The sequence below is a fragment of the Rufibacter roseolus genome (genome assembly GCF_017916365.1).
Lineage (GTDB): Bacteria > Bacteroidota > Bacteroidia > Cytophagales > Hymenobacteraceae > Nibribacter > Nibribacter roseolus.
The window spans coordinates 173,015-230,685 of sequence record NZ_JAFMSU010000001.1; the positions used below are offsets into that span (position 1 = coordinate 173,015).

48 protein-coding genes (2 of these 48 running past the window's edge) are annotated in these 57,671 nt (G+C 51.6%); 15 read left to right on the forward strand and 33 right to left on the reverse strand.

Annotated features, from left to right (window positions below; translation table 11 throughout):
• Positions 1-1,589, reverse strand: the 5' portion of a protein-coding gene (locus tag J3P35_RS00740; protein ID WP_317195340.1) for a flavin monoamine oxidase family protein. 7 nt of this gene lie to the left of the window's left edge; 1,589 of the gene's 1,596 nt are visible here — the first part of the coding sequence; its start codon is at positions 1,587-1,589; its stop codon lies off the left edge, out of view.
• A 514-nt stretch (positions 1,590-2,103) separates the two neighbouring features.
• On the opposite strand from J3P35_RS00740, the gene J3P35_RS00745 reads away from it, so the two are divergent.
• The 3 genes from J3P35_RS00745 (at position 2,104) to J3P35_RS00755 (ending at position 5,168) form a co-directional block, all read left to right on the forward strand.
• Positions 2,104-2,568: a hypothetical protein gene (locus J3P35_RS00745; protein WP_210462132.1), complete on the forward strand. Its 465-nt coding sequence runs from the start codon at positions 2,104-2,106 to the stop codon at positions 2,566-2,568.
• Positions 2,569-2,766: 198 nt separating this feature from the next.
• Positions 2,767-3,546: a phosphatase PAP2 family protein gene (locus J3P35_RS00750; RefSeq protein ID WP_210462134.1), complete on the forward strand. Its 780-nt coding sequence runs from the start codon at positions 2,767-2,769 to the stop codon at positions 3,544-3,546.
• A 110-nt stretch (positions 3,547-3,656) separates the two neighbouring features.
• Positions 3,657-5,168 (forward strand): NAD(P)H-hydrate dehydratase, encoded by a 1,512-nt coding sequence (locus J3P35_RS00755; protein WP_210462136.1) that lies wholly within the window; start codon positions 3,657-3,659, stop codon positions 5,166-5,168.
• 122 nt (positions 5,169-5,290) lie between these two features.
• On the opposite strand, the gene J3P35_RS00760 is transcribed toward J3P35_RS00755, so the two are convergent.
• The 11 genes from J3P35_RS00760 to J3P35_RS00810 all read right to left on the reverse strand — a co-directional run bounded on the left by J3P35_RS00760 (position 5,291) and on the right by J3P35_RS00810 (position 14,610).
• Positions 5,291-6,139: a UbiA family prenyltransferase gene (locus J3P35_RS00760; protein ID WP_210462137.1), complete on the reverse strand. Its 849-nt coding sequence runs from the start codon at positions 6,137-6,139 to the stop codon at positions 5,291-5,293.
• 179 nt (positions 6,140-6,318) lie between these two features.
• A complete protein-coding gene (locus tag J3P35_RS00765; RefSeq protein ID WP_210462139.1) occupies positions 6,319-6,879 on the reverse strand; it encodes an inorganic diphosphatase in 561 nt (186 codons plus the stop codon).
• A 36-nt stretch (positions 6,880-6,915) separates the two neighbouring features.
• Positions 6,916-8,583 carry an alkaline phosphatase PafA gene (gene pafA / locus J3P35_RS00770; protein WP_317195341.1) on the reverse strand — a complete coding sequence of 556 codons (1,668 nt, stop codon included), beginning with the start codon at positions 8,581-8,583 and terminating at the stop codon, positions 6,916-6,918.
• 197 nt (positions 8,584-8,780) lie between these two features.
• Positions 8,781-9,671 carry an ATP synthase F1 subunit gamma gene (gene atpG / locus J3P35_RS00775; protein WP_210462140.1) on the reverse strand — a complete coding sequence of 297 codons (891 nt, stop codon included), beginning with the start codon at positions 9,669-9,671 and terminating at the stop codon, positions 8,781-8,783.
• Between the two features lie 72 nt (positions 9,672-9,743).
• Entirely contained in the window at positions 9,744-11,324 is a 1,581-nt protein-coding gene (gene atpA, locus J3P35_RS00780; RefSeq protein WP_210462142.1) for a F0F1 ATP synthase subunit alpha, read from the reverse strand.
• Positions 11,325-11,326: 2 nt separating this feature from the next.
• Entirely contained in the window at positions 11,327-11,887 is a 561-nt protein-coding gene (atpH, locus tag J3P35_RS00785; protein ID WP_210462144.1) for an ATP synthase F1 subunit delta, read from the reverse strand.
• Between the two features lie 68 nt (positions 11,888-11,955).
• Entirely contained in the window at positions 11,956-12,450 is a 495-nt protein-coding gene (locus J3P35_RS00790) for a F0F1 ATP synthase subunit B (RefSeq protein WP_210462145.1), read from the reverse strand.
• Positions 12,451-12,572: 122 nt separating this feature from the next.
• Positions 12,573-12,827 (reverse strand): ATP synthase F0 subunit C, encoded by a 255-nt coding sequence (atpE, locus tag J3P35_RS00795; protein WP_149090276.1) that lies wholly within the window; start codon positions 12,825-12,827, stop codon positions 12,573-12,575.
• A gap of 35 nt (positions 12,828-12,862) precedes the next feature.
• Positions 12,863-13,939, reverse strand: a complete 1,077-nt coding sequence (atpB, locus tag J3P35_RS00800; RefSeq protein ID WP_210462147.1) for a F0F1 ATP synthase subunit A — start codon at positions 13,937-13,939, stop codon at positions 12,863-12,865.
• 44 nt (positions 13,940-13,983) lie between these two features.
• On the reverse strand, positions 13,984-14,349 hold the full coding sequence (locus tag J3P35_RS00805; RefSeq protein WP_246849892.1) for a hypothetical protein: 366 nt from the start codon (positions 14,347-14,349) through the stop codon (positions 13,984-13,986).
• 24 nt (positions 14,350-14,373) lie between these two features.
• Entirely contained in the window at positions 14,374-14,610 is a 237-nt protein-coding gene (locus J3P35_RS00810; protein WP_210462150.1) for an AtpZ/AtpI family protein, read from the reverse strand.
• A 327-nt stretch (positions 14,611-14,937) separates the two neighbouring features.
• Here J3P35_RS00810 and porW point away from each other — a divergent pair, with 327 nt between their 5' ends.
• Genes porW through uvrC form a run of 3 tightly spaced genes read left to right on the forward strand, consistent with a single transcriptional unit; the run spans position 14,938 to position 21,650 of the window.
• Positions 14,938-17,529: a type IX secretion system periplasmic lipoprotein PorW/SprE gene (porW, locus tag J3P35_RS00815; RefSeq protein WP_449619083.1), complete on the forward strand. Its 2,592-nt coding sequence runs from the start codon at positions 14,938-14,940 to the stop codon at positions 17,527-17,529.
• 1 nt (position 17,530) lies between these two features.
• On the forward strand, positions 17,531-19,828 hold the full coding sequence (locus J3P35_RS00820) for a penicillin-binding protein 1A (RefSeq protein ID WP_210462153.1): 2,298 nt from the start codon (positions 17,531-17,533) through the stop codon (positions 19,826-19,828).
• A gap of 13 nt (positions 19,829-19,841) precedes the next feature.
• Positions 19,842-21,650 (forward strand): excinuclease ABC subunit UvrC, encoded by a 1,809-nt coding sequence (uvrC, locus tag J3P35_RS00825; protein ID WP_210462155.1) that lies wholly within the window; start codon positions 19,842-19,844, stop codon positions 21,648-21,650.
• 528 nt (positions 21,651-22,178) lie between these two features.
• Here uvrC and porN read toward each other — a convergent pair.
• The 10 genes from porN to lipB all read right to left on the reverse strand — a co-directional run bounded on the left by porN (position 22,179) and on the right by lipB (position 32,307).
• Positions 22,179-23,222 (reverse strand): type IX secretion system ring subunit PorN/GldN, encoded by a 1,044-nt coding sequence (gene porN, locus J3P35_RS00830; RefSeq protein WP_246849893.1) that lies wholly within the window; start codon positions 23,220-23,222, stop codon positions 22,179-22,181.
• A 17-nt stretch (positions 23,223-23,239) separates the two neighbouring features.
• Entirely contained in the window at positions 23,240-24,829 is a 1,590-nt protein-coding gene (porM, locus tag J3P35_RS00835) for a type IX secretion system motor protein PorM/GldM (protein ID WP_210462156.1), read from the reverse strand.
• A gap of 59 nt (positions 24,830-24,888) precedes the next feature.
• Positions 24,889-25,686, reverse strand: a complete 798-nt coding sequence (gene porL / locus J3P35_RS00840; protein WP_210462158.1) for a type IX secretion system motor protein PorL/GldL — start codon at positions 25,684-25,686, stop codon at positions 24,889-24,891.
• A gap of 77 nt (positions 25,687-25,763) precedes the next feature.
• Positions 25,764-26,786 (reverse strand): T9SS ring complex lipoprotein PorK/GldK, encoded by a 1,023-nt coding sequence (porK, locus tag J3P35_RS00845; RefSeq protein ID WP_123128441.1) that lies wholly within the window; start codon positions 26,784-26,786, stop codon positions 25,764-25,766.
• A gap of 199 nt (positions 26,787-26,985) precedes the next feature.
• Positions 26,986-27,954, reverse strand: coding sequence for a PorP/SprF family type IX secretion system membrane protein (locus tag J3P35_RS00850; protein ID WP_246849894.1), 969 nt, complete (start codon positions 27,952-27,954; stop codon positions 26,986-26,988).
• A 137-nt stretch (positions 27,955-28,091) separates the two neighbouring features.
• Complete coding sequence (locus J3P35_RS00855; protein ID WP_210462160.1) at positions 28,092-28,883, reverse strand: uroporphyrinogen-III synthase; 792 nt, start codon at positions 28,881-28,883, stop codon at positions 28,092-28,094.
• A 63-nt stretch (positions 28,884-28,946) separates the two neighbouring features.
• A complete protein-coding gene (locus J3P35_RS00860) occupies positions 28,947-29,996 on the reverse strand; it encodes a DUF4271 domain-containing protein (protein WP_210462162.1) in 1,050 nt (349 codons plus the stop codon).
• A gap of 81 nt (positions 29,997-30,077) precedes the next feature.
• Positions 30,078-31,112 carry an MraY family glycosyltransferase gene (locus J3P35_RS00865; protein WP_210462164.1) on the reverse strand — a complete coding sequence of 345 codons (1,035 nt, stop codon included), beginning with the start codon at positions 31,110-31,112 and terminating at the stop codon, positions 30,078-30,080.
• Positions 31,113-31,184: 72 nt separating this feature from the next.
• A complete protein-coding gene (locus J3P35_RS00870; RefSeq protein ID WP_210462166.1) occupies positions 31,185-31,589 on the reverse strand; it encodes a hypothetical protein in 405 nt (134 codons plus the stop codon).
• On the reverse strand, positions 31,573-32,307 hold the full coding sequence (gene lipB / locus J3P35_RS00875; protein ID WP_210462167.1) for a lipoyl(octanoyl) transferase LipB: 735 nt from the start codon (positions 32,305-32,307) through the stop codon (positions 31,573-31,575). The genes J3P35_RS00870 and lipB overlap by 17 nt, the downstream gene beginning before the upstream one ends.
• A gap of 152 nt (positions 32,308-32,459) precedes the next feature.
• On the opposite strand from lipB, the gene J3P35_RS00880 reads away from it, so the two are divergent.
• Positions 32,460-32,813: a YraN family protein gene (locus J3P35_RS00880; RefSeq protein WP_210462169.1), complete on the forward strand. Its 354-nt coding sequence runs from the start codon at positions 32,460-32,462 to the stop codon at positions 32,811-32,813.
• A gap of 223 nt (positions 32,814-33,036) precedes the next feature.
• Here the strand turns inward: J3P35_RS00880 and J3P35_RS00885 are convergent, their stop codons facing one another.
• Positions 33,037-33,954, reverse strand: coding sequence for a toxin-antitoxin system YwqK family antitoxin (locus tag J3P35_RS00885; protein ID WP_210462171.1), 918 nt, complete (start codon positions 33,952-33,954; stop codon positions 33,037-33,039).
• Positions 33,955-34,189: 235 nt separating this feature from the next.
• The gene (locus J3P35_RS00890; RefSeq protein WP_210462173.1) at positions 34,190-35,077 is read right to left on the reverse strand and encodes a septal ring lytic transglycosylase RlpA family protein; all 888 of its coding nucleotides are present in this window, start codon (positions 35,075-35,077) and stop codon (positions 34,190-34,192) included.
• 420 nt (positions 35,078-35,497) lie between these two features.
• Between J3P35_RS00890 and J3P35_RS00895 the strand changes: the two genes are divergently transcribed.
• From J3P35_RS00895 to J3P35_RS00905, 3 genes are all read left to right on the forward strand, one after another.
• Entirely contained in the window at positions 35,498-36,406 is a 909-nt protein-coding gene (locus J3P35_RS00895) for a DUF72 domain-containing protein (protein ID WP_210462175.1), read from the forward strand.
• A gap of 119 nt (positions 36,407-36,525) precedes the next feature.
• Positions 36,526-38,061 carry a tetratricopeptide repeat protein gene (locus J3P35_RS00900; protein WP_210462177.1) on the forward strand — a complete coding sequence of 512 codons (1,536 nt, stop codon included), beginning with the start codon at positions 36,526-36,528 and terminating at the stop codon, positions 38,059-38,061.
• Between the two features lie 25 nt (positions 38,062-38,086).
• Complete coding sequence (locus J3P35_RS00905; RefSeq protein WP_210462179.1) at positions 38,087-38,365, forward strand: hypothetical protein; 279 nt, start codon at positions 38,087-38,089, stop codon at positions 38,363-38,365.
• A 275-nt stretch (positions 38,366-38,640) separates the two neighbouring features.
• Here the strand turns inward: J3P35_RS00905 and J3P35_RS00910 are convergent, their stop codons facing one another.
• The 7 genes from J3P35_RS00910 to J3P35_RS00940 all read right to left on the reverse strand — a co-directional run bounded on the left by J3P35_RS00910 (position 38,641) and on the right by J3P35_RS00940 (position 47,707).
• Positions 38,641-39,969 (reverse strand): sensor histidine kinase, encoded by a 1,329-nt coding sequence (locus tag J3P35_RS00910; RefSeq protein WP_210462181.1) that lies wholly within the window; start codon positions 39,967-39,969, stop codon positions 38,641-38,643.
• Complete coding sequence (locus J3P35_RS00915) at positions 39,953-41,335, reverse strand: sigma-54-dependent transcriptional regulator (protein WP_210462183.1); 1,383 nt, start codon at positions 41,333-41,335, stop codon at positions 39,953-39,955. The genes J3P35_RS00910 and J3P35_RS00915 overlap by 17 nt, the downstream gene beginning before the upstream one ends.
• A 241-nt stretch (positions 41,336-41,576) precedes the next feature.
• Entirely contained in the window at positions 41,577-42,758 is a 1,182-nt protein-coding gene (locus tag J3P35_RS00920; RefSeq protein WP_210462184.1) for an ABC transporter permease, read from the reverse strand.
• A complete protein-coding gene (locus tag J3P35_RS00925; protein ID WP_210462185.1) occupies positions 42,755-43,999 on the reverse strand; it encodes an ABC transporter permease in 1,245 nt (414 codons plus the stop codon). The genes J3P35_RS00920 and J3P35_RS00925 overlap by 4 nt, the downstream gene beginning before the upstream one ends.
• Before the next feature lie 10 nt (positions 44,000-44,009).
• Positions 44,010-44,702 carry an ABC transporter ATP-binding protein gene (locus J3P35_RS00930; protein WP_210462186.1) on the reverse strand — a complete coding sequence of 231 codons (693 nt, stop codon included), beginning with the start codon at positions 44,700-44,702 and terminating at the stop codon, positions 44,010-44,012.
• Between the two features lie 265 nt (positions 44,703-44,967).
• Entirely contained in the window at positions 44,968-46,443 is a 1,476-nt protein-coding gene (locus J3P35_RS00935; RefSeq protein WP_246849895.1) for a TolC family protein, read from the reverse strand.
• Between the two features lie 13 nt (positions 46,444-46,456).
• Positions 46,457-47,707, reverse strand: coding sequence for an efflux RND transporter periplasmic adaptor subunit (locus tag J3P35_RS00940; protein WP_210462187.1), 1,251 nt, complete (start codon positions 47,705-47,707; stop codon positions 46,457-46,459).
• A 272-nt stretch (positions 47,708-47,979) separates the two neighbouring features.
• Here J3P35_RS00940 and J3P35_RS00945 point away from each other — a divergent pair, with 272 nt between their 5' ends.
• The 5 genes from J3P35_RS00945 (at position 47,980) to J3P35_RS00965 (ending at position 55,042) form a co-directional block, all read left to right on the forward strand.
• Positions 47,980-48,465 carry an RNA methyltransferase gene (locus tag J3P35_RS00945; protein ID WP_210462188.1) on the forward strand — a complete coding sequence of 162 codons (486 nt, stop codon included), beginning with the start codon at positions 47,980-47,982 and terminating at the stop codon, positions 48,463-48,465.
• A gap of 126 nt (positions 48,466-48,591) precedes the next feature.
• The gene (locus J3P35_RS00950) at positions 48,592-50,139 is read left to right on the forward strand and encodes a BatA domain-containing protein (protein WP_210462189.1); all 1,548 of its coding nucleotides are present in this window, start codon (positions 48,592-48,594) and stop codon (positions 50,137-50,139) included.
• A gap of 2 nt (positions 50,140-50,141) precedes the next feature.
• Positions 50,142-50,987, forward strand: a complete 846-nt coding sequence (locus tag J3P35_RS00955; protein WP_210462190.1) for a hypothetical protein — start codon at positions 50,142-50,144, stop codon at positions 50,985-50,987.
• Between the two features lie 39 nt (positions 50,988-51,026).
• Positions 51,027-53,246 carry a DUF4175 family protein gene (locus tag J3P35_RS00960; RefSeq protein WP_210462192.1) on the forward strand — a complete coding sequence of 740 codons (2,220 nt, stop codon included), beginning with the start codon at positions 51,027-51,029 and terminating at the stop codon, positions 53,244-53,246.
• 2 nt (positions 53,247-53,248) lie between these two features.
• Positions 53,249-55,042 (forward strand): hypothetical protein, encoded by a 1,794-nt coding sequence (locus tag J3P35_RS00965; RefSeq protein WP_210462194.1) that lies wholly within the window; start codon positions 53,249-53,251, stop codon positions 55,040-55,042.
• Between the two features lie 136 nt (positions 55,043-55,178).
• Here J3P35_RS00965 and J3P35_RS00970 read toward each other — a convergent pair whose 3' ends face one another.
• Positions 55,179-57,158 carry an OmpA family protein gene (locus tag J3P35_RS00970; RefSeq protein WP_317195342.1) on the reverse strand — a complete coding sequence of 660 codons (1,980 nt, stop codon included), beginning with the start codon at positions 57,156-57,158 and terminating at the stop codon, positions 55,179-55,181.
• Between the two features lie 103 nt (positions 57,159-57,261).
• Positions 57,262-57,671, reverse strand: the 3' end of a protein-coding gene (locus J3P35_RS00975; protein WP_210462196.1) for a PorP/SprF family type IX secretion system membrane protein. Its footprint extends 544 nt past the window's final position; the window shows 410 of its 954 coding nt (coding positions 545-954); its start codon lies off the right edge, out of view — the gene reads right to left on this strand; it ends in the stop codon at positions 57,262-57,264.

A 57,671-nucleotide genomic window follows, 5' to 3' on the forward strand; every position in this document is an offset into this window, starting at 1 on the left:
GAAGAAGTAGAAACGGTGGGGTACTGCATCCGCCCTTCGCTGAGGCGACTGTGCACCTGCGCCACCACGCTCCGCGCCGACTCAAAAGCCCCGGCCATCCAGGCGGTCAGGTACGTCATGTGCTCCCCGGCGAAGTAGACGTTTTTCTCCGGTTTCAGGAGCGCCTGGTAATGCGTTTTGCGGTCTTCGGCGCTGTACACGGCCCAGCCGCCCAGGCTGTGCGGCAGTTTGTGCCAACTCACCGAAAAAGAGCCCTCAAACTCCTTAGGGTACTGCGGATGGATGAGCGCCCCCTTCTCCAGCGCCAGCTTCTCGCGCTCCGCGTAAGAGAGCTCGCCCACCTTCCGGGCCTTGTCGTTGAAGTTGTAGTAACCAATGAGAATGCCTTTCTTGCCCAGATAATTATTGGACGGGTAGAAGATCTGCGTAAGCTCATTGTTGGTGTGCGTGATACCCCCGAAGATCTGCTCGTCCTCTTCCCAGAAGCGCCGCTTGAACTGCAGCCCTATCTTGCCGGTCTGGATGTAAGGCACGAAGTCTATGGCGCGGCTCACGTCTGAAGAGAAGTTGTGTTCCAGGTTGCTGAGCACCGGCAGCGGCAGGGTGCAGATGCAGAGATCGGCGGTGAGTTGGTGGGTGCCCTGCTTGTCTTTATAGGTGACAGTGACGCCCTCGGTCTGGTTCTGGATGCTGGTGATGGTAGCGCCCAGTTTCAGACTTCCGGCTACCTTTTTCTCCAACGCTTTGGCAATGGAATCCATGCCGCCCACCGCCTGGAACATGGTCATCTGCAGTTCATAGGTATACTCGGCTACGTTGTAGAAATCAGGATCCAGGAGGCCGGAGGAGATGATGTCCGCGAGTTTGTGGGGATTGGAGATCTTGCCGGTTTTCTCCCCGGCACCGGGTGGTTCCAGGTAACCCCGGCGGGCCGATGCCTTGTAGAGTTTGTCTATGTCCAGACCGCCCTCGGCGCGGAGGTACTCTATTACTTTGGCGGCGTCTTCTTTGGAAAGGGCCGTGTCTATCTTGCCGCCGTCTACGGCTTTGGCCAGCAGTTCGCTGGTGTAGCCCCGCATGTCATTGTGCACCTCGCGGGCCCGTACTTTCTGGTGGGAGAGCGGCCCCTGGCCTTCGGCGAAGAAGTAGGTGCTTTCGTTGACGTTGTTGTAGACTTCCAGCGGTACGCCCAGCTCGCGGCAGTAGTGCATGGTGAGCTGGTGGTGGTGCGGAATCCGCGAAGGTCCGGCATTGAAGTAGAGGCCGCTGTCAAAGCGCGCGGTCTGCACCGGATTAGTGGTCTCTGAGGTGATGGCTCCGTCCCGTACGCTCCAACATCGACCGCCGGTGCGGGTCTGGGCCTCCAGAATGGTACATCGGTAACCCAGTTTGGAGAGTTCGTAGGCCGAGGTCATGCCCGCGAGCCCCGCCCCCAGGATAAGGATGTGTTTGCCTTTGCCGCTTCCTTCCAGATCAAAGGCATGGGCGGGCGCGGCGGGCAACAGATTCAACGCTAGCATAGCCGGGTAGGCGCCGGCGCCCAGAATGGCACTCCTGGTCAAAAACTCTCTTCTGGATAAAGATTTCACATTCCTACTGCGTTGTTTGCTAACTAAGTTTAGGCAAACAAAATGAGGAAAACAACACGTAAAAACCACATATACTTCTCATTATCAAACCGCTACCTCTATTTCTTTGTCAAATATTCAATAAATCTATATTCTTTCTGCCTAGTTCTTAACTTAGCTTAGACTCTACTGGCATCAGATAGCATTTTGGCAAATTCACGATTAACATTTTTCCTGTAATTTTCTTTAAAAAATATTAACCATCCAACTTAGATCCTCTTAAATTATGCATTCAGCATCGCTTCTTGTTTTTAGGTTCATTTTTGAAAATCAGGCTTGAATCAAAGCAACGCTACTTACCTCTTATTCACCTGAAAGGTCTCCCTTGTATCTAGTGCCTGCTGCACTCCTTATAAATAGTGTTTCTAATTATAGTACCTTTATCTGCCAGTAAGCAAGTAAATTGGCCAGAACCTGCACTATTCCAGGCAGAGCAGAAAGCACCACGATCAAAACACACTCCGGCAAAACCAACATGAACAAAGTAGTAGATTTTCTAGCGCTCCTCTTCAACATCCGGACGGCCAACAATACCGAGGGGTACCAGCGGCGGCGTTTCGGCTGGCTGAAGGTTTTGCTGGTGCCTTTCAAGTGGGCGCTTCTGGTTTTGGTTTGCGGCACGGCGCTATTCATCTTATTCAGCCTGCTCACAGATTCTTACTTCAAGCAGAAGAACACCAGAAATAAACTGGAGAGGCTGGCAGCTGTTATTATGAAGTATGAACAAGCCCAAAACCGGTTACCAGGCAGCCTGAACGAGGTAGTTATGAACAGCCCTTTGCTCCGGGACTTGACCGTTGACAGTTGGAGCCAGCCCATTCTTTACAAGCACAATCCGGCCAAGAAGGCATTCATGGTCTGCTCCGGTGGTAAAGACCAGCAGCTTCACACCGATGACGATCTGGTGCATCTAATCCAGGTAGACAGCTCTGGGGAATAAACAGTTTACCTCTTTGTACTTAGAGAAGGCGACCTGGCAGGCTACTGGGGATAACCTCTGGGCCAGACTTCCGTTTTTATCCTAGTTTCTCCAAAACAGCCTGTAAACGGATTATTATTCCCAACAGGGCTATTCTGCAGGAAGCTCTTACCGCATGTATCACCTTAAACTGTTTTCTATAACCTAACGCTACTCCCCTTGAACCTCAAACATCTCCTGACGACCTCACTCCTGTGGATTTCATTGTCCGTTAGAGTTGTAGCCCAGACGCCAGTTTCTGATACTACCGCGGCAACCGAGCCGCTGCAGAGCGTGCCCGCTGAAGAAAAGCCCAAAACCAAGCAATACCTGATGCGGGCGGTGCTTCCCTCGGCGGTATTGATTGCGGCCGGCATTTCCACCATCAAAGACAATGGCTTTTACAGCAGCTATGACGCCAGCCGCGATGCGCGCCGGGCTTTTCCCAACTTCAGTACCAAGATTGATGATTACCTCTTCTTCGTGCCCATTGTAGGCCTGTACGGTTTCACGGCTTTCTCCGAGGAGAACAAACATGACATCAGAAGACAGACGGGCCTGTTGCTGGCCTCAGGGGCGCTGACTACCCTGGTGGTTTACCCTACCAAGATCTGGACCGGCCAGGAGCGCCCCAACGGCTTGCCGAGGGCTTTTCCCTCAGGGCACACTGCCTACGCCTTCACCATCGCCACCATCGTGGACAAAGAGTTCAGAGGCAAAAGCAAGTGGATCAGCATCGGGAGCTATACCATTGCCACAGCTACGGGCGTGATGCGGGTCCTGAACAATGAGCACTGGATGGCCGATGTCCTGGCCGGGGCCGGCATTGGCATTCTGTCTGTGAACACCGTATACTTTGTGCATGACCGCATCATGCGCAACAAAGGGCTGAACGCATCGGTAATGCCCACGGTGCTCCCCAACGGGCAATTAGGCTTGGGAATGGGTCTGCAGTTTTGAGAGTTGTTGATTGTTATTAATAAAATAGTCCGAAAACAGCGTACCAAAAGAAGGCGTAAACTTTCATCTGATTTGAGGACAATCATCCATGAACAATCAGCCATAAAACCATGAAAATACTCACCGCCGCCCAGACCCGTGCCGCCGATGCCTATACTATTGCGCAGGAACCTATCTCTCCCCTGGATTTAATGGAACGGGCCGCCGGGGCTTTGGTGCAGTGGTTGGAAGGCAAGTATTCTCCGGAGACTCCGTTTTACATCTTCTGCGGCCCCGGCAACAACGGCGGCGATGGACTGGCTGCGGCCCGTCTGCTCCACCACGATGGTTATGATGTTCAGGTCTTCCTACCAGAGGCCGCTCAGAACCACTCCGCAGATTTCACCCAGAACCTGGAGCGTTTGCCGCAGGAGGTACCCGTGACCAAAATCCAGAGCTCTGCCGATTTACCGTTTACCCTTCCGGCACAGGCAGTGATACTGGACGGACTGTTCGGGTCAGGGCTTTCCCGGGCGCTGGAAGGTCTTTATGCCGAGGTTGTCACTTACCTGAACGAACAAGAAGCCACCCTCATCGCCATCGACATCCCCTCGGGGCTATACGCCGATGCGCCCACCCCTAAGGAGAACACCGTTGTCCACGCTGATGTCACGCTCACCTTTGAACGGCCAAAACTGGCATTTTTGCTGCCCGCCTCGGGCGCGTACGTGGGCACTTGGCATGTGCTGCCCATTGGCTTGCATCCTGATTTCCTGGCGCAGGTCTCCTCGCCGTACCATGTTGTTTTGCCAGAGACCGTGAAAGCCATTCTGCGGCCGCGCACCAAGTTCTCCCACAAGGGCACGTTCGGCCACGTTCTGCTGGTAGGCGGCAGTTACGGGAAGATGGGGGCCATCACCATGAGCGCGCATGCGGCTTTGCGGGCGGGGGTAGGGCTATTGACGGTGCAGGTGCCGCTAACGGGGTACGCCATTCTCCAGACCGCGGTGCCCGAGGCTATGGTGCTCACCGATGACCATGACCTGCACCTGTCCCAGTTCCCCGGTGAGCTCAGCAAATACCAATGCATCGGGATAGGTCCGGGACTTGGTCAGGCCGAAGATTCTCGTTTAGCCCTGGAAAGTCTTTTCCGGCAGAAGCTGCCGCCTCTAGTGCTGGATGCCGATGCCCTGAATCTATTGGCCTCTGACCGATTGCTGCGCCAGCAGTTGCCACCAGACAGCATCCTTACTCCGCACCCCAAAGAATTTGAACGACTCACCGGCCCTGCCACCGATGATTTCCACCGATTGCAATTGCTGCAAAGCTTCTGCGCAGAGCACACCTGCTACGTTATCCTCAAGGGAGCCCACACCTGCATCGGCACGCCAGGCGGCGAATTTTACTTCAACACCACTGGAAACCCCGGCATGGCCACCGGCGGCACCGGCGACGTGCTCACCGGCATCCTGACAGGTCTCCGGGCCCAAGGCTATTCTCCCTTGGAAACCTGCCTCCTGGGCGTTTACCTGCACGGCCTGGCCGGTGACATCGCCGCTGAAGCTGAGGGCCAGACTTCACTTATTGCCTCTGATCTCTATAAATATCTGGGGGCTGCTTTCCGGCGCGTGTCCTCACGTTAACGGAGAAACAAAGCCGTGTTCGTTTAGGGGCTATTTTGCTGAAATCAGGCTTAAAGCAGGTGCTCTTCTACTGCCCTTTAGGAATAAATGGGATGCCTATTGGCAACTTGCGTACCACCATGTCATGCAAGGAACCACACCAGCATGAACTGCACCAGCATCATGCCATCTGCCAGGACCATGAAGTAGTACTGGGAACGGTACTCGTGCGCATACCACACCACCAGCCCGGCACCAACACCCGCAAGCCCCAGGGCTACCCGCATGAAGGGGGCTGTTCCCGCCGGCACCAACACCGCGAACAGCAGCAGCATGAAGAGCGCCAACCTTTTGGTGTTCTGCACGCCAAACCTGGTAGGGAAAGTGACCGTCTGGGTGAGTTTGTCTTTGTGCACATCCCTGATGTCAAAGACCAGGGTAAGGGAGAAAAGAAACAGGAAACGCCGTAGGAATAGAATGAAGCTGTTACCGGAGAAAAGATCGCGGCCCATCTCCATCAAAGGCAACTGCACCGTAATGGCAGACCAGACATAGGCAATAAGGAAAACCTTGAGGAAAGGAATATCTCGAAGCGGAATATAACCTTCACCCTCGGGCACCACCGGTACGGAGTACAGGCCTGCTACCACAAACAAATGCAGTAAAAACCAGAAATTCAGCTCAAATATGGCCGTCCAATATAGGTACACCACGCACAAGGCACTGGCCACTGAGATAAAGATCAATTCCAGCCGGTTTTTCCTGACCCATTTGGTGCGGGTGCTCAAAGGTACGTTCTGGTTGAATTTGTAAGGCACCAGCCCGTCTGCGTTATACACAAAAAGGGTAGCGAAGAACACCATCCCACTCAGGCGCAGGGAAATAGGAATCCCGCTTAGCAGGTATGTCTCCCAGACCAGTGCCGCGGCACACAGTGAGACGAATATATTGCTGTACAGAATAAAATCCAGGATTTTGCGGGGGATGCTCATGCTACTTTTTGGTCAATGGCTTGTCTCACCATTTCTCCGGCAAAGTACGCCTGAGGAGAACATAGGTGCAACACTATTCTTCGGTTTCTGGGCGGGTAGTACCCCCGGGCGGAAAACACAAAAGCGCCGCTCTCCTATACGGAAAGCGGCGCTTTTGTACTGAACGATTTTTGAGTTGCTTAGCTGTTGGTTCTGAACGTGGTGTTGTACAGCTCAATGCTCTGCTCAATGATTCTGTAAGCATCTTCGCGGCCCAGGAAGTTCTCCACCACTACTTCTTTGTTCTCCAGTTTCTTATAGTCTTCAAAGAAACGCTGAATTTCCAGCAGGGTATGCGGCGGCAACTCAGAGATGTCATTGATGTGCTTCACAGACATGTCATTGGCAGCCACGGCGATGATCTTGTCATCTTCCTCGTTGTTGTCAATCATCTGCATCACGCCAATTACCTTGGCATCAATAAGGCACATAGGGGCTACGTCAATAGAGCAAAGCACCAGGATGTCCAGAGGGTCTTTGTCATCGCAGTAGGTCTGCGGAATGAAACCGTAGTTAGCTGGGTAGTGCACCGCCGAGAACAGAACGCGATCCAGTTTAAGCAAGCCGCTGTCCTTGTCTAATTCGTATTTCGCTTTAGATCCTTTGGGGATCTCAATGATTCCGGTTACTACTTTAGGGGCGTCTTCGCCGTAGTTTACATCGTGCCAAGGATTGCTGGCGTTTTTCGTGGTTTCTAACATCTTAATTTCTGTATCTATTTTATCTCTCAGCGGCATCTACCGCACGTATTCCAATAAAGCGCGCCCTGTCGTGCCGTTTGGCTCCTGAATGCGCAGCCACGCCGCTATACTAGGCGCAATGTCAATGATCTCTGTGTGCACGGTAGACTCTCCGGCCGGAATCTGCCAGCCGTACCACAACAGCGGAATGTGGGTGTCATAAGCCCAGGGACTGCCGTGCGTGGTGCCTTTGGGCAAACCACGGCCGTAGTTCTCATACCAACCCGGCTGGAATGTAACCAACACGTCACCTGACCGGTAGGGCATATACCCATTCTCCACCAGCATACCCACTCCCTTGCTCCAATGTGATTTCATCAGGGCATCGGCGGAGAAGGAGCGCAACACGCCGGGGAAACGCTGCATGAAACGGGCTGTTTCTTCCTGCAAAGCAGTCAGGTTGGCTTTTTTGCTTTCCACTACCGCATGGTTGAAATATACCTGCTGGTTCACGAAGGCACTCACCCAATCGGCGGTCCCGAAGGTACGGTTCAGGTGCTTTTTCAGGGAATCGGCCATAACGCCGTTGTTGGTGTTACCCGCCGGAATACGCAGTTGCTGCAGATAAGTTGGGTTATGGGCAGCTCCGTGGTCAGCGGTGAGGAAAATAAGCACGTTTTCCTTGCCCAGTTGCTTGTCCAGAAACTTGAGGAAATCCGCCAGATCCTGGTCCAGGCGCAGGTAAGTGTCCTCTACCTCAATAGAATTAGGCCCGAACTGGTGACCTACGTAATCAGGCGTGGAGAAACTCATGGCCAGAAAATCTGGAACGGTGTTCTTGCCCAGGTTCTCGGCTTTAATGGCCTCTATCGCAAACTCCTTGGTATAGGTGTTGCCGGCCGGGATGGAGCGAAGGATGTCAAAGGTCTTGCCTCTCAGGGCCGGGATGTTGTGCGGGAATACGGGTTTGGTTTCTCCGGTGAAAGTACCCTCAAAAGACTGGTCATCAGAAGTGCTCTCGGTGTACTGGTCTATGGGCAACAGCGTGGTCCAGGGTTGGCTTGTGTATTGCTCGGGCAGTTTCCGGTTGTTGAAGGCCTGCACCCAGGCCGGCAGTTCCTGCATGTAGTACGTGCTGGAGATCATGTTGCCGTTGGAACCATCAAACCAGTAGGCGGCGTTGGCGGCGTGCCCGGCTGGCAGGATAGAACCGCGGTCTTTCAGGCTCAGGCCAATGACTTTGCTTTTCTGGTTTGTGGCCAATTTCAGCTCATCGGTGATGGTAGAGGAAATCATGTTCACCGGCGACATCTGTCCCGCAGCGGAAGTGCTGCCCACCGTCTGCACAGATTTGTCCTCGGCGCAGTAGATGTTGCGGCCCGTGGCCCGGTTAAACCAATCATTGCCTACAATCCCGTGCATGGCCGGCGTGGTGCCGGTGTAGATAGAAGCGTGGCCCGGGCCGGTATAGGTTGGCACGTAGTTGTAGTGGTTATTCCGGAAGTTGAAGCCTTCACCCATCAACCGTTTAAAGCCATCTTTTGAATATTTGTCCCAATAACGGTAGAGGTAATCGTAGCGCATCTGGTCTACCACTATCCCAATCACCAGCTTTGGTTTCTCTGGTCCTTTGGCGCTGGACTTTTTTCGTTGTGCCATTCCCGGGGTAAGTCCCATCAAGAGCACCAACGTCATTGCCCAACCCCAAACCAATCCTTTTCTCATTCGCTTTGAATTCTGTTATCTTTTAGAGGCTCTTTTTATCAAAATGCCTCCAAAACGTAAATATAGTTGATAAATACTTTGGAATGCCTTTTCTAAAAACAGCCCAGAAATATAATCTTGAGATAACAAGCCCTTAAAAAAGCAAAGCGCCCATTGAAAAATGGGCGCTTTGCTCAGAAGTAAAGGTTGTCTTAAATCTATCTTCCGGCTGCAAGCGCTTCGGCACCACCTACAATCTCCAGGATTTCGGTAGTGATGGCCGCCTGGCGGGTCCGGTTATAAGTCAGTTTCAATTGTTTCAGGAGTTCACCGGCGTTCTCGGTGGCTTTGTCCATGGCCGTCATCCGGGCACCGTGCTCAGAGGCGTTAGACTCCAACACCGCCTTGTATACCTGGATCTTCAGAGATTTAGGAATCAACTGCTCAATGATTTCCTCTTTAGAAGGCTCAAAGATGTAGTCCAGGTTGGTGTTGACGTTGGCCTGCTCAGTGGTGTTTTCCTGAATAGGCAGGAACTGCTCCGTGCGGATGATCTGCGTAGCCACGTTTTTGAACTCGTTGTACACAATATCCACTTGGTCGTAACGACCAGCCCGGAAACCTTCCATGGCTTGCTCGGCGGCTACGCGTACGGTTTCAAAAGACAGGTTACCAAATACGCCCGTGAAATCACCGGCCATTGGCATGTTGCGCTTGTTGAAGTACTCGTGGCCTTTCTTCCCGATAGCCATGATCTCAATATTACCGGCCGCTGCCTGGGCACTGTACCGCTCATTCACGAGGTTGTTCACCGCTTTCATCACGTTAGAGTTGAAAGCACCGCACAAACCACGGTCTGAGGTAACGGCAATAATCAACACCCGTTGCACATCACGCTTCTGTGAATACACGTTCTCGCCGGCCTCTCCGTTTACTTGGGAAAGGTTAGACAGAATGCTGTTGAGGCGCTGGGCATACGGACGCATGCGCAGGATATTGTCCTGAGCCCGGCGCAGTTTAGCCGCCGCCACCATTTTCATGGCTTTGGTGATTTGCTGCGTAGATCCTACAGAAACAATGCGGTTACGTACTTCTTTTAAACTTGCCATTAAGTTGCGTCAAGTATAAACAGAGAAAAAAGAGCACGCGTGTAACCGCTATGCTCTTCTTCTGTTGATTAATTATTTACGATATCTGGCTGTGAGGTCGCGCGCTACTTGTTTCAGCGTATCGGTCACATTATCATCAATCTTACCGGCTCTCAAAGCATCCAGTACCGGACGGTGCTGGGCGTTCAAGGTTCTGGTAAAGTCTTTCTCAAAGGTACGCACCTCGTTTACTGGCACGTCATCAATGAGACCATTGGTACAGCAGTAAATCATAGCTACCTGGTCTTCTACCGCTACCGGAGAGAACTGAGGCTGCTTCAATACTTCAAGGTTTCTACGGCCACGCTCAATGGTCAATTTAGTAGCGGCATCCAGGTCAGAACCGAACTTAGCGAAGGCTTCCAATTCACGGAACTGCGCTTGGTCCAGTTTCAAAGTACCAGCCACTTTCTTCATTGACTTGATCTGAGCAGAACCACCCACGCGAGATACCGAGATACCTACGTTGATTGCCGGGCGGATACCAGAGTTGAACAAGTTAGTTTCCAAGAAGATCTGACCATCGGTGATAGAGATCACGTTGGTTGGGATATAGGCAGAAACGTCACCAGCCTGGGTCTCAATGATTGGAAGAGCGGTCAAAGAACCACCACCTTTCACTAAGTGACGGATAGACTCTGGCAAGTCGTTCATGTCTTGCGCGATAGAGTCAGAAGCGTTGATCTTAGCCGCACGCTCCAACAAACGGGAGTGCAGATAGAATACGTCACCTGGGTAAGCCTCACGTCCTGGAGGACGACGCAGCAGCAGGGACACTTCACGGTAAGCCACCGCTTGCTTAGACAAGTCATCATAAACTACCAGTGCAGGACGTCCGGTATCACGGAAGAACTCGCCAATGGCAGCACCTGTAAACGGCGCATAGAACTGCATTGGAGCAGGGTCAGCAGCCGGAGCAGCCACAACCACGGTGTAACGCATAGCGCCACCAGCTTGCAAGGCATTCACGATCTGCGCAACGGTAGAGGCTTTCTGGCCAATAGCTACGTAGATACAGAATACAGGCTCACCACGGTCAAAGAACTCACCCTGGTTGATGATGGTATCAATGGCCACAGCAGTTTTACCTGTCTGACGGTCACCGATGATCAACTCACGCTGGCCACGGCCAATCGGAATCATGGAGTCAATCGCCTTGATACCAGTCTGCATCGGCTCATTTACCGGCTGACGGTAGATAACGCCTGGTGCTTTTCTTTCAATCGGCATTTCGTACAGTTCACCCACCAATGGGCCCATACCGTCGATTGGCTGACCAAGGGTGTTCACCACGCGGCCTACCATGCCATCGCCTACGCGAACGGAGGCAATTTTATTTGTTTTCTTAACTGTGTCGCCTTCTTTGATGTCGCTCCAGTCACCCAACAATACCGCACCCACGTTGTCCTCTTCAAGGTTAAGAACAAGGGCTTGCAGACCGTTTTCGAACTCTAACAACTCACCAGACTGTGCCTTGGATAAGCCGTAGATACGAGCAACACCGTCACCAACTTGCAGAACCGTACCAACTTCTTCTAGTTCAGCTTCTGTTCTGAAGTTTGACAGCTGTTCTCTTAAAATCGCTGATACTTCATCAGGTCTAACTTCTGCCATGATTATAGTTTAGTAATGTATGGATTTTCTTTAAACTTGTTTTTCAATTTCTGCACGTTGGTTCTCACCGAGTTATCAATCTGCTGATCACCAATGCGCAGTACGTACCCACCCACAACAGCTGGGTTCACTACTTCTTGCAACTCTACCTGCATGCCACCGGTACGTTCCACCACCATTTGCTGGAAAGTAGCTCTAAGCTCTGGGGTAAGCGGCACGGCAGTAGTCACCGTTGCTTTCTGAATGCCTTTGAGGGTGTTGTACTGTTTTACAAACTCAGTAGCCACTGATTCCAAAATGGCCTCACGGTTCTTTTGGGTGATGATCCGGAAAAAGGCCATAGTCAACTCACTCATGCTGCCTCCGAAAACGGAGTTAAGGATGGCGAGTTTCTTATCATGCTTTATAATCGGGTTGCGCAGTACTATGCTAAGGTCACGGCTTGCGTTCAAGGTCTTGGTGAAGGAAAGCATATCGGCGTATACTTTCTCCAGTGATCCTTGCTCTTGAGACAGCTCTAGCAGAGACTTGGCGTACCGGGAGGCAACTCTTTCGTCTGACATTATTTCTCTTGCGTGTTTAAAACGATTCGCTTCCTTTTCTAGGGCGGGAAGCCGCTCGCCGTCCGTTCTTAGCTAAGGTGCGTGTCTTGCAGGTAGCTCTGTACCAGGGCACGCTGGGCCTGCTCATCCTGCAACTCACGTCTGATGAGTTTCTCCGCGATGTCAATAGACAGGGTAGCCGCCAGGTTCTTCACCTCGGTGAGGGCTGCCTTTTTCTCGTTCTGGATAGACACACGGGCTTGCTCAATCATGCGCTGGCCTTCTTCGTTGGCTTTGGCACGGGCACCTTCCACCAGGCTGGTGGCGGCGTCGGTAGCATCTTTGAGAATGCGGTCACGCTCAGCGCGGGCTTCGGTCAAAAGACGCTCGTTGTCGGCTTTGAGGGCCTGCATTTCCAGTTTGGCTTTCTCAGCCATGGAGAGGGCAGCGTCAATGTTGTCTTCGCGCTCACGCAGCGCCTTCATGATAGGCTTCCAGGCAAACTTAGACAACAGGAAAAGTACCACCAAGAAGGTGATGGTCTGCCAGAAAAGCAATCCGATACCAGGAGTTACTAATTGCATTTTGTTTCTTTTATAAGGGGCTGAAGGATTCTCCTTCTCTCAAAACTATGAACTCTACTTACTGTTATTGCGCCTCCCTGTCCTGACCAATCGTCAGGAAGGGAAACGCAACAAATGCATTCTTAGCGAATGAATGAAATCAGAAGGCAAACTACCACCCCGAACAGGGCCACACCTTCAATAAGGGCAGAAGCGATGATCATCGCAGTCTGGATTTGTCCACCAGCCTCTGGTTGTCTAGCGATAGATTCCATGGCAGAGCCACCGATTCTACCAATACCAAGGCCAGCACCAAGAGCTACTAATCCAGCGCCGATACCAGCACCCATAATAGCATAACCAGTACCCAGGGTCAATTCAAGCAATAATGCTAACATAAAAGTAGATATATATAGTTAAAAAAGAATTCAGATTAATGGTGTGCTTGCGCAGCATGCGGGCCGTCACCAAAGCCCATATCATCATGGTGGTCATGTTCTTCTACCGCACCGCCAAAGTACATAGCAGACAGCAGCGTAAAGATATAGGCCTGCAACAGCGCCACGAACAACTCCAGGAAGTTCATGAAGGTGGCAAACGCTACGCTCAATGGACCAATGGCAATGCTCTGGAAGATAAAGATCAAACTGAACAAGCTCAGGATGATGATGTGACCTGCGGTGATGTTGGCGAAAAGCCGGACCATCAAAGAGAAAGGCTTGGTAAAAATACCAATCACCTCTACCGGGATCATAATGGGAGCCAACCACTTGGGAACACCCGGTGTGGCAAAAATGTGCCCCCAGTAAGATTTATTCCCGTTGAATACCGTCAGGATTAAAGTAAGGAGAGCCAATACAAGGGTAACGGCAATATTACCGGTTAAGTTAGCGCCACCAGGCAATAAACCCAGCAGGTTGTTGAACCAGATAAAGAAGAACACGGTGAGCAGGTATGGCATGAAGCGCTCATACTTAGGACCGATGTTGGTCTTGGCAATATCGTCTCGGATGAAAACAATGATGGGCTCAAAGAATGACTGCAGGCCACGCGGGGCTTTGCCGCGGTTCTTGCTGTAAGCACCGGCAATAGAGAAGAACACCAGGAACAGCAGAAGCACACTCAGAAAAAGCGAAGCCACGTTCTTGGTGATAGAGAAGTCCATTGGACCTACGTGCTCCGTTTCACCTTTCTCGTTCACCTTGGTGCGCGGCTCACCCTCTTCGTTGGCATAATAGATATGCCCGTGCTCCATCACGTAGCCGTTATACGGCTGCAGTTCATGATGCTCGTTGTAGAACTTAGAGGCCAAGAACACATCCAGGCCATTTTCCCCATATAATATAACCGGCAAAGGCAGCACCACACCGTCGGCAAAATGCCAGGTATAATCATCGCCAATATGGTGGGAGATCATCTCCCCGGGGTTAAATTCTCCACCCTCGGCAGATTCTGCCGCCTGGGCTGAAAAAGTAAGAACAGTAAGCAGGAAAACGAGTATCTTCTTCATTAAGAGCTAATTAAAAGCAATGGATTTTATGTAACCGCATTGCCCTATGCATGCTTTTTTGAATTTTGGCGCAAGTTACTCAACAATGCGTAGATTTCAAATCCGGTATAAATAAAATAAAGGGCGAAAAAGTTTGAGACAAATTGCACTAACCCTTCTGCATGGAAATATCTATATACAAAAACTGCTATTATAGAGAACACCATACGCACCCCCATAGCGGCAAAGTAGTAGGCGTGCAGGTTACCTGAATCATTCTTGAGCCCCAGGAAGGCCACATAATGGGCAAACCCGGTCACAAACACAAAGAAGCACAGCATGTACCAGATATAGGAATGAACCACGGTGTCTCCGGTGAACATCAGCAGTACGGTAATCAGGAGCACCAGCAGCCCGGTGAGCAGAATCATCCCTCTAATAAAACTCACAGGCACTTATTTCTTACGGGTAAGTGATACAATAACAGAATACACGGTGGCAAACACCGCCACCACTAATAGGCCCAGCGTCCACCACGGGGTGTTGTTGTGGAAATAGGCATCCAGTTTACGCCCCCCAATAGCGGCCACGGACATTACCACAATCATCTGGAAAGCCAGGCCCGAGTATTTCAGGTAAGGCTTTACCCCTTGCTTTTCTTCGGGGCTAGACGGATGTTGGGTTGGTTCCATACGGGTTGGGTCCTATTTGCACAAAGGTACTAATCTCTGGTTCATGGGGACAGAAAAGATTTTCGCTGTTTTGGCCCTGCTATAGATAAAACAAGCCCAAAACAGTTCTGGTTCGCCTATAATTAGCTTTCATTCCTTCGCCGCCGACGCCTGCTTTTGCGTAGTAGCGTAACAAGAGCCTAAAAAGTGTAAATTTGCTTTTACCTTTTATTTAGATAACCTTATAGACTAAGTACAAGTACGTTTCTGGCTCGTTTTAGCTTAAATAAATATAAAATAAAAAAGGCCCTGCGCAGTTCTACTAGTATTCCAACACCTGACTTGACGTTGAAACTGACACGTTTTCTTCTAATCTTCCTTCTACTGGCAGCTGTCGCCGGCTGTTCTTCTGATAAGCCTTTGGGCCGGCTGTACCGAAACATCAATGCCCGGTTCAATGGGTATTTTCTGGCCCGCCAGAAGATGGAAGCCGTGGAAGCCAAAATTGCGGCCGCCCACGTGAACGACTATAACCGCATCTTGGACATCCTGCCGCCGGCCGATTCCACCATCCTGAAAACCCTGGCTCCTGAACTGGACGAGGTGATCAAGCGGGCTTCTTTCCCTATTGCGCGCCATCCCAAGTCCCGGTGGATAGATGATTGCTATGTGCTCATTGGTAAGGCCCGTTATTACCAGGGCGAGGATGCCGAGGCGCTTAAAACTTTCCGGTTTGTGCAAACCACCAGTCCAGACCGCCATGCCCGCCACGAGGCCCAGATCTGGATGATGCGTCTGGCCATCCGGCAGAAAGATTATGACCAGGCTTTTTCTATTTCCGAGCAGTTCAGGAAAGAGCGCATGAACGAGGACAACGGCCGCGAACTACTTCTCACCAGGGCCCAGCTGGCCAGCATCCAGAACAACCTTCCTCGAGTCATTGAAAACATGGAACTGGCCATTCCGCTGGCCCATAAAAGAGACCAGGAGGCCCGCCTCAGATTCATTCTAGGCCAATTGTACCAGGCTACTGCCCAGGACGCCAAAGCCTACGAGCAGTTCGCGAAGGTCCTGAAGAAACGTCCCCCTTATGAACTGGGCTTCTACGCCAACCTGGGTTTGGCTCAGGTAACCGAACTGAAAGACAACTCAGACCAGGACAAAGTCAAGAACTTCCTGCGCAAACTCGCCGATGACGCCAAGAACAAGGAGTACACAGATAAAATCTACTATGACCTGGCTAAGCTGGAGCTACGACAGAAAAAGTACCCTGATGCCCTGAAACTCCTGCAGCAGTCTACGGCCGCCTCCACCACAAACAAAGTCCAGAAAGCATACTCTTACCTGTTATCGGGTCAGATCTATTATGAGAACCTGCAGCAGTACGGCCTGGCCCAGGCTTACTATGACAGCACCCTTCAACTGTTACCGCCTACTACCATGGGCTACGAAGAACTCTCTGATAGAAAAACAGTACTCACCGCCTTCACCCAACAGTTGGAGATCATCAGAAGCAATGACAGTTTATTGGCTTTAGGCCAACTGAACGCCACCGAGCGCGCCCAGCGGGTTGCCGAGCAGGTCACCCGCGAGCGCGACCAGGAGGCCGCCGCCGCCTTAGCTGCTGCAAATGCCACCACCAATGCCGGCCCTACCCAACAAACGGCTACCTTGCCCATCGGGGGCGCCGGAACACAGGGCAGCACCTGGTACTTTGACAACCCCGTGGCCCGTGGAACCGCGCGCAATGACTTCATGCGTACCTGGGGAGACCGACCTTTGCAGGACAACTGGCGGCGCATCACCGCCATTGCCGGCGCCACTCCGCTTACCGCTGGGGTAAACACTGGCATTGCGGTAGATAGTGCCACCGTAGCCGCCGAGGCCGCCCAGAAACAGGAAGCTTATCTAGCGGCTATTCCGGTGACGGCCGAGCAGCGCCAAGCCGCTGAAAAACGTGTGGAGGAAGCCCTGTTTACATTGGGCAACATCTACCAGCAGCGCCTGCGAGAACCGGAGAAAGCTGCCCAGACCTTCCAGAAACTGCTTGAGCGCTACCCAGCCTCCAACCACGCCGCTGAGGCTTATTACAGCTTATATGTGATCTCCCAAGGCCAGCAGCAGCCCGACAAAGCCGCCGGATTTGCCAAGATCCTGAAAGACCGTTTCCCAAATTCCAAATACAGCAAACTCATTGACCAACCCGATTTTCTGCGGACTTATTCCGCCGAAAACGTGGCCGCGCACGCGCTGTATGACTCGGCTTTTGCGTTGTATGAGAAAGAGCAGTATCCGCAGGCGCTAGCTGTTTTGGCCTCACTTTCCCAAAAATACCCCCAAAACGATGTGCAGGACCAAAGCGCATTTTTGCAGGCACTCGTAGCAGGCCGCACCCAACCACCGGCTACATTCAGGGCCGCCATGGAGCAGTTCATCATAAAGTACCCCGAAAGTCCGTTACAGGCGAAGGCTCGTGACTTCATGAATCTTTACCTACGCTATGAAACCGGCGAGCTAGCTAAACCTCCGGTAGTAGTAAATACCCCCACTGCCCCTAAAGAAGAAGCGCCTACTTATAAGACAGAGCGCAGCCAGCCCCATTCTTTCGTGATTGTGCACACTACAGGAGACACCACCGCCGTGCGCCAGCTCATGAAAGCGTATGATACCTATAATGCCCGTTTCCACCCTAAAAAGCAACTCAAAGTAGAGCCTATCCCTTTCAGAGACAGCACCACCCTCATTGTTGTGCGGGCTTTGTCCGATTTCAAAGCCGCCCAGCAGTACTCTAAATTGCAGGCCACACGCAATTCTCCGTTAGCCAATTTAAAAGGCTCGAATTTTGCTACCTTTGTGATAACCGAAGAGAACCTTGCTTTACTTAGAGAGCTTGGGAATATCGCGGAGTATGTAGCTTTCTTTGAAAAAAATTACCAATAGAATGTCGTCAACGCCTGATAAGAAGTTCCGGAAAACCATTTCGGCACTTTGGCTGTTTTTTGCCGGAGGATTCGTGTTCTTCCTGCTGTACGTTTTTGCAGTTAGCATCAACTTCCTGAATCTCTTTGGCGATCTACCAGACCTGAAAACCCTGGAAAACCCCAAAAGCGAACTGGCTTCTGAAGTTTACTCAGAAGACGGCCAGCTTTTAGGCAAGTACTTCCGTGAGAACCGCTCTCCCGTTACTTATGAGCAACTGCCCAAGACCCTTGTAGACGCCTTGATCGCCACTGAGGACATCCGGTTTGAGGAACATTCCGGCATTGACTTCAAGGGTACGCTGGCGGTTCCTTACTATAAACTCACCGGCAAACAGGACCGCGGCTCCAGTACCCTAACCCAGCAGTTGGCCCGTAACCTCTTCCGTACCCGTGATGACCTAAACAACGGCCTGCTCTCTGATGTGCCCGGTCTCCGCATGCTCATCATCAAAACGAAGGAATGGATCATGTCCATCAAACTGGAGCGCTCTTACACCAAGAAAGAGATCCTGATGATGTACCTGAACACCGTGGACTTCGGGAGCAACGCTTACGGGATCAAGGTAGCCGCCAAGACCTTCTTCAACAAAGACCCGCAGCAGCTTACCCTGGAAGAAAGCGCCACCCTGGTGGGCGTACTGAAAGGACCTTCCTTCTACAGCCCGGTGCTGCGCCCAGAGCGTTCCCTGAGCCGCCGCAATACGGTGCTGGACCAGATGCTCAAGTACAACTACATTGACGAGCCTACTTACGCCAAGACTACCGCCAAACCCATCAAGCTGGACTTCAACGTGGAGAACCAGAACAAAGGTCTGGCGCCTTACTTCCGGACCGAGATAGGAAAGTGGCTGGCCCAATGGTGCCGTGATAACGGTTACGACCTGTATTCAGACGGCCTTAAAATCTACACCACCATTGACTCCCGCATGCAGAAGCACGCTGAGGCAGCCCTAGAGCAGCACATGAAAACCATGCAGAAGGAGTTCTTCCAGCAATGGAAAGGCCGCAATCCGTGGGTAAATGACCAGGGGAAAGAAATCAAAGGCTTCCTGATGGAGCGTATGAAAGGAACCGCCCGCTACAAGAGCCTGGTGGAACAGTACGGTAGCAACGAGGACTCTATCAAATACCACCTGTACCACAAAGTTCCTATGCGCATCTTCTCCTGGAAAGGGGAACGCGACACCATCATGAGCCCGATGGACTCTCTGCGCTACTACAAGCATTACCTGCAGGCTGGCTTCATGGCCATGGACCCGCTTACCGGCAAGGTGAAAGCATGGGTAGGAGGAACCAACTTCAAATATTTCAAATACGACCACGTGAAGCAGGGTGCCCGCCAGCCAGGCTCTACCTTCAAGCCTTTTGTGTACACCACCGCTCTGGAGAGAGGCTACTCTCCTTGCTATACCGTAGTAGATGCCCCGGTGACCATCATTAACCCCGATGGCAAGCCCTGGACGCCTAAAAACAGTGAAGGTACTTACTCTGGCAGGAGTATGACCTTGCGCACAGCGCTGGCACTCTCTGTTAACAGCATCACTACTTACCTCATGAAGAAACTCGGCCCTGAGGAAGTAGTGGCTACGGCGAAGCGCCTGGGAATTACTACGCCGCTTGACCCGGTACCTTCTCTGGCCCTTGGTTCCAGTGACGTAACGCTGTATGACATGGTAGGTGCTTACGGTACCTTCGTGAACAAAGGCACCTGGACCCAACCTCAGTACCTGGTGCGGATTGAAGACAAAAACGGAACGGTACTGCATGAGTTTGCGCCAAAGACCTTGGAAGCACTCAGCGAAGAAACGGCTTACCTCATGGTGCACATGCTGAAAGGCTCCACCGAAACCCGCGGCGGTACGGCCTATTATGGCTTGCGTCACCGTTACGGGCTGAAAAATGAAATTGGGGCTAAAACCGGAACTACCTCCAACTACTCAGATGCCTGGTTTATGGGAATCACCCCTGATCTGGCTGCTGGGGTTTGGGTTGGTGGCGAGGACCGCAGTATTCACTTCCGGAGTGCCGCTTACGGGCAGGGGAATAAGCTGGCCATGCCTATCTACGCCCTCTTCATGCAGAAAGTGTACGCCGATAAGTCACTGAATGTCTCCAAGGGCGCTTTCCCTAAACCATCGCAACCGCTTTCCACCAATATTAATTGCGGGGGCAGCACTTTTGTACCTGTTGTGCAAGATTCCGTAAAACAAGAGCAAACCCTTACTTTACCGCAGAAAGTAGAGGAGGATGGGTTTTAAGTTTTAGACCAGAATGGCTGTGGAGGAATCATTAAAAGAGCAACTTAAACACTTGCCCCATCGCCCGGGCATCTACAAGTACTATGATGACAAGGGCATTATCTACGTAGGCAAGGCCATAGATATCCGCAAGCGGGTAAGTTCTTATTTTAACCGGTCTACGCAGCACAACAAGAAAACCCTCAAGCTTATATCGCAGATTAAGCGAATTGAGTTCACCATTGTAGACAGTGAGGCTGATGCTTTCTTGCTGGAGAACAACCTCATCAAGCAGCATCAGCCCAAATACAACATCCTGCTCAAGGACGGGAAAACCTATCCTTACCTATGCATCACCAATGAGCGGTTTCCGCGCGTTTTAAGTACCCGTAACAAACTCAACGACGGTTCTCGCTATTTCGGCCCCTACCCCAGCGTGACCAGCATGTACGTACTGCTGGAGATGATCCGGTCACTTTATCCGCTGCGTACCTGCAGTTACAACCTAAGTCCGGCTAATATTGAAGCGGGTAAGTTCAAGGTGTGCCTGGAGTACCACATCGGCAACTGCAAAGGTCCCTGCGAAGGGCTCTACAGCGAAGAGGAGTACAACCAGCATATCCAGCAGATTAGGAATATCCTCTCTGGAAACCTGACGGTAGCCAAGAACTACTTCAAAGAAGCCATGTCTGCCGCCGCCGCCGATTACCAGTACGAGCTGGCGCACCAATACAAACAGAAGCTTGATGTGCTGGATGATTTTCAGGCCAAGTCAACGGTGGTAAGCCACACGCTCACCAACATTGATGTCTTCACCATCACCTCCAATGAGAAATGCGCCTTCATTAACTACCTGAGGGTGATGAACGGCTCCATTATTGGTACCCAATCCTTGGAACTGCAGAAGAAACTGGAAGAGACCGATCAGGATATCCTTGCTTCCATGATCATGCAGCTGCGGTCAGATTTTGAGAGCACGTCCAGGGAGATCCTGGTGAACATTGATGATCTTGTTTTACCGCTGGAAGGCATCACCATCGCCGTTCCCCAGATCGGTGACAAACGGAAGCTGCTGAATCTTTCTCTAAAGAATGCCCTGTACCTGCGGAAAGAAAAGGAAAGCATGCAGGATAAGGCCAAAGACAGCAACGAGGTACGTATTATGGAGACCATGAAGCGCGACCTACGCCTCACCGAGCTACCCAAGCATATTGAGTGTTTCGATAACTCTAACTTCCAGGGTGATAATCCGGTGGCCTCCATGGTATGCTTCCGGAACGCGAAGCCTTCTAAGAAAGACTACCGTCACTTCCACATCAAGACCGTGGTAGGTCCAGATGATTTCGCGTCTATGTATGAGGTAGTGACCCGCCGCTACCGCCGCCTCATAGATGAAGGATCATCCCTGCCCCAACTCATTATTATAGACGGGGGTAAAGGGCAGCTTGGCATGGCGGTAAAAGCCTTAAAGGATTTGGGCATCTATGGGCAGGTAGCCATTGTTAGTATTGCTAAACGTTTGGAGGAGATTTTCTATCCTGGAGACACGCTGCCCCTGTACATTGACAAGAAGTCTGAGACCCTAAAGCTCATCCAGCGCCTCCGGAATGAGGCCCACCGCTTTGGGATCACCTTCCACCGCTCGCTACGCGATGCAGGCACCTTACAAACCGAGCTCACCAAGATCAAGGGTTTGGGCCCTGCCACTGCTGAGAAACTTCTGACCAAGTTTAAATCGGTGAAGAAAATTGCCGAGCTCTCCCTGCAGGAATTAGAAAGCGAAGTGGGCAAAAGCAAAGCCCGTCTACTTCTGGATTATTTCGCGCAGACTCAAAACAAGTAAGCGTTTAAGGCCTGTTTTCCTGATAATGGCTTCAAAACAAGAGGTGTTTTACTGTTGAAGCTCTTGATTTGGGTAAAATCTCTCTAAGGCTATTTCTGTTTAAAAGCTACTTTCACGAAATCAGCCTTAAAACCTTTTCAGAGAATATTCATCTATTACCATTTCCTACAGAACTGTAGGGGTAATCCCTTGTGGTTGCCCTTTTCCACATTCCACTTCTTCTATCCATCGGGAGCGTTCCTGTATATTACTGCCTGTCTGCCCTGAACTTGTATTATCTGCCTTTCCAAATAACCCGGCTGCCATTGTTGCGTGTTCTCATCAACAATCTGGAAAGTGGTAGCATGTGCAAGGGCAACCACTAGCGATTGCCCCTACTTCTTATTTGGGCTAATTGAATTTTAAAGGGTTCATTGGCCTTAGTTTAGGATACCTCCTAGTGATGTTTACTATATAAACCCAGAAGAATGGGCGTAAAAAAAGGAGACCGTTTCTGGCCTCCTTTTTTTTAATCTATGCTTAAAGCTACTAGTAGCTCCACAAGCTGTATTCAAACTCAATGAGTTCTTCCATGGCTTGCTGGGCAGCTAATAAGCCTTTCTTACCAGCTCCGTACTGCTCTTCCAGACGGGCATCGTTTACGTTAGATACCTTGGTAATGTAAGAGCTGAACAACCATAAGTCAAAGGCATCAGCCAGGTTCTTATGCTGGGCATCATTCTGGGCGTTGAACCAGAGAGCTTCGTCTGGGTGCGCTCTGAACACTCTTGCCAGGTCACTGTACTTGAAAGAAGCAATTGGTTTCTCAAAGCCAAGGCTGTTGTATTTGGCTGGCATCACTAAAGTGATCGCCTGGATATCATGATAAAGTCTTGAACGCTTTTTATCGAATATCACATCTTCCTTGATCTCAAGTTTGTAAAGCTCATTAGGAAGAAGCTCATTACCAGTGGTTACGGCAACTGCTGGGGCTGGTGTAGCACCGGCTTTGCCCTTAGCTGGCGTAGTGGCTTTCTTTTTAGGAGCAGGAGTTCCCCAACCGTCATCCTCGGCGGCAGCCGGAGTGTCAAAACCAGCCGCTTTCTCAGCTTCGGTCAAACCACCGCCTGTTTCATTTGGAGTCATGTTGGTAAACATTTCCTGCGCAGTAATGGGCGTGTTCAAGGTATCTGAACGGTAAGCCTGCAATTCACCTCTCTTAACGGCTTCCGTAATCAGTTTGGTGATTTGCTTTCCGTTAGAGAACATTGGGTTATTTTGCTTCTCGCGCAAGTCAACTGCTCTCCAAACGGTTTTCTTGAACATTACATCAGACGGAGGAATTGGTCTGGCCGAGGCTGGAGCAGCCAAAGAGCTGTCCATTCTGGCCTGCATCATTTCCGCTTGCTTCTGCATCTCTTGCTGGCGAGCTAACTCTTCCTGACGCGCCTTTTCAGCCGCAGCCGCAGCGGCTGCATTTTGCTGGGCTCTCTGCGCAGAAGTAGTTGACTTCTTAGTAGTACGCTTTTGCGCCATACTAACAACCGGCATGCTAAGCAAACCCGCTAAACCCAACACAATTAACTTCTTCATGGTACTATAATTAACTACTAGTTAAGCTGAAAAGTGAAACTTGAGTTATCAGAAGGAACAACTTCCTGCTGATCACGATAGTTCATTCTACGTATTTCTTTTACGTCAACGGCAATCCGGTCACCTGGACGGGCCTGGGCAGCTAAGTTTCCTAAGCTTACAGTTGGACCGCTTCCTTGCACCTGGCCAACCGGACGGCTACCACGCACCAAGTAAACAGTATACTGGGTTACTCTGTAACGAGCGTCCTTAGGCAACTGGTTCTTAAAGCTTTCATCCGGAACGGCTTGTACAGTTAACGTACGTGGCCCAGGTGCAGACATTCCTCTTACTGGATCTATAGGACGACCATTAGCAGTAGCCACTACTCTTGGTCTTGGTACCAGTTTCACTGTGAAGTCCTGTGATCCGATGGCGTTTCCGCCGCTGCTCACATTCAGTTTCACTTGTCTTGAAGTAGGGATGATAGTCAGGAATCCTTTTTTGGCACCTTTCACCACCGTAGCTCCAGAAGCAGAGAAAGAAGGATCATACGTAGCACCCAAAGCAGGTACCTGTACGCTTAGCTCGTTTCCGCAGTTGAAGTACAGTGAGTTGATAGAGGCAGACTGAATCTGCATCACTGGCTTAGCCACTACGTAGTCCTGGGTTACAGTGAACGTGGTATCACGGCCGCTGGCCTGACGGAAACGCACCTGGCCTCTCCATTGCTTTTTCGCATTACCTTCAGCATCATAGTTACCAGCAGTAGCGGTAAATTCAATCTTACCCTTTCCGCCCTGTACCGGAATAGATCTTCCGTCAACAGACATTGTAGGGGTAACGGCATCTGAAGAAGCTGCCAGGAACATTTCTGCTCTGTATTTGGTACCAGCGGCTACCGTCTTAGACTCGGCACTGGCCATTGCAAAGATGTTCTCAAACTTGATGATGTCTGCACCTACCTGCTGGGCAAGTTTAGACAGCGTTTCTGCTTCGTATTTCAGAACCTCAGATTCTTTCTGAGCCAAAGTTGCCAAAGCGGCTACCATTGGAGTCTCTTCAAAGTTCAGCTGCGCAAAGTTCTTTTTACGCTGGTCTTTGTTTTGAGCAACCCGTGGGTCTTCCGAACCATTCATGGCCAGTTTGGCAGGAACTCCAGGATTGTACTTGCGCAGGAAAGCCGCATAGTTGTTCAGCTGCTGCTCCAGTTCATATCCTCTTCCTTTTTTCAAACCGCCAATCATGACTTCGTTCACCACCTCATTGGCTTCTGGGTTGATGTAGTTTCCTTCTGCATCTTTCCCGCCGGTCTCTTTTTCTAATTGGTCACGCAGGCTACGGATATAAGCCACCATTTCAGCACTTTTCGCGCTTACTTCCTGAGCTTGCTCCACTACCTGTTTGTCTTTTGCTGTACTAGCTCCTTCAGCCACTGCTGCCTGGATACCTTTTACGGCTCCTTTGTTGTCGTTCACCGTTTTACGGTTCACTTCCATTAAGCTGGCATCAATGAATTGGAACTTTAAAAGTATTGCAGAGCTAACGTTCAATGCCAACAGCGCAGTCAAAACGAGATACATCATCCCGATCATCTTTTGCCGTGGCGTCTCTTTTCCTCCAGCCATATTGTCCTTAAGTGTTTACTTTATATTATATCTTAAAATTTATAGAGGAATGGCAGAGATTATCCTCTCATGGCATTTAGCATGTTGCCATACACATTGTTCAAAGAGTGCAGGTTCTTGGTTAAGTTCGTAACCTCATCTTTGAATTGCTCAGTTTCACGGCTAGCCTGGGTAAGGTTCTCCATAGCGTTGGTGATGCTGCCGTAGAACTTGTTGATAGATTTCAGGTGGTTATTAGCATCCTGAAGTTCCATCTCATACACTGCGTTCAAGGCACCCAGGTTTTTAGTTACCTGTTGAACCTGAGCATGGTAAGCCTGGGTATCTGCGGTAGCAGTAGCCATCTGAGACACCACTTGCAGGGTAGTACCGTAAGCTTCGTTGATTTTATCTAATGAACCAGTAGCCGTTCTCACGCGGGCAGCATACTCTTTAGTAGCCACAGTTGCATCTGTAAGATCAGAGATTTGGGAAGTAGTCTCGCTTAAACGGTTCAGGCCTTGGCCTAAAGAACTGATAGTAGCTGGCGTTACGTTAGCGTCGCGCAGCATTTTGTCTAAATCACCGGTGATAGACGGACCAGCAGCAGTAGTTTGCACAGTTGGAAGCGGACCATCATAGTCATCGCGCAACTGAGGGTAAACACGCTCCCACTCCGGCTCATGCGGTGGGTTAGGCTGGAAAGCACTCAGGAAGAAAATGATGGCTTCGGTACCCAAACCAACTATAAGCATTTCATTAGCTCCATCTAAGTGGAGGATTTTGAATAACGCTCCAACAATTACTACTGCTGCACCAATACCATAGATTTTTGGCATCACCTTATCGAAGAAGAAGTTGCCTCTAGCTTTACTCATTTTTTGAAGGATTTAGATTGTACGTATTTGGGTTCAAAAATTATAAAATATAGCACTTAATAGAAAGCTCCGGAAGACTACCTTCCCAGATCAAAATCTGATGAACGGCCGATGTAGATCATCGCGCTGCGGAAACCGATGAATGAACGGGCTGAATCTTGGTATTCAAAGTTACGAACACCTGTTTCCAGGAAGTGAGCGATGTCTTTCCAAGAACCTCCACGTACAATCTTGCGTGGCTCATTGTCATCGTAGTAAGTTGGGTTCAAGTCCCAAACCACTGGCACAGTAGCCTCAGAATAAGCATCTTCGCACCACTCAGCTACGTTACCTGACATATCATATAAACCGAAATCGTTAGGATAATATTGTCCTACTGGTGCAGTATATGTAAACCCATCGCTGTAGTAGTCACCACGGCCTGGTTTGAAGTTGGCCAGCATACAGCCTTTGGCGTTACGCAGGTAAGGCCCACCCCAAGGATAAGTAGCCAGATCACGGCCACCGCGGGCAGCGTACTCCCACTCAGCCTCAGAAGGTAAACGGAAGCTAGGCATTGGCGCCATGCCGCTCTCTACGTTGTAGTTGTTTTTGTGCTTGGTTCTCCAGTTGTTGAAGTACTTGGCTGCAAACCAGTCTACCCCTACTACCGGGAAATCATCAAACGCCGGGTGAGAGAAGTAATACTCCATCAATGGGTCACCCATGTGGTAAGTAAAGTCTTTTACCCAAACTGTAGTATCCGGATAAAGCTGGGTCATTACAAACTCTTCGCCAAGAATGTCCAGTGAGTCCTGGCGGATAGCATCCACGAACTGACGGTACTCATTGTTGGTGATTTCTGTCTCATCCATGTAGAAACCACCAATGGTTACCTGCTTGTTCATGTTAGACATACTGGCAGCAATGTCTTGGTCGGTCTGTCCCATATGAAAAGTACCACCCGGGCAGGCCACCATTCCGTAAGGAATCTCCTGTGGATTGAATTCAGGGCGATCTTCTGCCCCGATCACATCTCCCTGCGAATCTCTACCCATACCACAACCTGCCATTAAGACTACGCTCAGAGCAATGGCAGAAAACTGTAAAAACTTAATCATATTCTTGGACTTGAAAAAAGTAGCGTTTCCGCTAAGCAGTTATAATTTTTAAGATAGCAACTATATGTCCTGATTTAAAAAACAAAACTAGTGTTTTTTCTTGAAGATCAATAAGCTAACGAGGCAAAGAAAATAATATTTTATTCCGTTAACAATTACCTTATCGTTAGCGATATACCCATTACCTAAAAGTAAGTATTTAAAAGAAGTAGCGGGGGGTTCTAATAGGGGGCTTTGTATTATTCTTAGGCTTTGGAAGTCTGTACCCCAACATCACCTCGTGCGAGGTGGCACTCTTGGCATCAGTGCCTACGGCGGTATAATCAAAAGCGTACCCAAAGCTAAGCGCGTTGTCTTTTAACAGATAAACCCCTAACATTCCGGTAATGGCTTCGCCAAATCTGTAGCCGGCACCACCCCAGAATTTATCATTGAAAGTTGCTCTTGCGCCAGCCTCCAGAGAGTTGATACCGGCATTCATATCCCGCTTTAGCAAGACTGTAGGTGTAACGTCTATAGCGCTTGAAAGTTCCAACTCGTAGCCCCCAGTCACCATGAGGTGTTTTTCACCCGTCACTTCGCCAAGATTTCCATCCCTTGCCTGGTTCTCAAATTGGTAAGCTGCACCTAACAAGTTAGTGATACCCGCCCCTGCATACCAGTTCTCATGCTGAAACCACAAACCAGCGCCCATATCGAATTTACGGTCAGAACTATTGAAGGGCACCCGCACATCTCCCAGATCATTGGCCCGGTAACCTCCTTTACTCATATTGGTCAGGCCACCTTGTACGCCAATACCCAGTATGCCACCGCCTAAAGACAGATGATAAGAATAAGACAGTTGTGCATTGAAAATATCCACTGCCCCAATTTCGTCTTTCATCACTACCAATCCTATACCACTTTTTAAGGCAGTAAGAGGTGCTGAGATAGTGAACAAGGCTGTTTTGGGAGAACCACCGGCATCAAAGGAGCCATTATAACCCAACCATTGGTACCTGTACAGTACATTCATTTCTGTCTGGCCCTTTACCCCTGCGTATCCTGGACTAATAAATTGCCCGTTGAACCCATAATGGCTAAACTGCGGCAATTGTTGAGCCTGCACCAGGAAAGAAGACAGGAATCCTACCAGAAAAATCAGAAAACCAGGTTTGCGCATCATGTAAAGCATTGAAATACCCTCGGGCACCAAGAGTCGGTTGGCAAAAGCTACCAAATTATCTATTAACTACCAAAGCTAATCTTAATTTTAGAGCCCTAGCCATGCTACGCACAAACCAAAGAAAAGTAACAGTTATTTTACTTTTTCTTAGAATGCTGTTGGATATAAACCTCAATGGCTCCGGTCATGGAAGGCGCATTTGGCATGGGAGCCTCAATGTCCAACTCAAGACCGGCATCTCTCACCGCCTGGGCAGTGGTTGGCCCGAAAGCTGCGATCCGGGTACCATCCTGTACAAAGTCCGGGAAATTAGTAAACAGTGAGTGCACGCCTGAGGGGCTGAAGAAAGCGATACAGTCATATTTCACCTCGGCTAGGTCAGACAAATCCGACGCCACTGTTTTGTACATGGTTGCCTCGGTAAAGTTGAAACCGTTGGCACGCATAAACTCCGGAATGTCTTCCTTCCTGATATTAGAGCAAGGATACAGGAATTTTTCGTTCTTATGCTTTTTAAGGACATCAAACAGGTCAGAAGCAGTCTTACCTCCAATAAACAACTTACGCTTACGGAGAACGATGTATTTCTGCAGATAGTACGCAGTCTGGTCAGAGATGCAGAAATACTTCATTTCTGCCGGTACCTCTATCTTTCCTTCAGCACAGATTCTGAAGAAATGGTCCACCGCATTCCGGCTGGTGAAAATAACCGCAGTATGATCCAGTATAGAGACTTTATCTTTCCTGAAGTCCTTGTAGGAAACAGGCTCAATTTCAATAAAGGCCCTAAAATCAACCTTGATCCCGTATTTCTCAGCAATGCTCAAATACGGAGAATTATCATTTGCCGGCTTTGGCTGTGTGACCAGAATACTAGAAATTTTCTTTGAATGTCTATCAGCACCCAGCTCTTCTTTACCGTCAGCCATGTTTAGAAGGTAGTTTAACAACTTTTAATCTAAAATCTACAATAATCCCAGTCTGCCAGAAGCTTACACAAAAACGATAAGTTTTAGCAAAATCATCAGTGGAATCACCTCAGTGGCGCAAAGGTAGGAAAATAAATGTAGATTTTTAAGGGAATATTTTTTACTAACCGTATGAAAAGTCCTTACCACGGTAAATACCAGAAGCGCCGTAATGCTCACGTTGGCAATCCAATAAACTACCTGAGGCTTGGAGGACCAAAGCCCCAAATAGAGGAGCAAAACAAAGGGCAGAAACAACCCCATTCCTAACAAGGTCCGCAGGAACTCCCGGTACTGCGACAGCACCATTTCACCTACTCCAAAGATAAAGCCCATCAGCCGCAGAAACAGGTACTTGAACAGCACAAACAGAAAAATCATAAGGGAATACAGCAGAATCTTGGAGATAAGGTCTGCCTGGGTGGCGGTGAACAGTTGGTTCAGCAAAGCCAGATCTTCCAGATTGGTATGGATGGCGACAATGAGCAGGGCGAAAGACAGCGCGAAAGCCAGCACGAAAAGGATACTGGACCAGTTCCCGATAGGCTTGGCCAGCAACCCCTCTTCCAGGGTAGAGAGTTTGGTAAAACTGCTCCACCTGAAAATACTGGCGAAATCTGAGTAGAAGGTCATCCGCAAGGCTCCATAGATAAGCCCCACCACCACCATGAAAAAGATCAGGGCACTGCGGTGCGAATCTGGCTGTTTGGGAATGGGTCTAAACGCCGCAACCGCCTTGGAGTTGATAGAGGTGATAGGTTGCTGCGGCACCTTGAAGGAAGGATAGTTTGGCTGCTGGTCAGGGTGCCAGACAGACAGCAGGTACTTCTTCCCGGGTTTCATAAACGGCGAGAGGTCTATGGTATAGCGGGCCGTAGAATCTGCCACAAAGACCAGCCGGTTATCCAGAAAGAGACAAAGTTCCTCCCGGGCAGCAAACTCAATCTTAGGGTTGGTGAACTTATCAAGGGTGACCCATTGGTATAGCGCCTGCCGCTCCTCATGGAACTCAGGCAGGTACGGCACCAGCTTATTCTGCTTGACTTTGAAGATAAGCCAGTCTGAGGACAGCAAGGGCTTTAAGGTCTCAGATTGCCCCCAGGCAACCCCACACCACAAGCAAAACCCCAGAACCAATCCCCAGAAACGCATGTATCAGACGCTTGACGCTCTTTTTGTAGTATACTGCCCCAGCACAAAACTCAGCACCACCGAGAAGCCCAGAAGGCAAAGCAACAGGATCAGGTTACCCCAATGGGAGAAGCTAAACACAAACAAAATCACCAGAATGTTCAGGAGCGCCAGAATCAGCACGGTAGACACCTGGCTAAAACCCATGGCCAGAACACGGTGGTGGATGTGGTTCTTGTCCGGCGCAAACGGTGACACGCCCTTCAGAATACGTATAAGGGAAACCCTCACCGTATCAAACAAGGGCACAAAAAGCACGCCCAAAGCTACGGTAGGGGCAGAAGGCACCGCCCGCATCTCAATGAACTGAATGGCCATGATAGACACCACAAACCCACAGAGCAGCGAACCCGTGTCGCCCATGAAGATCCTGGCCTTGTAGAAGTTATACCGCAGGAAGCCCAGCAACCCACCAATAAGGCAAACTGCCACACCGGCATAGTTGGAATAGGCTTCTATGTGGGCAAACCAGAAAAAGAACCCAAAAGTGGAGACCACAATGGTCACAATGGTTCCAGCCAGACCGTCCAGACCATCAATCAGGTTAATGGCATTGGTGATTCCCACAATCGTGAAGAAAGTGAACCCGTAGCTCAGCCCCTCGGGCAACTCATGGATGTTGAAAATACCCTGGAAGCTGGTAATTCTAATATTGGCAATAAACATGACTACCCCGGTAGCCAGCACCTGCATAAAGAATTTTTTAAAGGCCGAGATGGAGACCAAATCGTCTTTTAACCCGCCGAAGAAAAGGATAATGCAACCAGCCAGCACCTGCTGCACCCCATTAGACAGATCCCCGAAGATGGTCAGCGCCGACATGAAACCGGCAAACACCCCCAATCCACCCAGCCTAGGCGTAAGAGACACGTGCACTGTCCGCTTGTTAGGCTGGTCCAGGATATTCTTCAAATGCGCCACATACACAATGGACGGAATAGCAAACAGGGTGATAAAGAAAGACCAGCTAAAGGAAAGTAGGTATGTAAAAAATTTCATGCCATGTCTAAGGTAAAAATATACTTGGGGCCAGGCTATTCTCTCGTCCGGCAGAGATTCATTGGAAATTTATCAGGAATGGAGGACGCCCTCCTTTTCAAGAATAGAAATATGGATAAGATGATCTTCTGAAATGCTACCGGGCACAAACAGGAACCGCTTGTCATGAATGTTGCGGCCAATGTAATAGCTCACCCAGTACTCATTGGTGATATGAAACAACGCCGGGTCTATGGGCTCTACCTGCAAAGCCGTTTTAAGCCCCATTTGGTCAAACATGTGCCTAAGCACCGAAGTCTTCACTTCCTGCCCGTCCTGCTCGCCATAGCCTTTAGAGGAGATGAGTACATTCTCCAGGTAAAAGTCGTTGTTGTTGATGAAGTAGACATTCCACTCTTCCTGGCCTAACTCATTCACCTCCCGCGCAATGGCCACTGCCACGCCCTCTACCTGATGAAAATCAATGTCTTTCTTCATACTGATGCGCCAACATCCTGGCTTCAAATAATTTTTCAAAAAGACGGAGCAGCTTCTCTTCCACCTCATCCATGGGCACCGCCCGCCCGATTTCCTTCTCCAGAGACGTCACCGCCTTATCTGAAATGCCGCACGGCACAATATTCCCGAAGTAGCCCAGATCTGTATTCACATTCAGCGCCAGTCCGTGCATGGTCACCCAGCGGCTGCACTTCACGCCCATGGCGCAGATTTTCCGGGGGTTGCGCTGCTCCTCAAAATCAAGCCACACCCCAGTTAGGCCCGCAATTCTACCCGCCTTTAACTCATACTCGGCTAAGGTTTGGATCACTGCCTCTTCCAACAGGCGCAGGTATTGGTGAATATCGGTGAAGAAGTTCTCCAGGTCCAGGATGGGGTAAGCCACCAGCTGCCCGGGACCATGGTACGTAATATCACCCCCGCGGTTTATCTTATAGAAAGTGGCATGCTTCTCAGCCAGCCCCTGCTCATCCAAAAGCAAATGCTCCTCATGCCCACTTTTGCCCAAGGTATACACATGCGGATGCTGGCACAGCAGCAGGTAATTAGGAGTGGTCAGTTTCTCATCCTCAGCCAGAGACCTGTTCTGCGTCTTGATGTCCACGGTGGCTTTCAGGAGCTGCTCCTGATAATCCCAGGCCTGCTGGTAATCTACCAGCCCCATCCTCTCAAAAACAATGTCTCTGTTCTGCTTCATGGTCCTGCGGGCCTACCTTTCTCTATATAATGTTACTCTGCGTTGCAGCGCGGCCTCCGTCCTGTCCTATACAGAAGCCTACTCTTCACGTATAGAAGGCTTTGCAGACGGAAAACTGTGCAAATTACTCAATATACCAGCACCTACCAAAAATGGCGCATAATACTAATTTAGGAAAGCTTGGCGAGCAGGCCGCCGAGGCGCACCTCACGACGTTGGGCTACCAGGTTGTGGAGAGAAATTACCGCTACAAACGCGCCGAGGTAGACTTGATCCTGGTGAAAGAGAAGACGCTGGTGCTGGTGGAGGTCAAGACCCGGAGCACCCACCAGTACGGCTTCCCCGAGGAGGCTGTCTCTTCCAGGAAAGAGGCCATGCTCCAATTAGCCGCTGATTATTATATAGAGCAGCATCAGTGGCCCCACGATGTCCGGTTCGATGTAGTCTCTATTCTATGGAGACAAGGCCAACCCGAGATCCTGCACATAGAAGACGCCTTCCATTAAGCAGTGCTGAAACGATTCTGAAAGTTAACTCACAACAGGTCGCCTCAACTCTTATATCATAAGCTTTGGTGTTTTAAGGCTGATCTTTGGAAATCGACCTTAAAACAGGAACACAACCAGAGCCGCTGCGGGCTACCAAAAGCAGAAAACCCGTTTCGGGGCTGTTTCTGTGAAAACAGTCCCGGAACGGGTTCCTACTATAAATATCATCTTTTAAGCGTTGTCAGTCTTTTTTCTCGAACACCAAGGCCCCGTGCCGATCATACTGTTTCACCAGGACGGGTTCAATGGGTTTGTCAAAGGCGCTCTCGGCGTACTGGAACTCAAACTGGCGGCGGCCCCTGAAATCGTAGAAGTTGATCCAGGTGCCTACTTTGCGGCCTTTGTCATAGGTGCCCAGCCACTCCAGCTGTCCGTTTTCATAGAACTTATAGTATTCACCCTGTACTTGGCCATACTGGTAAGGAATTACCTCCTTGATCTTAGTTTTGGCGGCATCATAGTATGAGATCACGGCATCGCGCAAAAAGCCTTTCTCAAAGTGCTGTCGCTGTGACAACGTGCTGTCGGTTTTGAAGGTCTCCCAGCGCAGATGCTTGGTACCCACGTAGAAATAACCCTGTTCAATGAGCACATCTCCCCGCATTTTGGTATAGGGCCCGTGGAGGATGAGCATCTGGGTTTTGGAAGGGTCTAGAGTGGGCGACCGGAAGATTTTCCGCTTCTTCACGTCAAAGTAGTGTTTGTCGCGCACGTAAGGGTTAGGCTCTTTGTACTCGCGCAGGTAGTAAAAGGTCTCCACAATCTGGTTCTTGCCCTTACCCTGGCGCGCAAATCCCTTCTTCACCCTATACCCGAAGTAAATTTTCTTTTTGTCGTCTTTCTTCTTGCTCTTACCAACTTTGGCGTCTTTTTCCTTAACGCTGTCTGGGGTTGCGGTTGCCAGGGAAGGCTTAGCCAGGGAATCGTTCAGGATGGCGGTATCCACGGGGTTCAGCACCTCCACTTCTTTGGCTTTCTTCCAGAAAAGGAGTTTTTTCTTTTCCTTGGCTATGATCTGGGCCTGCGTGTCCTGGTGTAGTCCCCAAACCACCAAAAGACTCAATAACAGCACCTTTGCCCAAACTTTCTTCTCACCCATAGTAGACTTCTACTTTCTGAACTTTTGAATATAACGCCTTTGACCTCTAAATGGTATACAGCCCCATACGGGAAACACCCGTGCCGGTGTTGCTGCCTGGAAGAAGAACAAATCACGGCAAATAAAATTCAGCAAGATCTGTTTTCAACCCGATTTTCTCAAAACAAGTCAGAAACCTAAAAGCCAGACCCGTTACAACAGGCCTGGCGGTAAGCGTAAGCAAAACAATGGAATCTTATAGGCCGGGGGTACTATTGCCACTGGTGGCCAACGCAGCGGGCTCCGCTACTGATTTAACCAATCCCTGGAACCCCTGCTTGACCAAATCTTTACGGGCCTGCTCGGCGGTTGCCTTGGAGATAAAGCGTCCTGCCAGAATACGATGCACCTTTCTGCCGTTCACGGTTTCCTCTACCAAAGAGATAGGCATCTTCTGGTACATCCTCCGCATTTTATCGGCTTGGACCTCTGCGTTGCTCAGGCTGCTAAAGGCTCCCGCCTGGATCACGAACACCTGCTCTTTGGCCAGAGTAGGAGCCATGGGCGCTGTAGAGGAAACGGCGGAAGTCTGGGCAGGAATGGCTACCGGGCCCTTGACCACGGCGGTCTGCTCTGCAGTTGGAACTGCCTGCGTGTTTACCGGAGTGGCTGGCGCCTTGGCTAACACAGCAGGAGTTGCCGCTTCCTCAACCTTGGGCTCGGCCTCTTTCAGTTTGGCTCTGCTGACAAGGAAGTATTCAGGAAGCTCCAGCACCTCTACGGTTACATGGGCCAGACCGTCATTGCGGTAGTTGATCTTGCGGGCTGCGGCCTCAGAGAGGTCAATAATACGGGCACCTCTGAACGGACCACGGTCATTGATCTTTACCACCACGCTCTCGCCGGTGGCCTCGTTGGTTACCCTTACTTTGCTGCCTAAAGGAAGTTCATTGTGAGCGGCCGTGAGCTTGTGGCGGTTATAAACCTCGCCGCTGGTGGTGCGGCGACCATGGTATTTTGCTCCATACCAAGAGGCCAGGCCGTTTTGCTTATCGCCTATCTCTTGCCCTGAGGCAGTTGGCGCAAAGCTGAAGAAAAAGATAAAAAGAACGGTAAGCGCATAGTAAATTTTCTGTATCCCCATTTTAGGTTTTGTTGGTGGAACATCAATTTCGAGCCACAAAATTAGGAGTAAAATTCTTCCTAACAAGTCACCGAGGGTCAACTGCGTACTTCGCAGCCTTCGCAAACTAATTAAAGTAACATGATTTTATTTTATAATACAAATTATTATTTTAGCGATATGACAAAATTCATAAATCGTGGTATGCCAGATTTTAATATCCCGGAAAACTAATTTTATGCGTATAAAAGCCATAAAGGCGATTTTTTAAACCCAAATAGGATTAAAATGACCTAACATCTGTTTTACTAAATCCTTAGAAAAATAGAAAGACAAAAATAAAAGCAGATTTTTTCTTAAAAATTTAGCGTAGGCCTAAAAAAACGGGAGAAATACTGACCAAATTAGCAGTTACATAGATAAAACTTAATATTTAGCCGCATGGATTTCGGCCGCTTGCCAGACATCAGGAACGTAGACTTCAGCCTACCCAAAGACCACCCCGCCACGCAGCAGGTGCTGGCCAGAAATGCCCGACCTACGCGCCCCAATATATACCTGGGCTGCCCCACCTGGTCTAACAAACCCTGGATTGGAACCTATTACCCCACCGGAGCCCAGGATGCCCAACTACTATATTGGTACGCCCGGCAGTTCAATACACTGGAGATGAACACCACCCACTACCGCATACCGGATGCCAGCGCCATTCACCGCTGGAAACAGGCGGTGCCCCCGGGCTTTGTTTTCTGCCCCAAGCTGCCGCAGATCATCAGCCATGACCAACTGCTGCAAAACGTGGGTGAACCCACCAAACAGTTCTGTGATGCTATTATGGGGCTGGGTTTTACGCTTGGTATGGCCTTTCTGCAGTTGCCGCCTTTCTTCGGGCCCGATGAGTGGCCGCTGTTGGAACAGTTCCTGGTGAATTTCCCACCTGAGGTGCCGCTGGCAGTAGAGTTCCGCCATGAGAACTGGTTCAAGGAGTCCAGAATTACAGAGCAGGCTTTCCAGACGCTGGAAGAACGGCAGATCACCACCATCATCACCGATGTGGCCGGCCGCCGTGATGTGCTGCACATGCGCCTGACTACTCCCACTGCCATGATCAGGTTCAACGGCCATGGTCTGGTACCCTCAGATTACACCCGCCTGGATGCCTGGGCAGACCGTCTGCACCAGTGGCTGGAACAGGGCTTACAGACCGTTTATTTCTTTATGCACCAAAAAGAAGTGCTGGATGCGCCCCCGGCCCTGGTACACCTCATTGACCAACTGGAGAAACGCACCGGTTTTCACCTGCAAAGGCCGCAGAAGGTGCAACAGTTCATCCAAGGGCAGCTTTTCTAATAAAGGCTTGCACTTTCAAGCCGAATTGTATAACATAGAATAGAATTCACAGGCAACCCCCACCTGGCAACTTGCATCTATCGCCATACTTACTTGTTCCACCTAAGCCCTTACGCAAGATGTCTCTCAAAAGCCTTTTCCAGAAATGCTGCCTATCGGTGGCCCTGCTCACGCCCTCCGTACTGTTTGCCCAAAGCGATGCGCCTTTATTATATGCACCGCAAGACAATATCACCTTGGTCATGAAAGAGACCAAGATCAATTACACCTTCAAAGTAAGCGAGGCTGGCAAAGTAAAGCTGGTGCGCCTCAGCCCCAAATCTAGGGCAAATAAGATGTGGGTGCTCACCGGCAAAGACAGCCTGTCGGTGCAATACCAGAACAATCCATACGAGAAGTTCAGGATCACCAACGGCAAAGACACGGCGCAATTGGTGTTCTCCTACTTCACGCCACCGCCGCACGAAGACTTCAACAAGAAAGGCACGGAGGAGTATGGCAAGAAAAACTACCAGGAAGCTATCAACCTGTACCAGAAAGCCCTGGCCGCCACATCTAAGGGCTCGCATGTGCGCTCTACGTATTATAACATCGCCTGCTGTTATGCCTTGATGGGCCAGAAAGCGCCCGCGCTGAAGGCTTTGCAGCAAGCCGTAGATGCCGGATACAAGAACGTGGCGCATCTGAAGAAAGACACAGACCTTGACCTGCTCCGGCAGGAAAAAACCTACCTGCAACTGGTCACCCGGCTGGAGAAGCAAAACGCCCAACTGGGTGATCCCCTCAAATCTCAGCTGGTGACCACCGATGTCCACAACTTCTGGAAAGCGTATGACCTGGCCCTCAAGGACCCGGCCCGCCAGCAGGAGATCTTTGAGAAAGAGTACTTCGGGAAAGCCTCAGTGGGCCTCCAGGATTACTATGCAAACAAGATCCTTTCCATGGAGCAGTTCCTGAACAACCTCAACAACAAACCCGCGTTTTTCTCCGCTATCCGCAAAAACACGCTGGAAATAGACAACATGAAGCCCGATATCTACAAGAGCTTTCAGAAGATGAAAGAACTGTACCCGGCGGCCACTTTCCCCAACGTGTACTTTGTCATCGGCCGATACAACTCGGCGGGCACTGCCTCTGAAAACGGCCTCCTGATTGGCATTGACCAGTACTCCCGCTCAGCAGATATCCCCATGCACGAGTTGAACCTTTGGGAGCGCAACAACTATGACTACGTGAAAAACGTGCCGCCCCTTATCGCGCATGAGCTCATCCACTTCATCCAGACTGATAGGAGTTCTGACACCACCTTACTGTCCAACGCCCTGGCAGAAGGCATGGCCGATTTCATTGGGGAACTTATCTCGGGAGTGAATACAAACAAACGGGTCCATGACTTCGCCAACCCAAGAGAGAAGCAGATCTGGGAGGAGTTCCAGGAAGAGATGTACCTCAACCGCTCCTACAACTGGATTGGCAACGGCAGCCAGGAACGCCCGGACCGCCCCGCCGACTTAGGCTACTACATGGGCTACAAGATCTGCGAGGCCTACTACAACAAAGCCACTGACAAGAAACAGGCCATTAAAGACATCCTGGAGATCAAAGACGCCCGCGCCTTCTTCGAGAAAAGCGGCTACGCCGATAAGTTTATGTAGTTGTTGGTGTTAGCTTGAATATAAAATGACGAAAGCAGAAGACAGCTGGAACGAAGTAAAAAAGAAATTTAAAATAGGAGACGAAGTTGAAGGCATAGTTGTCCATAAGGCCCCATTTGGTGATTTTATAGATTTAGGGGTTGAGTTTCTTGCCCTATTAGAAGTTATTGTAGTTAAGGATTTGACGCCAGAAAAGTATAGGAAAGGATTGTATAACCCTATAGGTTCAAAAATCCAAGCCTATATTGTTTCATTTGAAGATTCAAATCAGCAGATTAGGTTAGCCCAAAACCAGCTAGATTAATAGAATCAAAAGGAACAATTCTTCCGACAACAATATCTTTGGGCAGTTTCATCCGATTTGCTAATCCTTTTTTGGCCATATTAGACTTGTTCAAGAAAAGTAGCGCCCTTTCATCCTGCCGGATGACGTCGTTGCAGTGCAACGACGCTACATATTGGCTTGTAGCGTCGTTACACCGTAACGAAGTATGCATTCGGTCCACCTAATGCTATGTTGCTTTGCGCCTGGTTTTGAAAAATCGGGCTTAAAAGGAGAGGCCTGTGCTTTCCAAAACTTTAGTGAAGCGCGGCCAGCGTGGTGGCTTCGGTGAAGGCGATATGGAAGGTGGTAAGGCCATCGGGGCCGGATTGCAGGGAGAAGGGGAAGTGGTGGTGCAGGAGTATCTCCCTGATCATGGTGAGCCCGATGCCCTGACCGTTGGTTTTGGTGCTGAAGAAAGGGGAGAACAGCTTTTCCTGTATCTCGGGGGTAATGGGCTTGCCATTGTCCTGGATGTCAAGCTGCGGCGGCGAGGCGCTGGTCCGCACCCTTACCCAACCTCCGGGCTCGGTGGCTTCCAAGGCGTTCTTCACCACATTGATCAGAACCTGCTCCATTTGCTGCACATCCATGCAAATGTCGGGTACCTGTGGAGCCAAATTCCATTCCCACTGCACCTGCTTGCGCTCAAAGGAAGGCAACATCAATCTATGGATGCTGTGCAGCAGCTGGTGCAGATCGGTGGGTTGTTTCACGGGCGGCGGAATCCGGACTACATTCGCGAAATTGGCCATAAAACCGGCCAGGTTCTGGTTGCGCGTGATGCAGACCTGCAGTGCTTCGTCAAAATCGGGGCGGGTGTCTTCGTTCAGCTGCGGCGAGAAATACGAGAAAGAATGCAGGATGGAGTTGACCGCCCCAATGGAGTTGTTGATCTCATGCGACATCATCCGGATAAGTTTCTCGTAGGCGTTGCGCTCCTTCTCCAGCAGTTCCTGCGTGAGTTCCTCCACCAAAATAAAGTAGCGGTGGTAGCCCCGGTCCAGGAACCTGATCTTGCGGCAGCGGTAGGTCTCAATACCGTTAGGCCTGATCACGCGCTGCTCATCCTTGGGCAGTTTACCCAAAGAGGCTCCCCAGTGGCTGGGAAGCGCATCCAACGGTTTGCCCACCACCTCTTTTCCCGAGGCCTGCAGCAGCAGCGCCGCCGCTGGGTTCACACCCGCTACCCGGTCATAGGTGTCCAGGAGGATAATGCCGGAGGGGGAGGCTTCAATCAGGCGCTCCAGAAGGAAATGCTTCTCGGTTTGGGTTACCCGTTGCTCCCGCAGCTCGTCCATCATCTGGTTGTACACGTGAATGAGCTGGTCTACCTCTTTTTGGCCCGTTTCCATGAATTTGATGGAAAAATCTCGGTCCCGGATAGACTCCACGCCAGCGGCGATGAGGTTGAGCGGCCGCACAAAGGAGGCGTACAAACTGCCTGTAAAGATGAGGCTGACCAGAATCAACACCTCAGAAGCCACAAAAAGCCACTTGTTGTAGGTAAGCAGCTGCCAGGCCAGTACTCCCATAGCGGAGTACAGCAGAATGGTGGTTAAGATGAATTTACTCCGCAGCGTCATACGGAATATTGAACTTCTCCAGCCGGCGGTACAAAGACCCGCGGCTCACGCCCAAAGCTTTGGCCACTTTGCTCACGTTATTACTGTAATAGGCCATGGATTTCTTGATCATATTGGCTTCCAGTTCGTCAAGAGTCATGGCACCTACCGAGGGCAGCAGTTTCTCGTCCAGTTTGCGGGAGCCGCCCTGCAGTTGGTTCTGGAAATCCTCTACCTCCAGCAGGCTCTTGCCAGATACCAGCACCGTGCGCTCCACCAGGTTCTTCAACTCCCTGATGTTGCCCGGCAACGGCAGCTCGCGGAGCCATTTCAAGGCTTTATTGCTCACCTGCAGTTCTTGTTTGTGGTAAGTGACCTTGAGATTATTCACGAAATGCTGCACCAGCCTGGGAATGTCCTGAGCCCGTTCGCGCAGGGCCGGGAGTTTCACCGTAATGAGGTTGATGCGGTAATAAAGATCCTCGCGGAACTTGCCCTCGGCCACCATTTCCTGCAGGTTGCGGTTGGTAGCGCAGATCACGCGTATGTCCAGATTTCTGGACCGGCTGTCGCCGAGGACTTCATAGGTACGGTCCTGGAGCACGCGCAGGAGTTTCACCTGGCTGCCCATGTCCAGCTCGCCAATCTCGTCCAGGAAAATGGTGCCTTTGTTTGCCATCTCAAAGCGGCCCACGCGGTCAGTCTTGGCATCGGTGAAGGCGCCGCGGCGGTGCCCGAACATCTCGCTCTCAAACAGACTGGCCGAGATGCCGCCCAAATTCACTTTCACAAACGGTGCTTTCTTGCGGTGGCTGTTCTTGTGGATGGCCTCGGCGATTAGTTCCTTGCCCGTGCCGCTGTCGCCTTCAATCAAAACCGAAGCATCGGTGGCGCTGATCTGCCCGATGTTGCGGAGCACCTGCAAAAGGCCCGGGTCCTCGCCCACAATCATGGAGAAATCGTACTGGTCATCCAGTTGCTTGCGGGTCATTTTCTCAGAGGATGGTTCTGCCGCAGGCTTCGCCAGTTCCAGAGCCGTCTTCACCGATTGCAGCAGGGCCTCGTTGTTCCAGGGTTTGGTGATGAAATCGGCGGCGCCGCCTTTGAGGCCTTCCACAGCCAGGTTGATGGAGCCCCAGCCGGTAATGAGAATCACCGGAACCGCCGGACACCGCTGCTTTATCTGCCCCAATAACTGCAAGCCGTCTTCGCCGGTGGTTTCCATGGAGAAGTTCATGTCCATGAGCACCAACTGGGGCACCTGACGGGCTACTGCGTTCAGCGCCTCCTCGGGACCATCGGCCTGGGCCGTGGCAAAACCGGCTTGTTTCAGCAACAAACTCAGAGAAGCCCGTACGGCTACATCGTCATCAACTATCAGGATCATGGGTTCTGGAAACGGTAAGTGAAGGTAACGTTTTTAGGCTGTTTTTGAAAAAGAAGGCCAAAAATGGCTTTGGCAAAGAAGCTCGCAGAATCTGCGCCCACTACGAGATCTACTTATCTGGTCTTGAAGGCTCACCTGCTGGCACAAGGCTGAAAGCTCTTTCTTAATTGCGGTTGCGTTTAGGTCCCGTTTTTAGAAAAACAGGCCCTAAACGCAACCGCAATCAAGAACTTAAACCAGGCTATTCTTCATGGAGCGCCACCGCCGGAAAGATTTTGGAGGCCTGGCGGCTGGGGTAAATGGCGCAGACAATGGCCAGCAGGAAGATAAGGAAGGCCGCGGCGCCGATGCTTTCCCAGTAGATGAAGGAAGACAACTGGAACACGTTCAGGAGCGGGAACTGTACGGCCAGCAGCAAGCCCAGCAGCAACCCGAAGGTGGCAATCACCAGCACTTCGCCCACAAACTGATTCCTGATCTGTTTGGAAGAAGCCCCGATGGCGCGGCGCAACCCAATTTCAGAATAACGGCGGTTGATGTTGTACCACAGCACCCCAAACAAGCCCAGGGCCACGTTGATGATCAGGAAGCCGCACACCAGACTCATCGCAATCATAGGCACCGTGGTGACTTTGGCTTTGCTTTGGCGCATTTTCTCCTGGGTAGTCACCTCAATGGTCCAGTCTTTGGCGATGCGGGAAAGCTCACGCACCATCTTTTCCTCAAAAGCCACACCCGCACCGGGTCTCACCTTAATGACCAAGCCGTTCCAGATGGAGTTCTTGTCTTTCTCCAGGTTGATGCGGTGGAAATAAGCCCCTTCCTCGGGGTCAAACTCGCTGTAGGAGCGATAATGGTCTACCACGCCAATAACCGCGTACTGGGTAGAATCATTGATGGGAATGAGTTTACCAATAGGGTCTTCCTCACCGAACAGCTCTTCCTGCAGTTTTTTGTTGATCACGATGGGATCATGCAAACTGCCGTTGTCCTGCGGCCCGAACCAACGGCCCCGGCTCACCTCCATGCCTAATACATTTTTATAATCGTCTTGCACGTCAAAGATGTCTGTTTCCACATCCTTTTTGCTTTTATAAGACAAGACATTGTTCATCTGGCTGAAGGCAAAAGGGGTGTTGGAGTTGGCGAGTGAGGCGTGCTCCACCTCAGGGAAACTGCGTACCCGTTGAATTAACTGCTGCTGCACGGCTATGTTGTGTGCCGCGGAGTCTGTGTTAGGGTTGAGCCACAGTTGCCACACTCTGTCGTACTTAAAGCCCAGCGGCTGGGTGTAGTTGTGGTAGTTATAGATGATGAAGCTGAGTACCGCAAAGAGCACCAGGAAGGAAAAGAAGATTTCGGTGATCAGAAGAAAGTTGCTTTTCTTCTGGTTCCAGATCAGTTTAAACAGATGGCGTATCATTTGGAACCTCCTTTCAGTGCCTCAACGGCGTTTAAGCGTGACATTTTAAAAGCGGGGTAAACCCCGGAAACCAACCCGAAAATCAGGCAAAGCAGCAATCCCCAGGCAAAAACCCGCAGGTTCAACCCCAGATTCACGTAAGCTAGGATACCACTGTCATTGATCATCTCCAGCACCCCCGCCGAGATCAGGAAGCCCAGCATACCGCCCAGCAGCGTAAGAAAGATATTCTCCACAATGAACTGCCCGATGATGGTAGCCGATGAGGCCCCAAACGCTTTGCGCACGCCAATCTCTGAAGACCGTTCCATAATGCGGCTGATGTTGATGTTTACCAGGTTAATGGTGGGCAGCAGCATGAACAGGAAGGCCGCAAAAGCAAGAATACCATATAAAAGGCCTGACTTATCCGTTTTTCCGCCTCCCATGAGGCTGCGGGCAAAGGTCCCGAAGATGTCATCGGCAAACGAAAACACTTCCTGCACGCCCTCCGGCTTGCTGTTCTTGTTCACCTGCAGCATCATGGAAGCGAACTCATCTTTGATCTTGGGCACGTCACTTGCCTTTTTGGCTTTGATGGTGGCAAAGTAAGTTCCTTTGAGGCCTGTGCGTTTGAAATCCTGGCTTTTGAGGGTGATCGGCACCCAGACATCGGCGTAGGAATGCAGGCGCAGCACCGGCACATCTTCCACCACCCCCACTACCTTGTATTTCACCTGGTCTACCTCAATGGTTTGGCCTATGGCCTCTTTGTCTCCGAAGTAGTTTTTGCGGGTGTTCTGGTTGATGACTGCCACACGGCTAGCGTTGTTCACTTCCTGGGCACTGAACGGCCGTCCTTCTACGAAATTGAACTCCAGAATGTCCCAGAATGCGGCATCGGTGTGTTTCTGGTCCAAGGTCAGCTTCTTGTTGTTCACGTAGCTGTTCACCGGCATAAAGATAGAGTTGATGGAGACATTCTCCGGCGTTTTCAGCGGACGCACAAAGCGGTTCAGGAAATAATAGCTGGGCGGACTGCTGTTGGTATAGCCTTCTTTGAACTGCTCCCGCATGTTGTTCACAAAAAGCAGCTTGTCAGATTCCCGCTCCGGCATCTGCGGCCCAAACGCGTGGTCGTAGAGCGAGGTCACCACCATGAGCACCATTAAAGTGAAACTGATCCCGAAGAGGCTGATGAAGGTGAAGAATTTGCGGCGTTGCAGCACCGCCCAGGCTATTTTTATATAATTCTTAAGCATGGCCGTAAGGTTAAATCTGGGCTTCTATAACCATGGAGTCTGCCACTTGCTGCCCGTCAAAGAACCTGATGAGGCGGTTGGTTTTCAGGGCCATGTTCTCGTCGTGGGTCACCATCACAATGGTGGTGCCTTCTTCCTGGTTCAGGCGCAGCAGAATGTCCATGATCTCCTCACCCATCACGCTGTCCAGGTTACCGGTAGGCTCATCGGCCAGGATAATCTCCGGGTTTCCGGCCAGAGCCCGAGCAATGGCTACCCGTTGCCGCTGCCCACCCGATAGCTGGTTAGGGAAATGCTTCGTACGTGCGCTCAGACCTACTTTTTCCAACGCCTCCAACGCCCGCTTGCGCCGGTCACTTGCTGAGACATTGCGGTACAGCAGCGGCAGCTCCACATTGTCCACCACACTCAGGTCATGGATGAGGTGATAGCTCTGGAACACGAAGCCTATCTTCTCATTGCGCAGCTTGGCCAGCTTGCTGTCTGAATGGGTTTTCACCGGCTGGCCGTCAATGGCCACGTACCCACCAGTAGGCTCATCCAGCAGGCCCATGATGTTGAGCAGCGTGGATTTCCCGCAACCGGACGGCCCCATAATGGAGACGAACTCTCCGCGTTCTATCTGCAGGTTCACGCGATTAAGGGCTACCGTTTCAATGGTTTTGGTGCGGTAGACTTTTTCGATGTCTGTTAACTGTATCATAGTTATAATGCGTTTTCTAATGTGCTAATTAGTTAATGTGCTGATGTGCTATTCTCTTCTTCGTCCCCCTTTGAAGGGGGTAGGGGGATGATTCACTTTTGCTGATTAATCTTAGTTTGTAGGGGCAATCCCTTGTGGTTGCCCTTCACGTTTGCCGCCGCCGTTAGGGCAACCACAAGGGATTGCCCCTACTTTCAAATGCGTGTTTTTCGATTGTCCCGTTTCTGGCCCGATTTCCGAAAAACAGGCCTGAAACAGCGTTAGGCTATTTTTCGACTAACAAAGATACTCCGTGTTCAAAATCATATAAGGTAAGGGCGCGCAGGCGGTAATAGGCGACCCAGAAATCCTGGAGGGCAGCAATGTGGGCGCGGCGGGCCTGGTCTTTCTCCTGCAGCGCTATGTTCAGATCAGTGATGCTGATGCGGCCTACCAGGAACGTGGCCTTGGTGATGTTGTAGCGCTCCTGCCCGATGGAATCTGCCGAGGCCGTGATGCGGAGTCTTTCTTTCAAGAGCTCAATCTGGTTTACCTGGGTGAACACGCTCTGCTCAAAGGCGGTCTGCTCCTGCTCCACGGTGTACTGGGTGAGTTGCAGCTTGGCCTCGGCGGTTTTCACGCGGGCTTTCTGGCGGCCCCAGTCCACGATGGGTACATTGAATCCCAGGATGACCTGCTGCTGGTTCTCGGGGCTGGCGAAGCTCTCAGAGAAGTTGTTCGCGTTTTTGGTGAGTCCGAAAGTGGCGTACAGATCGGCGTTGAAACCGCCTTTGCCGCGGGCCTCGGCTACCTGCTGCTGCGCCTGCAGTACTTTGCGCTCGTTCTGGAAACGCTCTTTGCGGTTCCGGCGGGCCTGCTCCAGGGCGGCTTGTTCGTTCACTTCCAAAGCGGGTACTTCCTCAGGGGCCTGCACCACCATTCTTTCGCCTTGGGGCAGCCCTACGTAGGCGGCAAACTGCATGGTCACGGTTTTAAGCTCGGTGGAGGCTTGCGCCTGCGCCAGTTGCGCGTTCATGAGGCTGAGCTGCAGCTGCAGGAGTTCGTTTCTGGACAATCGGCCCAGCCGATATTTTTCTTCGGCCACTTTGAAAAGCGCCTGGTTGTTTTCCACGTTCTTGGAGGCGATCTCGTAGTTCACCTGCTGCAGCAGCACCTCAAAGAAGCGTTGGGTAGCGGTGGTGGCCACGGTCTCACGGTCCTCGGCATATTGACGTTCTGATTCCTGGAACCGCAGCGGCTCCACTTTCTTGGCCCAGGCCAGTTCATTGAACCCGAACAGCGGCTGCTTGAACCCGATAACCGCCGGGAAGGAGTTGTAGCGGCGCAAGCCCTGGTTGAAATCATCAAAGCGCTGGCTTTGTGAGGAGATGAAAACCTGTCCGCCGGTAAGCCCTACCGCCTGGCTCACGGACAATGCCAAATCAGAATTACTGATGGACACGGCCTTGAAATCGGTGGTACCGTCCGGCTGGATCACCGGCACAATGCTTCGGGAGAAATCTGGCAAAGTACCGCTGAGCGACAACTGCGGCCGGTAATCTGATTTGAAGGTGCGGTACTGCCAGTAGCTGCTGGTCTTATTGGTGGAAGCCTGCTTGGAAGCGATGGAGGAGGACAGTGCCAGGTCTATGGTCTCCTGCAGGGTCAGGCGGCGGGCCGGTTCCAGGGCGTTCTGTTGGGCCTGCGCCAGAGGCATGGCGAAGAAACTTACCAGCACTATATATAATAGAGTCGTTTTCATGGCGAAGGCTGGCTTAGTCATCAGAAAGTTGGATTTCCTTCAGGTGCACGTACTCCTTGGTGTTGGAGAGGATGATCTGCTCGCCGGCGGCGATGTCGCCCTGCAGTTCCACGAAATCCAGGTTGCTGGCGCCGCTGCGCAGAGTGCGCCTCACGGCTTTATCGCCCTGTACCACAAACACTTCCTGCTGCGGCGATCCGGTGTAGAAAGGTCCGTTTTTCACGCGCAGCACGTTGGGCCGGAAATCGGTGAGCACGAAGACTTCTACCCGCAGGTTGGAGCGCAGCAATTGGTGGTTTTTCTCTTCCAGCCGCACGTAGAAGGTGATGATGCCGTTCTCTACTTTGGGCTGCACGTTGGCGATCTCGCCGCGCAGATCGGTCTCGTTCACCCGCACCGTCACGGGGCCGCCCACTTTCACTTTCTCGGCGTAGTTGTCAGAAATGGTGGCTTTGATCTTGAAGCTGCTCAGGTCGGCTACGCGGGCAAGGGGCTCGCCGGCGTTCACGGTGGCGCCCACCTCCTCGTTCACCCAGGTCACCACGCCTTTGCGCACAGCCTTGACATCGGCTTGTTCCAGTTGGCGCTGCAGTTGGCCAATATCCCGCCGCTGGATCTCCAGTTCGTAGCCCACGCCTCTCATGCCTATGCGGGCGGTAGCCTGTTCATCCTGGATCTGGCGTTGCAACTGAGCCAATTCCAGGGAAGCCACTTTGAGGTCCATCTCGGCTTTCTTCACGTTTTCCTGGGTACCGCCGCCAATGGAGAGCAGGTATTTCTCATCGTCCAGGGCGGCTTGCAGGCTTTTCACGCGCACTTCCTGCACGGCATAGCGGGAGCGGAGCTGGTTCACGTTTTTCTGGAGGGTGTTCTCCAGCTCGGCGTTCTTGTTCTGTTTCAGCTGTTGTTCATCCCTGAGCTTTTCAAAGGCGGTTTGGGAAGTCTGTTTGTCCAGGAGCAGGAGCGGCTCGCCGGCCGCCACGTGGTCGCCGGGGGTATGGATCACGCGCTCAATCTTGGCCTGGATAGGACTGGCGATGATTTCCTCTACCTCGGGCACCACCACCCCGGAGGCGGTGAGCGAGGCCTCAACGGCGCCAACTTCTACCGTGGCAAAGCGAAGCTCTGATTTTGGGACTTCTGTTTTCAGGACGGACCTGAAAGCCAAAACCCCTAGTAGCACCGCCACTACCACCGCGCTGATCTGCCACATGCGGCGGCGTTTGGCTTGTTGTACTACGGCTTGGGATAGTTCTCTGTCCATTTTCTTAAAGGTTTGACACCATCCCTTATCCAAGCACTATGCCATTATCTATATTATTGATTATCAATGTTTTATATATAAAACCTCAACTCAAAAGTGTCCAGTTCTGGACACTTTTTCCACTTATGGTCAGGTTTTCACAACCCGGAGAAAAGAGCTTAGAAAAATTTCGTTTTGGGCCTTCTTTTGTAAAAACAGGCTTAAAAGGGAGAGCCGTCCTGCTATCTTTGCCGCGTTCCCGGACAGCTTTACCAACATCGGGGCAGCACAGCATGGCAAGAAACAAGGCACCGTTTGAGGGCTATTTCGGGATTGGCATTATGGAACCCAAAACGGAGACCAACGTGGGCACGCTGTGGCGGTCGGCGTCTATCATGGGCGCCAGTTTCCTGTTCACCATAGGCCGGCGCTACAAGAAACAATCCACCGACACGGGCAAAAGCTGGAAGGATATTCCGCTGTTCCACTACGCAGATTTCGATGACTTCTACCAGCACCTGCCCTACAGCTGCCAATTGGTAGGCGTGGAACTAGACCCCAAAGCCGTACCTGTAGAGCAGTTCCAACACCCTGAGCGCTGCATTTACCTCCTGGGTTCTGAAGACCACGGCTTGTCCAACGCGGTACGCGCGCGGTGCCACTACCTGGTACAGTTGCCCGGCACCAGTTCCATGAACGTGGCCTCGGCGGGAACCGTCATCCTCTATGACCGTCACCTCAAGAGCCAACTGGTCCTGGGCAGTCCGCCGCAACCGTAATTTCGTGCTCTCCTGGTGCCTAAGCGGGTAGACTAGGATATTCAAGGGACACTCCATATCTTGGAAGGGACGAACCCAGTTCTGCCGGGCGTTGTATGTGTTACCCTCTGAAGTCTATTACCTAGTTTGTTCCAGTTTCTGCATCCCGGGTGGTTGTGGGCCGCCGCCAGCGTGGCCGTTCCCATTGCCATTCACTTATGGAATAAAAAGCCGCCCCGTACGGTACAGGTAGGGAGTATCCGGTGGCTGCAACCCTCTGAGAGCAAAAAACTGAGCAGCCTGCGCCTTTCCGAGCCCTGGCTTTTGCTCCTGCGCTGCCTTTTGCTGGTGCTTCTGGCATTGGTGTTAGCCGGCCCACAATGGAAACACCAGGTACCCGCCGTACCCGAGAAACACACCTACCTGCACCCGGAGTTGCTCCAGTCCCGTTACCTCCCGCAGATTGCCGCTACCGTAGATTCTTTGGCCCAGAAAGGCTGGCAGATTCACCGTTTAGCGCCGGGTTTTCCTAAATTGCCCCTAAACGAAGAGACCCCGCTCCACACTTTCCAAACTGATAGCCTCGCCTCGGATTCCACCAATGCTTGGACTATGCTGCGCGTGCTCAACCGCAGTCTGCCCGCTAACGCCCAAGCCTGGATCTTCACCACCGATCTGCTCCGGCACCACCGCGGCGCGTTTCCGGCCATGCGCTCCGGTTTCACCTGGATTCCCGTGAGCGCACCGCAAACGAACCTCTGGCTGCAGGAAGCCTTCTACACCACCTCCGGCCAATTACGCCTGCGTTTCCGGCAGAGCGATGACCAACAAGTGACCCTCTTGGAGCGCAGCGTCCCCAAACCCGTTTCTGGCCAAACCATTTCTGTTCCCGGAGTTCCGGCTGTTAAATTCACCACCCACGCCACCACAGATTCCCTCACCCTCCTGGGCGCCGCCCGAAACACCGTTCCCTTGGCCAAACTGCCTCTGCAAGTTGTAGTTCGCCACAGCAAAACCCGACAAGCCGATGTTCGTTACCTGCGGGCAGCCCTGCAAGCTGCACTGGAATACCGGGGCGCCGCCTATAACCTGGCCTTAACTTCCGATGCCCAGCCTTTGCCCACCGTCGCTCCCGATTGGCTTTTCTGGCTCACAGATGAACCAATCGCTCCGTTTCTAGCCCGATTTCCCAAAATCAGGCTGAAAACCCTACAGGATGCTCCCGGCACTTCCCGTCCCCAGAAAACCGAAAGCTGGCTGCAAATCCCCGGCGTCTCCCAGAACGTGCCCTTGTACCAGCGCATTGCCGCTACAGAAAAACCTTCTGATGAAACCCTCTGGCGCGATGGCTTCGGCAACCCTTTACTAACCAAGACACATGACGCGCAGCAAACCCATTACCGGTTCTACAGCCGCTTCCACCCCGCCTGGAACGACTTGCCCAATAATGGACACTTCCCGGAACTGCTCCTGCGCCTGATCTTCCCCGAAGACGTTTCCTGGCGCACCAGATTTGATACCCGCACCCTGCAGAAAGACCTAGAACGCCCCCGCGGCTTTACCGCCTCTATTCCGGAAAACAGTCCTAAAACGGAGGAGGTGCTAGACGTGAAGCCGTGGCTGGTGGGACTGATGGCGCTGTTGCTAGCGCTGGAGCGGTGGCTGGCAGGAAGAAGAACTTATAGACAAAGTTAATCATGAAGAGTAGCATTCATTACTTAGCCGCAACCCTCATTGCCCTAACAATGGCTTCATGCATGGGGGAAACTGAGAGAAAAAAAACCACTGAAGTTCCTGCACCCACAACAGAGGTTTATGCTACACAGGCATTAGCCACACCTGAAAAAACGGATCCATCTAATGCTTTTTCTTGGTCAACACATGTATGTAGGAACAAAGGCATTTTCAATCCAAATACTTATTCAGCGCAACAGTTAAAGGACACTTACTATCTATGGTTTGAGTTTAATAGCATTGTGGAATTAGAAGACGCTACCTTAGATTCCCCAGACGAGTGGACCCTTGAGTATATCAATAGGAAAAGCGCTAAACTGGACGCTGATTACAGAAAAGCTACCAAAAGATTACTGGGCCTTCAATTAGTCCCCGTCAAGTTTTGGGAAAAAGTAAGAGACTTAAAAACGAAAGAGCTTGATGAATCATATGCTTTGAAAAAGCTAACTATTGAGGCGTATAAAACCCCAGGGATTCTCCTGAACCAGCCTTACTCAAAAAACTGTCAGGCCTATGCCAACGCCTTGGCTTCAGAGGACAGTGTGGCCTTGTTCAACGCTTGGAAGAACCACATGGAGGAGCAGAAAAAAAGAACCCTCGCACCAGACCGAGTAGAAGCCGAATTCAACAGACAAAGAAACTCCCCACAGAGACTTCTTTATGCAAAGGTTGAGCTCATGAAATTTGGTTGGTGGAACTGCGCTGTCGATCAACTAAAATACAATGGCGCTTCTCAAGAAATGCCTATGGAAGAAGAATTTGACAAGTTATTCCTCAAAATCACAGATGAATGCGATGATGTTGATTGAGAAGCTTACCTGATAAATCCGTTATAAATTAGACGTCTAATGTCCCAACCCACCTCCCATACCGCCCCAGCCCTCACTGTTCTTGAACAGGTACGGGCAAACTTCCTTCGGCAGAAGGCAGGGTTGTTTGCGCTGCAGGAGTTGGGGATGGTAGCACCCTTGCTGGTATGGATGTACCGCGATTGGGGCGGAGTTGGCGGCGGAACGGCGGGTGTTCTTTTGATCCTTTTAACTCTTGGAATACAGACCATGCGGTGGCGGGAGCTTCAGAAGAGAACGGACCTGCTCAAAGTAGCCCGGCACCTGAACCGGAGATTTCCGCAACTGGAGGAAAGCGCCGACCTGTTGCTGCAACCGGAGGAGGAACTTCCGCTCCTGGGCAAACTTCAGCGGCATCGGACTGCCGAAACCTTGGCCCAGATTCCGGCAGAGGAAGCCTCGTCGGTAAAATATAAGAGCAGTTGGCTCATGTTACTCCTTGGGGTGGCCTTGGCCGGGGCGCTCTGGTTTCTGCCTGATTTCACCAAAACACCTGATAAAACCGCTTCAACAAGGTCAGGCATCTCATCTGATGTGAATGCCCCGGTAGACCAGCCCAAAGCCATTCTGCCGGCCATTGAACAGATGAACCTTCGCATTTCCCCGCCTGCTTACACACGCAAAGCCCCATACGCGGTAACCACGCCCTCCTTCAAAGCTGAGGTCGGAGCGCAGGTTACCTGGACGGTGAAAACCAACCAAGCCGTCTCTTCGCTGCAATTAGTACTCAGTAACCAAAAGCCTATTCCTCTGCGGAAAGTAGCAAGTCAGGAGAACACCTACACTACTTCTCTTACCCTCAAGCAGGCCACGCTGTACCATTTGCGCCTGAACGGCCAGACCTCAGATTTCTACTCCATAGAGGTGATCCCGGACGAGGCACCTTCCATCGTGGTCCAGACGCCTAAACAGTACACCGAGATCCTCTTCGGGGACCCGCAGCGGGTGCAGCTCAGGGCAACCCTCCGCGATGACTACGGGCTCCGTTCCGCCGATCTGGTGGCCACCGTGGCAAAAGGCGAAGGCGAGGCCGTGAAGTTCCGGGAGCAGCGCATCCCGCTCAAGCTGTCGTTCACCGGGCAGCCGCGGGAAAGGCAGCTGACCCAAACTTTGAACCTGCAACAATTGGGCATGACCTACGGCGATGAACTTTACTTTTACCTGCAGGCCTATGACAACCACCGCGGCTACACCCGCACCGAGGCTTTCCTGGTGGAGATTGAGGACACCACCGTGGTGGAGACCATGGATGACCTCTCGTTGGGCGTGAACCCCAACCCCGAGTATTTCCGGAGCCAGCGCCAGATCATCATTGATACCGAGAAACTGATCCAGGAACGGAAAGGCCTTACCCAGGCAGTGTTTCAGGAACGGTCCAACAACATCGGGGTAGACCAGAAACTGCTGCGCCTGCGCTACGGTAAGTTCCTGGGCGAAGAGTTTGAATCGAACATCGGCGGAGCCGCTTTACCCGAAGGGTTAGCCGAGAGCCACACCGCCGATGACGGCCATGACCACGGCGCTAAAAAGGAAGGCAGCGAACACGAGAACAAAATGGGCGAACTGCTGGACCCCTACCTGCACAAACACGATCAGGAGGAAGCGGCCACGTTTTTTGAACCCGCCATCAAAGCGCAGCTCAAAGGCGCCCTGGCCCAGATGTGGGAAGCGGAACTGAGGCTGCGCACCGCCCGGCCCAAAGAAGCCCTGCCGTTTGAGTACAAAGCCCTGCGGATGCTCAAGGAAGTGCAGCAAAAATCTAGAGTGTACGTGAAGAAAAGCGGGTTTGAGCCGCCGCCCCTCAAAGAACCCGAAAAACGCCTCACCGGCGATCTAAGCAAGGTGCAGACCTTCCATGCCCAGCGTAAAGAAAAACCAAGCGAGACCTTGATGGCCTCCCGGCAGGCATTGCAGCGCGTAGCACAACTCAGACAAGGTACAAAGCCCACGTCCACAGACGCCGCTTTGTTGGAACAGGCAGGGCAGGAACTGGGCCAGGCCGCCGTGCGCGAACCTGGCTCTTATCTCCGGGCATTGCAGGATGTGCGACAACTCACCCAGGATATCCGGGCGCGTAAACCGCTCTGCCAAGATTGCCTCACCCGCGTGGAGGCCGCGTTGCACCATTTTCTGCCTGTTTCTACAAAATCGGCGCAAAAACCGGTTTCCTCTGGCGCGCCCAGGAAACTGGCCCAGGATTATTTTAACCGGCTGAACTAACCATGCATCTTCCATTACCTTTTCTGCTGGTATTAGCGGCTCTGCTGGGTGCCTGGTTCTCCTGGTTGGCCGTGCGCCGCCCAGACCGCCGGCGACTCTTTTGGCGATTGCTGGCTACTTGGGGTGTGGTGGCCTGCTTGGTGCTGCTCCTCGCACCGCCTAAAATAACCCGCACCTACAATGCCTCAGAGGCCATTCTCCTGACAGAAAGCTATCAAACCGATACCCTGAACGCCCTCCTGAAACGCCTACGCCCCAAGCCCCAGGTGTACGCTTTCGGCGTGACGGTTGAGAAAGCCAGGCAAGTAACCGATCTGGCTTCATTCCGGCGACAGCACCCATCAGTGAGAACCCTGCACGTCCTGGGCTATGGCCTTCCGGCCGAAGAGCTCGCCATGCTATACTCCCTGCGGCTAATAAGCCATTTATCAATCTTACCAGCCGGTGTCCTGACTGCCTCCTGGCCCCAAGAAATCACGCTAGGTGACGCAATACCTGTGCAGGGCAGATTCCACGGCTCATCAGAAAAGAAACTGGCTTTGTATTTGCATGCGGCAGGCCAGCCAAGGGATTCCGTGGAAATCAGAAAAGGGGTTGACCAAACTTTCTTTCTTCGGTTCACGCCCAAAACTGCCGGGCAGTTTGTGTACACGTTGCGGTGGAAAGACGAGGATGACTCCCTACACCAGGAAAACTTACCAGTAGTGGTAAAGGCCCCGAGGCAGCTGAACGTACTTTTGCTTTCTTCGGCCCCGTCTTTTGAAGGGAAATTCCTGAAGAACGCCCTGGCCCAGCGGGGGCACAGCGTGGCTGTCCGGAACCAGGTGAGCCAAGGCATCTACAACACAGAATGGGTGAACTTTCCGGTGCAAAACTTGAATCGCCTCACGCCCGCCCTGCTCCAGAAATTTGATGTGGTGCTCTTGGATGACTTGACCCTACAACGATTAGGCGCCCAGGAGAAACAGGCCCTGCAACAGGCCGTTCGACAGCAAGGCCTGGGAGTACTTACCGCTATTTCCCAGAAATCACCCAAACCCATGGACTTTTTCACGGAAGGCGTTTTCCGGCCTATTTCTGAAAAACCATCCCGAATCGGCGCCGTGCGTTGGCCCCAGCAAACAAGTGCCCAAGCAGTGCTGCCATTGAGCAACATCGTGCTGCAACCCAAAGAAGGACAACAGCCGCTAGCCTGGGAACAGAATCCTACGCAGGCTTTGGTGGTACGCTCCCGTAAAGGCCTGGGCCAGGTGGGTATCAGTCTTCTGCCCGAGACATTTCCGTTGGCGCTGGAGGGAAAAGAAACGCTGTACCAGCTGTACTGGGCCTCCGTGCTCACGGCCTTGGCCAAACCCGAGGAAGCAAACCCCATTACTTGGCTCACGATTTCTAAGCCATTTCAGGAGCAACAGCCGATTACGTTTCTGGCAGCGGCCCCTCTTTCAAAGGCATCCTTCCTAGCGGAAACATATGGTGGCCAAAAGCCTGCCGTCTATGAAAACACTGATGTAAAGGACGCTGCTTATACCCAAGGCATGATCTACCCACAAGTTGCCGGTTGGCACACGCTGAAGCTGAATGAAAAGACAGAGGCGTCGGTTTACGTACATCCGGCCGCAGGGTGGCGCACTCAGTTTCTGCAGATGCAGCAAAAAGCCTTTCTCCAGGTTTCCTCCCAAAGTACAGCAGGCCCCCAGGCCCAGATGACAGAACAGGAAGAACCCATTTCCCTTTGGATCATAGGAAGCGTGCTGGTGGCCTTGCTTGGTTATCTGTGGCTGGAAGAAAAACTCTAGTAAGGCTCCAGCAATGATTCAAAAGCACCTGATGCTTAACCCATCCTAAAAGTAAAACGGGCGATAAAAGTATACTCTACTTTTATCGCCCGTTTTTTTGAAATCAGCCTTAATAAGTGGAGTCTTACCGCCTCAACTACTTAATGATCTTGAACTCGGTGCGACGGTTAAGTTGGTGTTCTTCCTCTGAGCAGGAGACGCCGTCTTTGCAGCGGTTGAGCAGTTTGGTTTCGCCGTAGCCTTTGTCTACCACCCGTTTGGGGTCAATGCCCTGGGAGATGATGTATTTCACGGCGGTGTTGGCGCGCAGCTGCGAGAGCATGAGGTTGTATTTGTTTGACTCGCGGCTGTCTGTGTGGGAGCTCAGCTCGATTCTAATGGTAGGGTTATCGCGCAGCATGCCTACGACTTTGTCTAGCTCCGCAATGGCCTCGGGCCGAAGATTGTGCTTGTCAAGGTCATAGTAGATGTTCTCCAGCACAATAGGGCGGTTGGGCGTGTCGCGGTCCAGCACCATCTCAATCTGCACAGTATCGGTGACTTTGCGGCAGTCTGGCATCACGTGGAACGTGCGGGTGAGATAGCCTTTCTTGCTGCCCCTGATGGTGTAAGTCTGGTTTGCGTTCACGGCAAAAAGGAAGCGGCCATTCTCATCAGACTCAAACTCCATCGGGCTGGAGGTGTTTCCGTTCACAGTGACTTCCAGTTTCACGCCGCCCACCGGTACCTGGCGGGCGCGGCCGTTGCGGTTGGGTACCCGGGCGTAGGTCACGCCTGCCAGCTTGCAGGGAATCTCGGTGGGTTTGAACCGGTAGATGTTGTCTGAACCGGCATCGCCCTCACGGTTAGAGGACAGGTAGCCGCTTTTGCCGTCTTTTTCATAAATCAGCCCGAAATCATCGCGCGGCGAGTTGAAAGGGTAGTACAAGTTCTCCACGGGTCCCCAGGTAGCGCGGCTCCCCTCGGCGGAGAATAGGTCCAGGCCACCCATGCCTATGTGCCCATCAGAGGAGAAGTACAGGGTTCCGTCTGGGTGTACCACCGGGAAAACCTCTTTGCCCGAGGTGTTGATGGTGGGGCCGGCATTGACGGGTGTAGACCAGGAGCCGTCTTTCTGGCGCTCGCTGAAGTAGATATCGGTTTGGCCGTGGCCGCCGGGCATATCAGAGACGAAGTACAGGACCTGGCCATCGGGGGAGAGGGCCGGGTGACCCACTGAGTAGTTCTCGCCCTGGTTGAAAGGGAAAGCTTTCACGTCCTGCCATTTCCCTTTAGAGAAGGTGGCGCTGTAAATCTCCAACCGGTTGATGAACTCGTCGCTTTTGGAGTAACGCTGCCAGTTACTTTCGGTACGCAGTTCCTCAGGCAGTACCCGGTTTTTCACGCGCTTGGTACGGGTGAAGAACACCTCGTTGAAGTCTGGCGAGAAGGTGGCGATGGCGTTGTGGAACTGGGTGTTGATGGCCTTCTCCATGGGTTTGATGTCACCCCAACTGGCGGGGCCTTTCCGCTCAGCGTAGTAGAGCTGCAGGTAGGGCGTGCCGGTCCAGCCGTACTTCTGGTCAGATCCGTTGTTGCGGCCCCGGTCAGAGGAGAACACCAGGCCCTCGCGGTAGAAAACAGGGCTGAAATCGGCGAAGGTAGTGTTGAGGGTACTGTCGGCGATCACGTCAATGCCCAGCGGACGGTCTATCCAGCTCATGGCCAGGTCACAGGCCTTGGCTAGTTGCAAAGCCTCTTCGCGCCGGCTCTGGTCCAGCTCGGCAAACCGCAGGTAGTTCTTTTTGGCGATGGTGTACTCCCCATTCTGGCGGCAGGCGTTGGCGTAATAGAACAGGTTAATGGGCGCCGATCCCGGAAAACCCAGGGCCTGGCGGTACCAGAACTCGGCGGCGCCGGGCTGATTGATAAGCCGGTAACAGTGGGCGATGCGCTCGGTGAGGTGGAGGGTGGGCTGCTCCTTTTCCAGAAGTTTCTGGTACTCTTCCAGCGCCAAGGCGTAATCAAAGTTATTGAAATGCTTGTCTGCCTTGGTCTGATTTGCCTGGGCCTGGGTGAGGGAAGGACTTAAGCAATGGGTAAGGCAAAGCAGCAGTAAGAGGTAAAAGATCTTCACAATTCCAGTTTTGCACCAGTTGGTGGGTAAATGATTTAGATTCTGAGCCGTTTTTCAAAAATCGGCTCTAAACCAGCTTTTCAATGTTTGTACATGAAACAACTCAAAAGTAACGCGGAGTTAACATCCGGCCATACTTCTTCTTCAAAAAATTAAAGCCCAGGGAAATCTCATGGCTAGAGTAGCTGCGCAGCTGCGTAAGCGAGAAGTCATAGGAATAGCCAATCCGCATAAGCGGAGAGGGGTGCAGCTCCAGCAAGACCGCCAGCGCATTGCCCAGGCGGGTAGCCGAGGCGAACTCCCGGTTATTGAAGATGTTCAGCGTGGTTCTAAAAGACGTACCCAGCCAGATCTGCTCATTGAACAACAGGAACGTATTCAGGTCCAGCGCCGCCGGCCCGTTGAAATCCTCTTTTAGCAGCATGCTGGGTCTGAACTTCATCTTGCGGCCTAGGTCAAACACCCCGCCCGAGGTCAGGAACACGTGCGGCTTGGGATCCGTGGGCAAACCAT

What these genes read in the sequence shown, in the direction of transcription:
- J3P35_RS00920 (WP_210462184.1), bottom strand. Translation starts at nt 42,758, where the DNA reads ATGATACGCCATCTGTTTAAACTGATCTGGAACCAGAAGAAAAGCAAC.
- J3P35_RS00880 (WP_210462169.1), top strand. Translation starts at nt 32,460, where the DNA reads ATGGCGCATAATACTAATTTAGGAAAGCTTGGCGAGCAGGCCGCCGAG.
- J3P35_RS00910 (WP_210462181.1), bottom strand. Translation starts at nt 39,969, where the DNA reads ATGACGCTGCGGAGTAAATTCATCTTAACCACCATTCTGCTGTACTCC.
- J3P35_RS00965 (WP_210462194.1), top strand. Translation starts at nt 53,249, where the DNA reads ATGCATCTTCCATTACCTTTTCTGCTGGTATTAGCGGCTCTGCTGGGT.
- J3P35_RS00805 (WP_246849892.1), bottom strand. Translation starts at nt 14,349, where the DNA reads ATGATTCTGCTCACCGGGCTGCTGGTGCTCCTGATTACCGTACTGCTG.
- porK (WP_123128441.1), bottom strand. Translation starts at nt 26,786, where the DNA reads ATGATTAAGTTTTTACAGTTTTCTGCCATTGCTCTGAGCGTAGTCTTA.
- J3P35_RS00900 (WP_210462177.1), top strand. Translation starts at nt 36,526, where the DNA reads ATGTCTCTCAAAAGCCTTTTCCAGAAATGCTGCCTATCGGTGGCCCTG.
- J3P35_RS00930 (WP_210462186.1), bottom strand. Translation starts at nt 44,702, where the DNA reads ATGATACAGTTAACAGACATCGAAAAAGTCTACCGCACCAAAACCATT.
- J3P35_RS00935 (WP_246849895.1), bottom strand. Translation starts at nt 46,443, where the DNA reads ATGAAAACGACTCTATTATATATAGTGCTGGTAAGTTTCTTCGCCATG.
- J3P35_RS00765 (WP_210462139.1), bottom strand. Translation starts at nt 6,879, where the DNA reads ATGTTAGAAACCACGAAAAACGCCAGCAATCCTTGGCACGATGTAAAC.
- J3P35_RS00810 (WP_210462150.1), bottom strand. Translation starts at nt 14,610, where the DNA reads ATGGAACCAACCCAACATCCGTCTAGCCCCGAAGAAAAGCAAGGGGTA.
- J3P35_RS00925 (WP_210462185.1), bottom strand. Translation starts at nt 43,999, where the DNA reads ATGCTTAAGAATTATATAAAAATAGCCTGGGCGGTGCTGCAACGCCGC.
- J3P35_RS00885 (WP_210462171.1), bottom strand. Translation starts at nt 33,954, where the DNA reads ATGGGTGAGAAGAAAGTTTGGGCAAAGGTGCTGTTATTGAGTCTTTTG.
- J3P35_RS00955 (WP_210462190.1), top strand. Translation starts at nt 50,142, where the DNA reads ATGAAGAGTAGCATTCATTACTTAGCCGCAACCCTCATTGCCCTAACA.
- J3P35_RS00760 (WP_210462137.1), bottom strand. Translation starts at nt 6,139, where the DNA reads ATGAGCATCCCCCGCAAAATCCTGGATTTTATTCTGTACAGCAATATA.
- atpE (WP_149090276.1), bottom strand. Translation starts at nt 12,827, where the DNA reads ATGTTAGCATTATTGCTTGAATTGACCCTGGGTACTGGTTATGCTATT.
- atpH (WP_210462144.1), bottom strand. Translation starts at nt 11,887, where the DNA reads ATGTCAGACGAAAGAGTTGCCTCCCGGTACGCCAAGTCTCTGCTAGAG.
- J3P35_RS00850 (WP_246849894.1), bottom strand. Translation starts at nt 27,954, where the DNA reads ATGATGCGCAAACCTGGTTTTCTGATTTTTCTGGTAGGATTCCTGTCT.
- porN (WP_246849893.1), bottom strand. Translation starts at nt 23,222, where the DNA reads ATGAAGAAGTTAATTGTGTTGGGTTTAGCGGGTTTGCTTAGCATGCCG.
- porM (WP_210462156.1), bottom strand. Translation starts at nt 24,829, where the DNA reads ATGGCTGGAGGAAAAGAGACGCCACGGCAAAAGATGATCGGGATGATG.
- atpG (WP_210462140.1), bottom strand. Translation starts at nt 9,671, where the DNA reads ATGGCAAGTTTAAAAGAAGTACGTAACCGCATTGTTTCTGTAGGATCT.
- J3P35_RS00745 (WP_210462132.1), top strand. Translation starts at nt 2,104, where the DNA reads ATGAACAAAGTAGTAGATTTTCTAGCGCTCCTCTTCAACATCCGGACG.
- J3P35_RS00945 (WP_210462188.1), top strand. Translation starts at nt 47,980, where the DNA reads ATGGCAAGAAACAAGGCACCGTTTGAGGGCTATTTCGGGATTGGCATT.
- J3P35_RS00960 (WP_210462192.1), top strand. Translation starts at nt 51,027, where the DNA reads ATGTCCCAACCCACCTCCCATACCGCCCCAGCCCTCACTGTTCTTGAA.
- J3P35_RS00865 (WP_210462164.1), bottom strand. Translation starts at nt 31,112, where the DNA reads ATGAAATTTTTTACATACCTACTTTCCTTTAGCTGGTCTTTCTTTATC.
- J3P35_RS00790 (WP_210462145.1), bottom strand. Translation starts at nt 12,450, where the DNA reads ATGCAATTAGTAACTCCTGGTATCGGATTGCTTTTCTGGCAGACCATC.
- J3P35_RS00820 (WP_210462153.1), top strand. Translation starts at nt 17,531, where the DNA reads ATGTCGTCAACGCCTGATAAGAAGTTCCGGAAAACCATTTCGGCACTT.
- porL (WP_210462158.1), bottom strand. Translation starts at nt 25,686, where the DNA reads ATGAGTAAAGCTAGAGGCAACTTCTTCTTCGATAAGGTGATGCCAAAA.
- atpA (WP_210462142.1), bottom strand. Translation starts at nt 11,324, where the DNA reads ATGGCAGAAGTTAGACCTGATGAAGTATCAGCGATTTTAAGAGAACAG.
- lipB (WP_210462167.1), bottom strand. Translation starts at nt 32,307, where the DNA reads ATGAAGCAGAACAGAGACATTGTTTTTGAGAGGATGGGGCTGGTAGAT.
- atpB (WP_210462147.1), bottom strand. Translation starts at nt 13,939, where the DNA reads ATGAAGAAGATACTCGTTTTCCTGCTTACTGTTCTTACTTTTTCAGCC.
- J3P35_RS00870 (WP_210462166.1), bottom strand. Translation starts at nt 31,589, where the DNA reads ATGAAGAAAGACATTGATTTTCATCAGGTAGAGGGCGTGGCAGTGGCC.
- pafA (WP_317195341.1), bottom strand. Translation starts at nt 8,583, where the DNA reads ATGAGAAAAGGATTGGTTTGGGGTTGGGCAATGACGTTGGTGCTCTTG.
- J3P35_RS00855 (WP_210462160.1), bottom strand. Translation starts at nt 28,883, where the DNA reads ATGGCTGACGGTAAAGAAGAGCTGGGTGCTGATAGACATTCAAAGAAA.
- J3P35_RS00895 (WP_210462175.1), top strand. Translation starts at nt 35,498, where the DNA reads ATGGATTTCGGCCGCTTGCCAGACATCAGGAACGTAGACTTCAGCCTA.
- J3P35_RS00755 (WP_210462136.1), top strand. Translation starts at nt 3,657, where the DNA reads ATGAAAATACTCACCGCCGCCCAGACCCGTGCCGCCGATGCCTATACT.
- J3P35_RS00915 (WP_210462183.1), bottom strand. Translation starts at nt 41,335, where the DNA reads ATGATCCTGATAGTTGATGACGATGTAGCCGTACGGGCTTCTCTGAGT.
- uvrC (WP_210462155.1), top strand. Translation starts at nt 19,842, where the DNA reads ATGGCTGTGGAGGAATCATTAAAAGAGCAACTTAAACACTTGCCCCAT.
- J3P35_RS00905 (WP_210462179.1), top strand. Translation starts at nt 38,087, where the DNA reads ATGACGAAAGCAGAAGACAGCTGGAACGAAGTAAAAAAGAAATTTAAA.
- J3P35_RS00890 (WP_210462173.1), bottom strand. Translation starts at nt 35,077, where the DNA reads ATGGGGATACAGAAAATTTACTATGCGCTTACCGTTCTTTTTATCTTT.
- J3P35_RS00940 (WP_210462187.1), bottom strand. Translation starts at nt 47,707, where the DNA reads ATGGACAGAGAACTATCCCAAGCCGTAGTACAACAAGCCAAACGCCGC.